This is a genomic window from Amycolatopsis sp. NPDC045836, assembly GCF_056431745.1.
This window is the reverse complement of record NZ_JBWKKF010000019.1, coordinates 1-54920: the sequence shown is the minus strand read 5'-3', so window position 1 is coordinate 54920 and position 54920 is coordinate 1. Positions and strand designations below refer to the sequence as shown.

The following is a 54920-nucleotide window of genomic DNA, read 5'->3' as shown; positions in this document are numbered from 1 at the left end:
CGGGGTCTGAGCTGGGCGAACACCTGCTCAGGTCGCCGGGCAGCCGAACACCTCACGGCTGGTGTCGGTGCCGGTCACCCGCAGCGGGCCCCAGATGCCGGTGCTCACCGTGGTGCAGCTCAGCTGGTCCAGCGCCACGGCGGGCAGGTCCGCCAGCGCCACCGGCAGGGCCACCTCGAGTTGGTCGGTGTAGGTGACCTTCGCACCACCGGGCAACAGGGTGTCCAGGCCGCGTGCCCGTTCCTCCAGCGACGGCCCGCCGACCAGGGCGCGCAACGAGCTCTCCGGGCCGGCCACGCCCGGCGTCGGCCGGGAGATCGGGTAGAGGCTGCCCTTGAGCACGAAGTAGAGCACCAGTTCGGCCTGGTTCCGCACCGGGAACGCCGGGGCCGGACCGGCCGGGATCACCCCGTCGGTCGGCCGGACGCCGCAGGCGGTGAGCAGCAGCACCAGGCACCACGGCAGGATGCGCTTCACCGCGCCACCCCCGGGAACCGCGGCAGCCGCAGGGTGAACCGGGCGCCGCCCTCCGGCCGGTTCTCGGCGTGGATGCCGCCGCCGTGCATCCGCGCGTTCTCCAGCGCGATGGCCAGCCCGAGCCCGCTGCCGTCCGACCGCGCGCGGGCGCTGTCGGCCTTGTAGAACCGCTCGAACACGTGCGGCAGCACCGCCGGGTCGATGCCGGGGCCGTGGTCTGCCACCGCCACCACCACCGTCGTGGCGTCCGCCGCCAGCCGCACCTGGACCGGTGGGCCGCCGTGGCGCAACGCGTTCCCGACCAGGTTCGCCACGATCACGTCCAGTCGTCGGCGGTCCACCACGGCGCTGATGCCCGCGGGCAGGTCCGTCACCAGTTCGGGGCCGTCCTGCCAGCCGCGGGCGGCCATGCTGTCGCGGATGGCCGTCGCCAGGTCCCACTCGTCCAGCCGCAGGTCCGCCCGGTTGGTGTCGAAGCGGGAGATCTCGATCAGGTCCTGCACCAGCCGGGCCAGCTTGCGGGTCTCCGCCGAGACCAGGCGCGCGGCGACCGCGGTGTCCGGCGGCAGCTGCCCGGCGTCCTCGTCCAGCACCCCGGTCACCGCGCTCATCGCGGTCAGCGGGGTGCGCAGTTCGTGGGAGACGTCGGCGACGAACCGGCGGGCCGCCGACTCCATCTCCCGCAGTTCGCCCACGGTCCGGTCCAGCGCCACCGCGGTTTCGTTGAAGGTGCTGACCAGCTCGGCGAGTTCGTCGGACCCGCGGGCGCGCAGCCGGGTGTCCAGCTTGCCCTCGGCCAGCTGCCGCGCGGCCAGGTTGAGCTGGCGCACCGGCCGCAGCACCTGCCTGGCGGCGAGCAGCGCGAGCGCGGCTGCCAGCGGGAACACCAGCGCGACGGTCAGCCAGGCGTACCGCGCCAGCTCCTCGATGGACAGCTGCTGCTGCGCCAGCGACATCGACGCGTAGACCTCGATGCCGGTCGGCCGGAGCACCCCGGCCGGATCCGGCCCGAGCACCGCCATGCCGACGTAGAACATCGGCACCCCGCTCCGGAGCACCCGCTGGAATTGGATGTGGTCGCTCCCGGCGACCGCCGCCCGCAGCTCGGCGGGCACCTCGCCGAGCGACAGCCCCCTGGTGGCGGAGGAGCGGCCTTCGTGGGTGGCCAGGCTCGTCCCGCCGACCTTGCTCGCCAGCGTCTCGAGATCGGCCTGGCCCGGTGGTACGGACAACTGGGACAGGGTGTCGGTGACCTGCCGCTTCACCTCGTTCATGAACGGGTCCTGCGCGCTGGCGAGCATGGTGTTGCGGGCGGAGACGTAACTGGCGCCGCTGGCCGCCGCCGCGCCGAGCAGGGTGGCCGCGGCGAACGCCGCCAGCAGCCGCGGCCGCAGCCCCGACAGCCACGCCCACGGCCGGTTCCTGGTCACGGGCGGGCGAACCGGTAGCCGAACCCGCGCACGGTCTCCACGTGGCGCGGGCTGGCAGGCACGTCCTCGATCTTCGACCGCAGCCGCTGCACGCAGGCGTCCACCAGCCGCGAGTCGCCGAGGTAGTCGTGCTCCCACACCGCTTCGAGGATCTGCTGGCGGCTGAGCACGCGCCCGGGGGTGCGGGACAGCTCCAGCAGCAGCTTCAGCTCGGTCGGGGTCAGCTGCACCGGTTCCCCGCGCAGGGTGACCACCAGGCCGGTGCGGTCGATCACCAGCTCGCCGTACTGCTCGGTGGCGCTCTGCTGCTCGCTGACCGCCCGGCGCAGCACCGCGCGGATGCGGGCGTCGAGCACCCGGGGTTCGACCGGTTTGACCACGTAGTCGTCGGCCCCGGCCTCGAGCCCGGCGACCACGTCGAAGTCGTGGCTGCGCGCGGTGAGCATGATGATCGGCGTCTCCCCGCCCGCCCGGATCCGGCGGCAGGTCTCGAAGCCGTCGATGCCGGGCAGCATCAGGTCGAGCACCACGATGTCCGGCCGGTGTTCGCGCAGCTGGTCGAGGCCGCGCTCACCGGATTCCGCGGCGTGCACCACGTGCCCCTGGCGGCGCAGCGCCAGCCCGAGGCCCTCCCGCACCGCGTGGTCGTCCTCCACCAGCAAAACCATGGCCACCGGGTCATTAAACCGACGGCGGGCCGGAGCCGCGATCGGTGCACCCCTTTGTGGCAAAACCATGACATTACCCGGACGAGACCGCGAAACAGGCCGGACAGCATGGGATTCATGCAGGTCAGTCTGGTTTTGGGGAATTCGGCCGATCCGGCGCCCACCGAGAAGGTGCACGCCTACCCGGCGCGGCACGGCAACGCCCGCCGCAAAGTCGCTCCCACCCGCCGGCCCACCACCACCCTCAACGGAGCCGCTGCGCGGCGCGGGTCGCCTGCGCCGCTGGCGGCGGCGTTCGGCTGCGTGCTCGCCTTCGCCTACACCTACTGGTTCTTCGTGCTCACCCCGGGCGGCCAGCGGATCGAGAACAGCGCCCTGCTCGCCGCCCGGCCGTCCACAACGGATTCCGTGGCCGGGCTGCTGCGCGACGTCGACTTCGTGCCGCTGCTCGGGGTGACCGCGGTGGTGCTGCCGTTGCTCGCCCTGGCGCGGCGCCGGTACGCGCTGGCCGGTGGGGCGCTGGTCACCCTGCTCGGTTCACTGGCCGCGGCCCAGTTCCTCAAGCTCTCCGTGCTGCCGCGGCCACGGCTCGGCGACAGCGACGGCGCGCCGGGGCACAACAGCTTCCCCAGCGGGCACGTCACCGCGGCGATCGCCGTGCTGCTGGCCACCATGCTGGTGCTGCCGCGCCGGTACCGGCTGTGGGCGGCGGTCCCCGGTGCGCTCGGCGTGGCCTGGGTGGCGGCGTCCACTGTGGTCCTCGGCTGGCACCGGCTCAGCGACACGCTCGGCGCGGTGTTCCTGGTCTGCGCGCTGTGCTGTCTGGCGCTCGCCTTCCGGGCGGAACACCGCGGCAGGCGCCGGGCCTCCTTCGGGGCGACGGCCACCGTGCTGCTGGTGCCGGTGCTGGTCGCCGGTGGTGCTTACCTGGCCACCACGGCGGGTGCCGAGGGCGGGGGCGTGCTGGTGATGGCGGTGGTGCTGGCCGCGGTCTCCTCGGTGGTGATGGTGGCGCTGGTGACCTGGCTGATGCTCGGGGACCGGGTCCAACGGCCCTAGTGGACTGCGCCGGTGCACGGCACCGTGTCGCCATGGGGGAACTCGCGGCGGTGCTCAGGACGGGTGGAACCGGCATGCTCGACTCCTTCGGCCAGGAGGTGCTCAACCGGGCCCAGGCGCTCGAGCTGCTGGGCACGGCCGGGCTGGGGCGGGTGGTGTTCACCGATCGAGGCATGCCGGCGGTGCAGCCGGTCCGGTTCGGGCTCGACGAGCACGCGGTGTGCTTCGGGGTGCCGTCGACCAGCGTGCTCGCCGCCGCCGCCCGCGGCAACGTGCTGGCCTTCCAGGCGGACGCGCTGGCCCCGGGGCTGGCCGGGGGCTGGTGGGTCACCGTGCTCGGGCACGCGAACCGGCACGAGGTGTCCGGCGGTGACTGCGTGGTGCGGATTTCCCTCGAAGTGGTGGCCGGGCGCCGGTTGCGCGTGGGCCAGTAACGAACAGCACGCCGGAGTCGACCACTCTGGCGGAAGAACCCTGCCGAAAAACGGGACCGGTGCGCGCAGTGAACGACCACGGCGCCCAGCGCTTGCTGGACGCGGTCATCAGCATCGCCCGCGGCGCGAGCGTGCCCGAGATCCTCGACCGGGTGGCGCGTGCCGCGTGCGCGCTGACCGGTGCGCCCGAGGGGGTGGTGCGCCGCACCGGCGCGGCCCCGCCCGAGCCCGGTGCGGCGCTGGTGGTGCCGATCGAGGTGCGGGGCGAGCGCTTCGGGGAGGTCCGCCTCACCGGCAAGGAGTTCACCGAAGCCGACGCCGGCCAGGTCCGGACCCTGCTCACCGCGGCGAGCGGGTCGATCGGCAACGCGGCCCTGTTCGAGCAGGCCGAGCAGCGGGAACGCTGGCTGCGCGCGTCCCACGACGTGACCACCGCCCTGCTCGCCGGTGAGGACCCCGAAGCCACCCTGCGGTTGATCGCCGAACGCGCGCGGCTGGTGGCCGGGGCGACCGCGGGCGGGATCGCGCGCCCGGCCGACGAGACCGCTTCGGTGCTGGTGTTCGAAGTGGTCGAGCCGCCGGGACCGGACGCCGACCGGCTGACCGGGCTGACCGTGCCCGCCGAGGGCACCGCCACCGGGATCGCCTTCACCAGCGGGGAACCGGTGGTGGTGCGCCGCTACGGCGACCACGTGACCGTGCAGCAGTCCGGGACCGGCGTGGACCTGCCGCCGGTGGTCGCCGACCTGGACTCCGCGGTGGCCGTGCCGTTGCGCGTCGGCGGGGAGTCGCTCGGCGTGCTGGTGGTGGCGAAGCTGCGCGACGAGGTGCCGTTCACCGACACCGAGGTCCGGCTCGCGCTGACCTTCGGCGCGCACGCCGCGCTGGCCATGGAGTTCGCCAGGGCCGAGCAGGACCGGCAGCGCCTCGCCGTGCTGGAGGACCGCGACCGCATCGCCCGCGACCTGCACGACCTGGTGATCCAGCGGTTGTTCGCGATCGCGCTGGGCCTGGAGTCGACCGGGTTGCTGCTGGACGAGCCGCGGGTGGCCGGCCAGCTGCGCAAGTTCGTCGACGACCTCGACGCCACCATCACCGAGGTCCGCAACAGCATCTTCGCCCTGCAGCAACCCGCCGAGGGCCTGCGCGCGCGGATTTCGAAGGCGTGCGCCGAGGCGACCGGCAGCCTCGGCTTCGAACCGCGCGTGGGGTTCACCGGTGCGGTGGACGCCGCCGTGCCCGCCGCGGTGGAAGCCGACCTGTTCGCCACGCTGCGGGAAGCGTTGTCGAACACGGCGAGGCACAGCCGGGCGACGAAGGTCTCGGTGAACGTCGCCGTCGACGCCAAGGGGCATCGGCTGCGGTTGACCGTGGCGGACAACGGCATCGGGCTCCCGGCCGAACCGGCTCGGCGCAGCGGGCTGGCGAACCTGGCCACCCGGGCGCAGCGGTGGCGCGGGAGTTGCGCTGTACAGGGCGGTCCCGATCGTGGTACCACCGTGGATTGGTCCATCCAGCTGCCGGGGGAGCGCAGATGACGGTGTCGGTGTTCCTCCTCGACGACCACGAGCTGGTGCGCACCGGCCTGCGCACGGTGCTCCAGGCGCACGGCCTCGCCGTGTGCGGTGAGGCCGCGACCGCCGCCGAGGCGCTGATCCGCATTCCGGCGGCCCGCCCGGACGTGGCGATCCTCGACGTGCGCCTGCCCGACGGCGAAGGCATTTCGGTGTGCCGCGAGATCCGGGCCGCGGTCGAGCCGCCGCCCGCCTGCCTCATGCTCACCTCGTTCTCCGACGACGAGGCGTTGTTCGGCGCGATCATGGCCGGGGCGGCCGGGTACATGCTCAAGCAGGTCTCCGGCGGCGACCTGGTCAAGGCGGTCCGGACGGTGGCGGACGGCGGCTCGCTGCTCGACGCGCACCTGACCGCGTCGGTGATGAGCAGGCTGCGGGGCGACGACGGTCCGGTCGACCCGGGGTACGCCCAGCTCAGCCCGCAGGAACGCCGGGTACTGGAGCTGATCGCGGACGGCCTGACCAACCGCCAGATCGCCGGGCGGCTCGGGCTGGCGGAGAAGACGATCAAGAACTACGTATCGTCGTTGCTGCACAAGCTCGGATTCGAACGCCGGACGGAGGCCGCGGTGTATGCCACCAAGCGCCGGCGCTCCCACCCCTGACCGCGACGGTTACCGCACCGTCGCCGGGGCGGGCGTGCACGAGATCGAGGTGCGGCGGTCGCGGTTCCGCTGCGCGCTGGCACCGGCCGGCTCGGTGGAGGCCGCCCGCGGGGTGATCGCCGAACGGCGGCGCGCGGAACCGGCGGCCCGGCACCACTGCCACGCCTTCGTGCTCGGCCCGGACGGGCGCACCCAGCGGTCCAGCGACGACGGCGAACCGGCCGGCACCGCGGGCGCGCCGATGCTGGAGGTGCTGCGCCGGCGGGAGCTGACCGACACCGTCGCCGTGGTGAGCCGCCACTTCGGCGGGGTGCTGCTCGGCGCGGGCGGCCTGGTCCGGGCCTACGGCCAGGCGGTGGCCGACGCGATCGACGCCGTCGGCACGGTCGAATACCGGCGGCTGAACCTGTTCCTGGTGAGCGTGGACTACGGCCGCGCCGGCCGGGTCGAGGGCGAGCTGCACTCGTCGGAGTACCGGGTCACCGGCACGCGGTACGACGACGCCGCCCGGTTCGAGGTCGGCGTCCGGCCGGACCGGGTGCCGGATTTCCGGGCGTGGCTGGCGGAGCTGACCGGCGGCAGCGCCGAGGTCGAGGCCGCGGGCGAGGACTGGATTCGCGGAATCCGCGGATAATCCCGGTATTCCGGTGTATCTGGCCGGCCGGTACCCGCCTCCTTGAATGCGTGGTGCTCGCGGTAGGGCCGTTGGACCCGGGCCGGTGCGGGGCGTGGGGCCCTGGCCGGTCCGCCGCGGACATTGAAAGCTGGGAGCGATCCTCGGCTAGCAGGGGAGAGCGCCGATGAAGTTGATCCAGGTCGAAGACATACCCATGTACCTGCGCACGCTCGCCGTGCTCGCGGTACTGCTCACCGCTTCGGTGCAGGCGCCCGCCGACGGGCGTGCCACCGGGGGACCCGTGGCGGTCGTGGTCGTTCCGGCCCGGTCCGGCGGGGTGCTCGGGGAGCAGCGCGAGCCGGCGGCCGAGTGGACCGGCAACCCGCTGGGTCGCTCCGTCGCGCACTGACCACCAAGGCTGGCTTAATGCGGCACAACGCTCCGGGAACTCCATCGGTCGCCGACCGGGTGCTGGACGTGCTCGACGCGTTCAGCGCGGAGCGCCCCGAACTGACCCTGTCCGAGCTGAGCAGGCGCACCGGCCTGCCGTTGTCCACCACCCACCGCATCGTCGGCGGGCTGGTCCGGCGTGGTGCGCTGGAACGGGCCGATACCGGGCGGTACCGGGTCGGCCTGTGGTTGTGGGAGGTGGCGTCACTGGCTCCGCACGGCCTCGGCCTGCGGGACACCGCGATGCCCTTCCTGGAGGACCTGCACGAGGCCACCCGGCAGAACGTGCAGCTGGCCGTGCTGGACGCACCTGACGTGGTGTACCTGGAACGGCTCTCCGGGCACACCCCGGTGCCGTCCAGGGCGGGCGGGCGGCTGCCCGCGCACGCCACCGGCGTCGGCCTGGCGCTGCTCGCGCACGCCCCGGCGAACGTGGCCGAGCGGGTGCTCGCGCGGCCGATGAAGCGGTTCACCGACAAGACGATCGCGTCGCCGGAGCGGTTGCGGCGGGTGCTCGCCGACGTCCGCCGCGAAGGCATCGCGATCAGCGACGGCCAGATCGAACTGGTGGGGCTCTCCGTGGCGGCTCCCGTGTTCGGCGCCGAGGACACCGCGGTCGCGGCGATCTCGGTGGCGGTCCCGGCGAACGGGACCGATCCGCGCACGCTGGTGCCGGCGGTGCGAGCGGCGGCCCGGGGCATCTCCCGCACCCTGGGCGCGCCGCGCGCCAAGCGGGCCGGGCTGGTGGTCGGCGGCCGGGGCTAACCTGGTCAACTCGGGGTTGACGATCCGGCATCGTCAACTTATGGTTGACGCATGGACAACCCCGTCAAGCTCGACACGATGATCGAGTACATCAAGAACCAGGCCCCCGAGGCCGACCCGCTGCAGCACCTGTCGCAGGCGGTGCTCGCCGCCGACCACCTCGGGGAGGTGGCCGACCACCTGATCGGCCACTTCGTCGACCAGGCGCGGCGCTCCGGCGCGTCCTGGACCGACATCGGGCGCAGCATGGGCGTGAGCAAGCAGGCCGTGCAGAAGCGCTTCGTGCCCAAGGAGAACGACGGCCAGTCGCTGGCCGAGGTGATGCAGTCGTTCGCCCGCTACACCGATCGCGCGCGGCAGGCCGTGGTCGGCTCCCAGCAGATCGCGCTGGCCGCCGGGAACGCCCGGATCGAACCGGAGCACCTGCTGGTCGCGTTGCTCGGCGACCCGGCGAACCTGGCCACCCGGACCGTGGTGGCGCTGGGGGGCTCGCCCGAACGGCTGCGCGAGCAGTTGGTGGCTTCCTTCGAGCCCGCCGCGGAAAGCGTGCCGGAACAGGCCACGATCAGCGCCCGCGGCCGCAAGCTGTTCGAACTGACCTCGCGGGAAGCGTTGCGGCTCGGGCACAACTACGTCGGCGCGGAGCACTTCCTGTTCAGCCTGCTGGAATCCGGCGAGGGGCGGGCGTTCGAGGTGCTCACCGAAGCGGGTATCACCAAGGAGAAGGTGGAGACCGAGGTCAGTCAGGCGCTGGCACGGGTCCTGGCCGAGCGGCCCGCCTCCGGAACCTGAGGTCGACCAGCCAGGCGTAGAGGACCGACGGTGCCGCGATGAGGACCGCGTCACCCCAGGTCGCGGTCACCGTGCTCTGGTCGGGAATCGGGGCCCCGCCCGCCAGCACCATGGTGGCGATGTTGTTCACCGCGTGCAGCCCGATCGCCGCCTCCAGGCCACCGGTGCGCACGGTGACCCAGCACAGGATCATCGCGAAGACGAACAGTTCGGCCAGGATCGGCGCGGACGTGTAGCCGTGCGTGGCCACGAAAGCCGCCGAGCCGAGCACCGCGCCCGGCCAGGGGGTGCGCAGCCAGGCGCCGAACGCCTGCAGCAGCCAGCCGCGGAACACGTACTCCTCGGCGGCGGCCTGGAACGGCACCAGCAGCAGGGTGAGCGCCACGATGGACAGGTAGGACGGCAGGCCGGGCCAGTCCTCGCCGGACCAGCCGGCGCCGGACAGCAGGTCGACCGCGGCCGAGGCGGTGAACGCGGCCGTGGCCCAGCCGGTGCACTCGGCCAGCCACCGCCGGCGCAGTCGACCGTCCACACTGGACACCGTGCCGGGCGGGCGCCGTTCGCCGAACCGGGCGGCGGCGAAGGCGGCGGGCAGGGTGACCGCGATCGCGCCGAAGCTGACCACCAGCTCCCACCGCTGATCGGTGCTGTCGACCAGCGCGGCGAAGGTGGAAAACACGGCCAGGCAAGCGAAGCCGACCGCGACGAGCACCGCCGCGCCGAGCAGCGGCCGCCACCAGCGGTAGGCCGGGCCGCGGGTCTGGAGGTGGTAGCTCACTCGGGTCAATCTAGCCGCTAGTGGATCTCCGGCGCTTACGCAAGGTTCCTTCGTTCACGCGGTGGAGTGAGTTGGAACTTTCGAAGGGTGTTAATGATTTACCAACAGTGTTTACGCTGCGTTTCATCCCCCGGGGAGGCCAGGGGGCCGGGAGAAGGAGATGCGGATGAAGGTACGTGCTCTGGTCGTGGGCCTGCTCACCGGCGTGGGCGCCGCGGTGGCGGCGGTCGCCGGTGCGGCGCCCGCCGGTGCCGACGTCAGCCCGTTCATCGTCGGCGGGAACGACGCCGACCGGGAGTACTCGTGGATGGTCTCGCTGCAGGAGGGCGGGAACCACTTCTGCGGTGGCTCGCTGATCTCCCCGGAGTGGGTGCTCACCGCGGCGCACTGCGTCCAGGGCTCGTCGGCCGACTCGATCAGCGCGCGGATCGGCAGCAACGACCGCACCTCCGGGGGTGAACAAGCGCAGGCCGCCGAGGTCGTCGTGCACCCGGACTACAACGGCGTCGGCGCGGGTGGGGACATCGCGCTGGTGAAGCTGTCCGCCCCGGCCACTTCGGCGCCGGTCTCCCTGGGCACCACCACCGACGCGGGCACCAAGACCCGCCTGCTCGGGTGGGGCCAGACCTGCCCGGAGCGCGGTGGTTGCGGGGCGCCGGTGCAGCTGCAGCAGCTGGACACCCAGGTGGTCGGCGCCGACCAGTGCACCGGCATCGACGGCAGCGTCGAGCTGTGCACCGACAACCCCGGCGGGAACGCGGGCGCCTGCTACGGCGACTCGGGTGGCCCGCAGGTCGTCGAGGCGGGTGGCGAGTGGGAGCTGATCGGGGTGACGAGCCGGACCGGTAACGGCGACCCGACGTGTGCGACCGGGCCGTCCATCTACACCTCGGCTCCGGCGTATGGGGATTGGATCTCGCAGCACGTGGGGTGATGGTTCGCCCCGGTTTTTTCGGTGTGACTACGGCTCAGCCCCCGAGGTCAAGGCGGGAAGGATGCTTTGGCCTCGGGGGCTGAGCCGTTTTTGGCGGTGGACCGGGGCGGCCGCGCCGGTTGGGGGCCCCGGGCCGCTCTCCCGGAGTGGCGCGGCCGTCCTCGTCAGGCGGGCTTTTCCGGGCGGTCGTCGGTGGCCCATTCGGTGTGGAAGGAGCCTTCGCGGTCCACGCGGCGGTAGGTGTGCGCGCCGAAGTAGTCGCGCTGGCCCTGGATCAGGGCGGCCGGGAGGCGTTCCGCGCGCAGGGCGTCGTAGTAGGCCAGGGAGGTGGCGAAGCCCGGGACCGGGATGCCCAGCCGCGTGGCGGTGGAGACCACGGAGCGCCAGGAGTCCTGGGCGTCCTCGACCGCCTTGCGGAACTGGCCCGCGGTGAGCAGCGTCGGCAGCTCGGTTTCGGCGGCGTAGGCGCCCCGGATGTCGTCGAGGAACTTGGCGCGGATGATGCAGCCGTCCCGCCAGATGGTGGCGATCTGCCCCAGATCGATGTTCCAGCCGTACTCCGCGCTCCCGGCCTGGATCTGGTTGAAGCCCTGCGCGTAGGCGACCACTTTGGACGCGTACAGCGCCTGCTCCACGTCGTCGGCGAAGCGCTCGGCCTCCGAGCCGGTCAGCTTCGTCCGCGACGGGCCCGCGAGACCCCTGGCGGCAGCGCGCAGGCCCGCGTGACCCGAGAGCGAACGCGCGAAGGTGGCCTCGGCGATCCCGCTGATCGGCACCCCGAGGTCGAGGCCGATCTGCACGGTCCAGCGGCCGGTGCCCTTCTGCTCGGCCTGGTCGGCGACCACGTCCACGAACGGCTTGCCGGTCGCGCCGTCGGTGTGCGCGAGCACCTGCGCGGTGATTTCGATCAGGTAGGAGTCCAGCCGCCCGGTGTTCCAGGTGCGGAAGACCTCGGCGATCTGCGCCGGCTCGTACCCGGCGGCGCCGCGCAGCAGGTCGAACGACTCGGCGATCAGCTGCATGTCGGCGTACTCGATGCCGTTGTGCACCATCTTCACGAAGTGCCCGGCACCGTCCGGCCCGATGTGCGCGCAGCACGGCGTGCCGTCGACCTTGGCGGAGATGTCCTCCAGCAGCGGACCCAGCGATTCGTACGATTCCGGCGAGCCGCCCGGCATGATGCTCGGGCCGTGCAGCGCGCCCTCTTCACCACCGGAGACACCGGTGCCGACGAAGTGCAGCCCGCGCTCGCGGAGTTCGGCTTCACGGCGGCGCGTGTCGGCGAAGTGCGCGTTGCCGGCGTCGACGATCACGTCGCCCTTTTCCAGCAGCGGCGCGAACTCCTCGATCACCGCGTCGGTCGGGGCACCCGCCTTCACCATGATCACCACCTGGCGCGGGCGCTCCAGCGAGTCGACGAACTCCTGCGCCGAGTACGCCGGGATGAACTCGCCCTCCCCGCCGAACTGCTCCACCAGGTCCCGCGTGCGCTGCTCGGAGCGGTTGTGCAGGGCCACCGTGTGCCCGTGCCGGGCCAGGTTCCGGGCCAGGTTGCGGCCCATCACCGCCAGCCCGGTGACCCCGATGCTCGCCTTCTTGGTCATGTGCTGCCTTCCGTATCGATCCTGCCCGCAGATTAGCCGCGTACTCCGGTTACGGGCGAGTCGCCGGACCGGCCTGGCCGGACCGGTCGATTTCCGCTGCGTGAGAGGGTAATGTCGGAGCGTCATCGACGATTAATACGAAACGTCTTTAGGGGTCCCGTGGTACTGGCCGGTCGGTCTGGGGGTTGTTGATGGCGAGCACCATCACCTCCCGCCGCAAGCAGCTCGGCAACGAGCTGCGTCACGCCCGCAACGCGGCCCGGATGACGCAACAGGCCGTCGCCGACGTGCTCGGCTGCACCCAGGGCAAGGTCAACAAGATCGAGTCGGGCGCGGTCGGGGTCAAGCTCGGTGACGTGCGCGCGATGCTGGACGCCTTCGGCATCGTCGGCGACGAGGCCGAGACCCTGATGAACCTGGCGCGCGCCGCGGCCGGGCAGCGCGGGCACTGGTCCGGCTACCGCTCGGTGGTGCCGCACTGGTTCCGCACCTTCACCGACCTCGAACCGGCCGCCGCGGAGATCCTCACCTGGCACGGCGAGCGCATCCCCGGCCCGCTGCAGTCCGAGCACTACATGCTCAAGCAGTTCACCGAGGCGGGCGCCACCGACGTCACCTCGCTGGTGCGCAACCGGCTCGACCGCAAGGCCGTGTTCGACCAGCAGCAGCCGCCGTACTACCGGTTCATCCTGAGCGAGGCCGCGTTGCGCCGCGCTCCCGGCGGGCATTCGCCGGGCGTGATGCTGGACCAGGTCGAGCACCTGCTGGAACTGGAGAAGCGCGCCCGCGTCTACCTGCACGTGCTGCCGTTCGACGCCAGGCTCGCCTCGGTGCCCAACGACTTCACCATCATGCGCTTTCCCGACCGCACCAGGGATTTCGTCTACATCGAGCATTCCGCGGGCGGGCTGTACCTGGACGACGTCAAGGACTTCCAGCTGTTCGTCGACTCCTGGGACCGGCTGCGCGGGGCGGCGCTGGAGCACCAGGACACCCGGCAGTTCTTCAAGGAACTGGCCGAGCACTACCGGGCGCAGCTGGCCAAGGACACGGGGGCCCAGGACTAGGCACGGCGCGAAGCGCTCCGTCGAGGGCGGCGGGTGGGAGTAATCTGGGCCGGTGACCGCACAGGGGGTAGCCGCTTGATGACCGAGAACGACGAGCCGGCCTTCGCGCCGCAGGGCATCGACCTGGAGCGGCCGAACGCGGCCCGCATCTACGACTGGTTCCTCGGCGGCACCGCGAACTGGGCCATCGACCGCGAGTTCGGCGAGAAGGCGCTCAAGGCGGTGCCGCACGGCAGGCTCAACGCGATGGTGAACCGGGAGTTCCTCGGCCGCGCGGTGACCTACGCCGTGCGCGCCGGCGTCACCCAGTTCCTCGACCTCGGTTCCGGCGTGCCGACGGTGGGCAACGTGCACCAGGTGGCCGACCGGCTGGACCCGGACTCCCGCTGCGTCTACGTGGACAACGAGCCGGTGGCCGTGGCGCACAGCGAAATCCTGCTGGAGGAGAACGGCGACCCGGGCAGGCACGCCATCGTCAACGCCGACCTGCGCGACGTGGACCGCGTGTGGAGCCGGGCGTTCGGAACCGGGGTGCTCGACCCGGCGAAGCCGATCGGCCTGCTGATGGTGGCGGTGCTGCACTTCGTCTCGCCCGAACAGGGCGGGGAGGAGGCCGTGGCGCGCTACCGCGAACTGCTGCCGCCCGGCTCCCTGCTGATCATGTCACACGGTACGACCGACGGGGTGCCGCCCGAGCATCTGGTCCAGCTCCAGTCCGTCCACGAGCAGTACAAGCAGTCCAGCACTCCCGTCACCCTCCGCACGCGGGCCGAGTTCACCGCGTTGTTCGGTGACTTCACGATGGTGGACCCGGGGGTGGTCTGGCTTCCGCAGTGGCGTCTTGACGAGGCGGAATCCGAGGCTACCGCCGAGGTCGCGGAAAATCCGCCAGCGTCCTTCATGCTCGGCGGAGTCGCCAGGAAGGGCTGACTCCCGCTCGTCGCCGAGGGCGCGGTCGTCGCGCTCGGCCGGTGCCATCAGTCGCACGGTCATCGGTCAGCTCCCCCCGTTCCGAGCCCGGATGTCGTCGATGTGGTCGATGTTGTCCGTTCGATCGAAGTGCACCCCTGTGTCCTCCCCGGTGAGGATCTCGTGGCCGGTCCGGCCGCCGCCGTCGATGTCTCGCGGTGGTCACCGCGACGCGGCGATATCCTGACCGTGCCCCCCATCCCGCTAGGAATAATCCTACTCCTAGATTAATCTTGCTGTCGAGCGATCGCCGGGTGATCACCCGGGTGGCCCCACCCGCCGGGCGGTTTTCTCACGGAGGGTTGCCAGCCTCGGGTTCACCTGGGCCGGGAGTGGGGCGACCCTGATACATGCATGGAGGTAGGTCAGATGGCGGATTATCCCCGGGTCACCGATTACGACCCGGGCACGGCCGTGGCGCGGTTCGAGGCTTCGGCCTGGGAGAAGTCCTTCGCCAGCGAGCCCAACGGGGGCAACTGCGTGGAGGTCAACCTGGGCGTTCCCGGCCTGGTCGGGGTGCGCGACACCAAGCTCGCCGAAAGTCCGGTGTTCGTTTTCGACGCCGGTGAGTGGAACGCCTTCGTGACCGCGGTGAAGGCAGGTCAGTTCGATCTGCGGTGAAAAATCCGCCGGGAGAGGCCCGCATTCTCAGCCCGTGGAAGAGGGTGCGCCAATTCACAGATCTGGTCAGCGCATTTCACGCTCCGGTGAAAGCGCCCTCCCGGCGGTGCCTCAGTTCGCCAGGCGGGCCCGGGTGCGGCGCCAGGCGAAGCCGAGGAAACCGATCAGGCCGAGCAGCGGCAGCACGCTGATCGACCAGCTCAGCGCCATCGGCGGCCCCGGCTGCTCGAGCACCGGCAGCCTGCTCAGCTCACCCTCGCCGCGCCCGGCCGGGCCGTCGATGACGAACCGGAACTTCCAGTCCCCCTCGCTGTCCAGCGCCCTGATGTCCAGGCCCCACACGTCCAGCTTGCGCGGGTGCCTGGTCAGCGGGTTCTCCCGGCCCTGCCTGCCGGTCTCCGGATCGGTGGTGGCGAACACCCCGGACTTGTCCGCGATGCCGCCGTCCGGGATGAAGGTGAAGTCCAGCGACTGCATGGCCCTGAGCGGCCAGGTGCTGAAGCCGACGGTCAGCCCGTACGGCCCCACCTGCACCCGTTCGGTGTGCACGGTGTTGACCGGCTCGTAGGCCGAGGCCAGTGGTGCCGACGCGACCAGCAGGCCGGCCGCGGCCAGCAGCGCGAGCAGTTTGCGCATCACACGTCCTCCTTGTCGCGCCGGGGAGCCAGCAGCCGCAGCATTCCGCCGAAGCGCCAGCCGAGGAAGCCGCCGAGCAGGCCGAACCCGGCGCCCACCCCGGCGGTGGCCAGGACGTGCCCGGCGCCGGGCACCCCGAGGTCGTAGAGCCAGCTGTCCTGGAACGGCTGCGCGCCCGCGACGACGAAGCCCGCGACCGCCCCGGCGAGCGCACCCGCCCAGCGCCGCGGCGTGCCGCCCCGGCTGCTCGCCCAGACCACCAGCTCCGCCAGCAACGCCGCCCCGACCAGGCACACCGGCATCAGCGACGGCATCGAAGCCAGGTCGTCGACGTTGTCCCGCAGCGGCAGCCCGACCGCCGAGGCGTAGGCGTGCGCGGCCCACGGCGAGAACCACCACGAGAACGCCTGCCAGGCGCTGAGCAGCACGGCCGCCCCGAGCGCCCCGCCCGGCCCGCCGAGGAACCCGCGGGCCAGCACCACCAGCATCACCGACAGGAAGGTCATGCCGGTGGTCACCGCGCTGACCTCGGTGTCCACTTCGGACAACCCGAGCACGGTGACCGAGCTGAACGAGAGCAGCACCGCGACCCCGGCCAGCGTGCCGAACACCCCCCAGCGGTGGTCGCGGGCGGCGGCGAACACCATCACCGTGCCGACCATGGTGACCATCACCGAGAGCAGCAGCCCGATGTGCGGGGGCGAGTCGATCACCGCGTCGAACCCGTACAGGCTGTGCCACCACAGGTCCCACAGGCCGTACAGCAGGAACAACGCCCCGCCGGTGCCCGCGACCAGGTAACCGGCCGGGGCGGCGAAGGTGCGGCCGAACACCCCGACCGCCCGGCCGCCGACCGCCTCGTCCACCGGCCGCCCGGCCCGCTGCGCCGCCGTGGTGGCCAGCACCACCACCAGGCTGATCAGCCCGGCGATCGCGCTGCCGGTGTAGAGGAACAGGTGCGGCAGGGTGAAGAAGGTGTCCGGGCCGACGTCTTCGTGCCACTCCACGTCCCAGGTCAGCCCGACCAGGGTGATCAGCGTGCCCGCCAGCAGGCCGGACGCCGGTAACCAGGCCCTCGACGCGGTCCCGGTCCCGGCGGCCGCCACCGAACCGGTGAGCGGAGCCGTGAAATCCATCGTTTCCTCCCTCAGTTCCCCACGAGCAGGGGGAAGACCAGTTCCTCGGCACCCGAGCCGTCGCGCAGGCGCACGGTGATCTCCCACTGCCCGGACATCGGCAGCAGCGCTTCCGCGGCGTGGTACCGCCCCGGCCCCCGTGCCGCGGCCGGTACCGGTTCCAGTGCGTGGCCCATCTGCGCCATCACCGGTTCCACGGTCACCTCCAGGCCCTCGACCGGGTGCCCGAGCGGATCGGTGACCTCCACGTCGAAGGCGTTCAACCCGGTTTTCGGTTCGGCGACCCGCAGGCTCACGGTGTTCCGCGCACCGGTGGCCTGCACGGTGGTGACGCCGTCGCCGCCGGACGGCCACAGCAGCCAGGCCAGCACGGCGACCAGCGCGGCCCCGGCGATCCCCAGCGCGACGGGCTTGTTCACGGCCTGCCTCCCCCGGGCACGTCGAGCTGGACGGGCGCGGTCAGCACGGCGGAGTCCCGCATGCCCTGGAACCACAGGCGGTACCTGCCGGGTGCCGGGAAGGTGTAGGTGAACCGGACCTCGGGACCGTACGCGGCGACCGTCTCGTCGGGCTGCCCGGCGGCCGAGCGCCCGGACAGCACCGGCAACCCGGTCATCGAGTGCACGTGCGCCCAGGTCGGTGCGGTCGCCGCGGCGGTGCCGACGGGGACGCCGTCCGGCAGCGGGCCGACCACCACCAGGTGCCCGGTCATGCCCAGCCACGGCTGGAGCGTGCCGGTGTCGCCGAACCTGGCGGTCATCGTGGTGGCCGCGTTCGCGCGGACCTCACCAGCGCTCACCGTGACCGGCACCCCGCCGACGGCCTGCGTGCCGAAGCCCGGTGGGGCCGGAGCGGGGGCACCGTTCCCTTCGCTGTCCAAAGTGGATCGGAGCAACTGGGTGCCGCCGCCCCGCCTGGCGACTTCGGCGGACAGCGCGTACCGGCCGCCTTCGCCGCCGTCGAACCGCGCGGTGTACGTCCCGGGCGCGGTGCGCACCGGGTGCAGGTGCCACATCCGCCCGGACGGGCCGACGGCCACCAGGTGCACCAAGGCGTGGTGGTGCACCACGAGGTCGTCGGCGGGGCGGCCGGTGGCGCCGTCGGTCAGCCGCAGCGTGAACCCGGCGGGGGTACCGGACACCGCGAGGTTCAGCGGCGGCCGGGCGGGGTCCACTGTGGACGGCGGCAGCGCGTACGGGTCGTTGACCGAATCGGCGGTCGGGTCCAGCACGTCCTCGGCGGGTGGCGGGATGCTGGAGGACAGCAGTGCCGCGGTGATCGCCACCGCCAGGGCGGCGACGACCCCGGCCGCCGGCACCAGCACCGGCCACGACCGCCGCGCCCGCACCGCGGCGAACAACGCGATCAGCAGCAACGCGCCCGCCGCGACAAAACCGCCGTACGCCGCCTTCTCCCACGGCGCGGGCACCTGCGCGGGCACCACGAACGGAATGCGCGCGACCTGCGTGCCGTCACCGATCGCGAGTTCCCACGGGCCGGCCTGGCCGACGGTGAGCGTGCCGCTGTACGTGCCCGGCACCGCGCCCAGGTCCACCCGCGTGCTCGCGGACGCGCGCCCGGCCCACACCGCGGACAGCTCCAGCGTGCCCGCGGCCGTACCCGCGTGCGTGATCACGTCCACGCTCAGCGGTCCCGGCACCTCGGTCACCCGCCGGAGCACCACGGTCAGCTCGCGCTCGCCCAGCGTCTGCGCCACGTGCACGTCTTCCCCGATCGGCCCGCCGTCGGCCGCGGCCCGCCCCGGTACCAGCAGCAGGGCCAGCACCACCGCCAGCGCCCCCGCGCTCCACCCCTTCACCCCGACGAACCTAGGCAGCCGACCGGGTGCGACGCGTCACAGCGGCGGGGGATTCCGGCGTCCCCAGCACGGGGGACCACCCCGGGTTCAGTCCCGGGGAGCGGCCCTGACCAGACCGTGCCGGTAGGCGTAGACCACCGCGTGCACGCGGTCGCGCAGGCCGAGCTTGGCCAGGATGCGGGAAACGTGCGTTTTCACCGTTTCGTCCCCGACGTGCAGTTCCTCGGCGATTTCGGCGTTGCTGCGGGCGTCCGCGATGAGCAGCAGCACCTCGCGCTCGCGGGAGGTGAGCCGGTCCAGTCCGGCCGGGCCCGACGGCGGTTCGATGCTGGTGGTGAACCGGGAGACCAGCCGCTTGGTGACCGACGGATCGATCAGCGCGTCACCGCGGGCGACCACGCGCATCGCCGAAACCAGTTCCTCCGGCGGCAGGTTCTTCAGCAGGAAACCGCTCGCCCCGGCCCGCAGCGCGCGGTAGACGTAGTCGTCGTGGTCGTAGGTGGTCAGCACGAGCACCTTCGTCACGCAGCCGGGCGTGCCGAGGATGGCCTCGGTGGCGGCCAGGCCGTCCAGCTTGGGCATGCGCACGTCGAGCACGGCGACGTCGGGCCGCAGGCGGGCCACCTCGGCGACCGCCGCCCGGCCGTCGGACGCCTCACCGACGCACTCCAGGTCCGGCTGGGTGTCCAGCACCGCGCGCATCCCGGAGCGGAACATGGCGTGGTCGTCGGCGAGCAGCACGCGGGTGCTCACGCGCGCTCCAGCGGGAAGGTCGCCGAGGTGCACCAGGTCCGGCCGTCGCCCGACGGGCCGCTGGAGAACCGCCCGCCGAACAACGCCACCCGCTGGCGCAGCCCGGCCAGCCCGCGGTGGGTGCCTTCGCCGCCCGGCGGCACCGGGCCGGGCGTGATCGGGTTGGTCACGCTCAAGGTGATCTCCTCGGTTCGGTAGCACAGCTCCACGTCCACCGGGCCGCCCGCGCCGTGGCGCAGCGCGTTGGTCAGGCCCTCCTGCGCCACCCGGTACACCGCGACGTCGACCGACCCCGGCAGCTCGCCCGGCACGCCCCGGGTGTGCAGCCGCGCGGGCAGCCCGGCGGCCCGGGTGCCCTCCAGCAGTTCCTCCAGGTTGCCCACGCCCGGCTGGCGGACCGCGGTCTGCGCGCCGTGCAGCAGGTCGAGCATGCGCCGCAGATCCGCCATGGCCGCCCGGCTGGCCGTCTCCACCGCGGACAGCGACCGGTGCACCGGCGTTTCCCCGCCTTCGGCGAGGCCGAGCCGGGCCGCTCCGGCGTGCATGCCGATCGCGCTGACGTGGTGGGAGATGACGTCGTGCAGGTCGCGGGCCACCGAACTGCGTTCCTCGGCGACCGCCCGCCGGACGGCGGCCTCCTCGCGTCGCTCCAGCTCGGCGATCCGGGCCCGGCGTTCGGTGGTGTAGCGCCCGACCAGCCAGGGGAGCAGGGTGTTGGCCAGCAGGATCGCGCCGAGCAACCGCCAGTCGTGCCCGGCGCGGTTGGCCTCCAGCAGTTCACCGGCGGCCGAACCGGCGAGCAGCACCAGCAGGGCGAACAGGGCGGGGAAGGTGGCCAGCCAGGCCCCGGCGCGGTACCCGGCGATCAGCATGCCCGCGGTGTTGGAGGCTTCGGCCCCCGGCAGTTCGTCGAGCAGCAGCGGGGTGAGCGGGTACAGCGCCGCGTGGCCCAGCGCGACCAGGGCGGACCACCGCGCGGGCCCGGCCAGCGCGAGGTCGGCGGCGGTGGTGGCGAGCAGGATGACCCAGGTCTGCCAGTGCGTCAGCGGCGGCCCGACCAGCACCGCGATGCTGACGTCGGAGACCATGCAGACGACCGCGATCAGCCACGCCTGCCGCGCCAGCGCCCCGGTGATGTCCCGCACCAGCCGAGCTTGGCACAACCCCCCTTTCACAGGTGACGCACAGCCGTTCCACAGGCGGGGCCTACCCGGGGGACCGACACTGCTGGGTATGACCGGTTCCCCTGGCCGCGCGGTGCGCGTGCTCGTCGTCGACGACGAGCCGCCGCTGGCGGAGTTGTTGTCCATGGCGTTGCGCATGGAGGGCTGGGAGATCCGTTCGGCGGGCGACGGCACCACGGCGGTGCGCGTCGCGCGCGAGTTCCGCCCGGACGCGGTGGTGCTCGACGTGATGCTGCCCGACTTCAGCGGCCTGGAGGTGATCCGGCGGCTGCGGGCGGAGTTCGAGCACCTGCCGGTGTTGTTCCTGACCGCCAAGGACGCCGTCGAGGACCGGATCGCCGGGCTCACCGCCGGTGGTGACGACTACGTGACCAAGCCGTTCAGCCTGGAGGAGGTCGCCCTGCGGCTGCGGGCGCTGCTGCGGCGCGCGCGGGTGGTCACCTCGGCGACCGGCTCGCTGCTCTCCGTCGGCGACCTGACCATGGACGAGGACACCCGCGAGGTGCACCGGGACGGCACCCCGATCACGCTCACCGCCACCGAGTTCGAGCTGCTGCGGTACCTGATGCGCAACCCGAAGCGGGTGCTGAGCAAGGCGCAGATCCTCGACCGGGTGTGGAGCTACGACTTCGGCGGCCAGGCCAACATCGTCGAGCTGTACATCTCCTACCTGCGCAAGAAGATCGACGCGGACCGCTCGCCGATGATCCACACCATGCGGGGTGCGGGCTATGTCCTCAAGCCTGCGAGCTGAACTGCGGCGGCCGTGGTCCCTGCGGCGGCAGCTGCTGGCGCAGGTGCTGGCCCTGCTCGCGGTGGTCTGCCTGGTGATCGGCGTGGTCACCGAATTCGCCCTGCGGGACTTCCTGCTGGAACGGGTGGACAGCCAGCTGACCACGCTCGACAACCGGCGGCCGCCACCGGGGGCCGTGCCGCCGGGGGTGGTGTTGCACGTGGAGCTGTCCCCGCCGCTCGGCTCGCCCGAGGACATGGTCTACGGCCGGGTGTACGACGGGCAGGTGGTGGAAGCCAAGATCCTGGTCCCCGGTGGGTTCACCGACCTCAGCGAGGCGGACGCGGCGACCTTCACCGGGCTGACCACGCCCCGCCGTCCGGTCACCATCACCATCGGTGACCTCGGCGAATACCGGATGCAGGCGACCGCCACGCCCGACGGCGCGATCACCTTCCGGGCGCTCTCGCTGATCGAGGTGAACGACACGCTGTGGCGGCTCGGCTGGATCTTCGGCGGGGTCGCGCTGGCCGGCCTGGTGCTCGCGGCCGGGGTGGCCGCGCTGACCGTGCGCCGCACGCTGCGCCCGCTGGACCGGGTCGCCGGTACCGCCGCGCAGGTGGCCGGGCTCCAGCTGGACCGGGGCGAACCGGCGCTGCCGATGCGGGTGTCCGAAGTGGACACCGACACCCGGACCGAGGTGGGCAAGGTCGGCGCAGCGCTGAACCGGATGCTCGACCACGTCTCCGCGGCACTGGCCGCCCGGCAGCGCAGCGAAAGCCGGGTGCGCCAGTTCGTCGCCGACGCCAGCCACGAGCTGCGCACCCCGCTCGCGTCGATCCGCGGGTACGCCGAGCTGACCCGGCGCGGCACCGCCGAGCTGCCACCGGACTTCGTCTACGCGATGGGCCGGGTCGAATCGGAGTCCACCCGGATGACCACCCTGGTCGAGGAACTGCTGCTGCTGGCGCGGCTGGACGAGGGGCGGCCGGTGCGGCACGAGCCGGTGGAGCTGTCCGGCCTGGTCGCCGACGCGGTGGCCGACGCGCACGTGGCCGGTCCGGACCACCGCTGGCTGCTGGACCTGCCACCCGAGCCGATCGGCGTGGTCGGCGAGGCCGGGCAACTGCAGCAGGTGGTGCTGAACCTGCTGGGCAACGCCCGCGCGCACACCCCGCCGGGCACCACCGTCCGGACTTCACTGTCCACTGAGGACGAGGAAGTGCGGCTGGTGGTGGCCGACGACGGGCCGGGCATCCCCGGCGACGTGCTGCCGGAGGTGTTCGAGCGGTTCGCCCGCGGGGACACGTCGCGGTCGCGGGAGGCGGGCAGCACCGGGCTTGGGCTGGCCATCGTGGCGGCCGTGGTGGCCGCGCACCACGGCCGGGTGTCGGTGCGGAGCGAGCCGGGAAGCACCGAATTCACCGTTGTTCTCCCGTCTCCATGAACGGTTCACCTGTGGGTGGGCTGCGCGTCAGGTAGGCCGGGTTCGGTGTCGGGAGCCGAACCGAGGAGCTTTGACCATGCCGCTGAACCGTCGGGAACTGTTGCGCGGGGCCGCCGCCGCCGGCGCACTGGGAGTGGCTTGGCCACTGAGCGGCGGGCTGACGCTCGCGCAGGCGGAGGAGGCCGCCTTCGCGCTCGGGGCCAGCTGGGACGAAGCGCCGTTCACCGTCGGCGTCGGGTCGGGTGATCCGCTGCCCGAGAGCGTGGTGTTGTGGACCAGGCTCGCGCCGCAGCCGCTGGCCGAGGAGCAACCGCTGCCGGACACCGTCGAGGTCGACTGGGTGGTGGCCACCGACCCCGCGTTCCGGAACCGGGTGGCGCACGGCAGCGCACCCGCCACCGCCGCGCTCGGGCACAGCGTGCACATCGCGGTCACCGGCCTCGAACCCGCGCGGCGGTACTACTACCGGTTCCGCGCGCTGGGCAGGACCAGCCGGACCGGGCGGACCCGCACCGCCCCCGGCGGGCACGTGCGCCGCGTGCGGTTCGCCTCGGCGAACTGCCAGGCGTTCCACGACGGCTTCTACGCCGCCCACCGGGGCATCGCGCGCGAGGAACTCGACTTCGTGGTGCACCTCGGGGACTACATCTACGAGCACGGGCAGGTCGGCGGCGACCACGTGCGCGACCACGAGGGCCCGGCGGTCACCACGCTGCCCGCCTACCGCCGCAGGCACGCGCTGTACAAGGGCGACCCGTCGCTGCGCGCCGCGCACGCCGCCCACCCCTGGTTCATCACCTGGGACGACCATGAAGTCGTCAACGACTACAGCGGCACCACCCCGTCCCTGCGCCGCCGCCGCGACGCCGGGTACCAGGCGTGGTTCGAGCACCTGCCGGTCCGGCCGGACCACCCGGCCACCCCGCGGGTCTACCGGCAGCGCTCCTGGGGCGACCTGCTCGACCTGTCGATCCTGGACCTGCGGCAGTACCGGTCGGCGCAGAACCTGCCGGACGGCACGATCCTCGGCGCCGAGCAGAAGGCGTGGCTGAAGGACCGGGTCAGCACCGCCGGGGACGCGTGGCACTGCTGGGTCAACTCGATCATGCTGAGCCAGCTCGCCAAGCCCGGCGGCGGGTACTACTTCACCGACCAGTGGGACGGCTTCCTCGCCGAGCGCAAGGAGGTGCTGACCCACGTGCACGACACCGGCCTGGAGGACCTCGTGGTGATCACCGGCGACTGGCACTCCGCCTTCGTCGACGACATCCGGCCGGACTTCGACGACCCGGACGCGCCGGTGATCGGCACCGAGTTCACCGCGCACTCGGTCTCCTCCGGCGCGTACTCACCGGAGTGGAACCAGCAGAACGGCCCGGTGATGGGCGCGGCCAACCCGCACCTGAAGTACTTCGAAGGCAACCGGTACGGCTACGACGTCTACGAGGTCACCCCGCACCGGTGGTCCACGCACCTGCGGGTGATCGGCGACCGGCGTGACCCGAACTCGCCGGTCAGCACGCTGACCACGTTCCACGTCGACCGCGGGAAGGCCGGTTCGCACGAGGATCGGGGCACTCGGACCTCCCCGGCCCAGTACCGGCGTGATCGGTAGGTACACTGGGCGGCGGACCCCCGCGGCGTCCATCCTGTGAACCTCCCCAGGGCCGGAAGGCAGCAAGGATAAGCAGGCTCTGACGGGTGCGGGGGTCCCCTTTGTTTCTGGGGCGCGCTGCGGTGTCGGTGGGGGCCGGTAGGCTTCCGCCGTGGCATTAGCGCTGTACCGCAAGTACCGCCCGGCGACCTTCGCCGAGGTGGTGGGTCAGGAGCACGTCACCGAGCCGTTGCGCACCGCGCTCGCGGCCGGCCGGGTCAACCACGCGTACCTGTTCTCCGGGCCGCGCGGCTGCGGCAAGACCTCCAGCGCCCGCATCATGGCCCGGTCGCTGAACTGCGAGCAGGGCCCCACGCCCGACCCGTGCGGTGAGTGCGGTTCGTGCCGCGCGCTCGCGCCGGAGGGCAGCGGCAGCATCGACGTCACCGAACTCGACGCGGCCAGCCACGGTGGTGTCGAGGACGCCCGCGAGCTGCGTGACCGCGCCTTCTACGCACCGGCCGAGTCGCGCTACCGGGTGTTCATCATCGACGAGGCGCACATGGTCACCACGCAGGGCTTCAACGCCCTGCTGAAGATCGTCGAAGAGCCGCCGGAACACCTGATCTTCATCTTCGCCACCACCGAGCCGGACAAGGTGCTCACCACCATCCGCTCGCGCACGCACCACTACCCGTTCCGGCTCATCCCGCCGAGCGCCATGCGGGACCTGCTGGAGCGCAACGTCGCGGCCGAAGGCGTGCCGGTGGAACCCGCGGTGTACCCGCTGGTCATCCGGGCCGGTGGCGGTTCCGCGCGGGACACCCAGTCCGTGCTGGACCAGCTGCTGGCCGGGGCCGGGCCGGAGGGCGTGACCTACGAGCGCGCCGTCTCGCTGCTCGGCGTCACCGACGTCGCGTTGATCGACGACATGGTCGAGGGCCTGGCGGCGGACGATTCGACGGCCGTGTTCGGCACCGTCGAGCGGCTCACCGAGGCCGGGCACGACCCGCGCCGGTTCGCCACCGACCTGCTGGACCGCCTGCGGGACCTGGTCATCCTGCGCTCGGTCCCGGACGCGGCCACCCGCGGCCTGGTCTCGGCGCCGGAGGACGAGCTGGCCCGGATGGTCGCGCAGGCCGAACGGGCGGGGTTGGCCACGCTGTCCCGGTATGCGGAGATCGTGCACAACGGGCTGCTGGAGATGCGGGGTGCCACGGCGCCGCGGTTGCTGCTGGAGCTGCTGTGCGCGCGGATGCTCCTGCCCTCCGCCGCCGACGGCGAGGCCGCGTTGCTGCAGCGCCTGGAACGGCTGGAACGGCGAGCCACCGTTGCTCCTGTCGAGGGTGGTGCCGCTGCTCCTCCGGCTGTCCCGGCTGTCTCGGCTGTCTCGCCTTCGGGAGGAGCTTCGGGTGGAGCCGAGCGCTTCCAGCGCCCCTCCCGGCGCCAGCCCGTCACCGGTGGGGCGGGTGCGCCCGAAACCGAGGCCGCACCACCCGTCCCGCCCCCCGTGCAGCGTGAGCAGCCGGCCCCGCCCGCTCCGGTGGCTCCGCCGCCGCCGGTGACCGCGCCGCCGCCACCGGCCACCGTGCCGGAGGCGCCGGTGGCCGGGGCGATGGACGCCGCGGCCGTGCGGCGGGTGTGGCCGGAGCTGCTGGCCGCGATCCGCAAGATCCCCGGTGGCCGGAGCACCGAGGCGATGCTGACCCAGGCCGGGGTGCAGAGCGTCGACGGCTCGTCCGTGGTGCTCACGCACACCGCCGAGCCGCTGGCCCGCCGCCTCGCCGAGCCGCACAACGCGGAGAAGATCGCCAACGCCCTGCGCGAGGTGCTCGGCGGCGAGTGGCGGGTGACCTGCGTGCACGGCAACGCGAAACCGCAGGCCGCCGCCCCGTCGCAGCGGCAGGCGCCCCAGCAGCAGCACAACGCCCAGCAGGCGACCGAGGAGAAGCCGCAGCAGCGGTTCCGCCGTCCGTCGGAGGGCCGCCCCGCGGCGCCGCCGCCACCGCCGGAGCCACCGAAGCCGAAGGTCACCACGACCGAGCCGGACATCCCCCTCCCGCCCGAGCCGGAGGACGAGGAGGAATACCTCGACGCGGCGACCACCCCGCCGCCCCCCAGCGGCACGGTCCCGCCACCTCCGCCGCCCCCCACCCCGGCCGCCGACGAGGCCGAGGAAAAGGCGCACCGCCTGCTCTCCGAGCACCTGGGCGCCCGCCCCCTCGATTAACCGGGCCTGCCCACCACGGCGGCTTCCGAGCCGCGATTTCGAAGGGGAGTCCCGTGCCGAAGGAGGACTGCGGCCGCCCGAGGTGGCGCCGTGCCTGGTCACCCCTCTCGATCAACTCGCCCAGGGGCCGTTGCCGCTGATCTTCTCGGGGGCATCACGGTGGTCCCCGAGGAGCGATCTTCGAACGAGCATCGGCAGTCCGAGCTGGCGTCGTGCCTGGGCGCCCGGCCCCTCGACCAATGCGCCAGGGGCCGTCGCCGTTGATTCTCGCGGCAGTCGGGATCAGCTCGCCCAGGGGCCGTTGCCGCCGATCTTCTCCGGCGTGATCCGTACCACCACCGCGGTTTCCGAGCTGCGGTTCTCGAACGGGTACTGCGGCAACCCCAGGTAACGCCGTGCCTGCGCGTCCATCAGCGCGTCGAACTGGTCCGGGATGCCGGGGCCGGTGACCACCGCGGTGCCGTGCAGCAGCAGGTACTGCCGCAACCCGCGCACCTCGTCGTTCTCGTGGTCTTCGATGAGCAGCGTGACCCGCGGGTCCCGCCGCAGGTTCCTGGCCTTCGGGCGACCGCCCTCCATGCCGATCAGCAGTTCGTCGCCGTCCCGGTCCACCCAGACCAGCGACGTCTGCGGGGTGCCGTCGGGATTGGTGGTGACCACGGTGGCGTGGTGCGTGGATTGGAACAACCGGTGCGTGCTTTCGGGGAGTTTCATGGGCCCGAGGTTAGGCAGCCGACGGGCACCAATCGGTACCCTGGGAACCGTGGGTGACTTCTCTGGTGGAGCCGATGTTTTCCTCGCCGACTGCCCGGCCCGCCTGGCCGTGGAGATCATCGCCGACAAGTGGGCGGTGGTGGTCGTCTTCGCGCTCAGCCGCGGGCCGCGCCGCCACGGCGAGCTGATCGGGCTGATCGGCGGCATCTCCAAGAAGATGCTCACCCAGACCCTGCGCCGTCTCGAACGGCACGGGCTGGTCGAGCGGCAGGTGTTCGCCGAGGTGCCGCCCCGCGTGGAGTACCGGCTCACCGAACTCGGCGGCACGCTGGTGGCCCCGATCGCCGTGCTGACCAGGTGGGCGGAAAGCTGCGGCGAGGCGGTGGCCGACGCGCAGGAGCGGTTCGACGCTCAGCCGCCGAGGTAGGCCAGGATGCCGCCGGCGATGGCCGTCGCGTACTGCTGCCGTCCGTCCGGAGTGGACATCCGGGCGGCTTCGGCGGCGTTGCGCATGTTCCCGCATTCGACCAAGGCCGCCGGGCGTTCGGACAGGTTCAGCCCCGCCAGGTCACCGCGTGGTGAAAGCCCTTCTTCGCCGAGGTAGTCGGAGTAGCGGAAACCGTTGTCCCGCAACCCGTCCCGCAACGACCGGGTCAGCTTCGCCGCGGGCTCGCCCTGCGCGTCGTTCAACGGCGGCGACGAATGGGCGATGTGGAAACCGCCGGCGCCGGGGGAGGTGTTGCCGTCGGCGTGGATGGAAACCACCGCCGCCGCCCGCGCCGAATTCCCGATCTCCGCGCGCTCGTCCACGCACGGCCCGACCGAGGTGTCGTCGTCCCGGGTGAACACCACCCGGATTCCCTTCTCCGACAGCAGTTTCCCGGTTCGCTGCGCCACGTCGAAGGTGAACGCGTGCTCGGGGTAACCGTCGTTCGTGGCGGTTCCGGTGGTGTTGCAGGGCTTCGTGCGCCCGCGCCCGGCGGGCACCGGCTTGTTGATCGCCGCGGGGTTCGCCGCGTTGCCGCCGTTGTGCCCGGGGTCGAGCACCACCACCGGCGCTTGAACCGGGGGCACGGCCGTGGTGGGGGTCACCGCCGGAGCCGACGGCGCCACCGGAGCGGGCACCGTCACGGGGACCCGCGCGGGTGTGGGTGTTTCCGCCGCGCAACCACCTGCCAGCACCACCGCGACCACGGCCAGCGTCCGTCGAATCACACCGACACCGTGTCACACCGGCGGCCCCGGCTAGGCTGGAGGTAGGCGTACTCCCCCACCCGAGCTAGCGATCGGAAGCGAAGAATGGTGCAACCCGGCGGCGGCTTCGACATGCAGCAGATCCTGCAGCAGGCGCAGAAGATGCAGGAGCAACTGGTCAGCGCGCAGGACGAACTGGCCAAGGCCGAGGTCACCGGCACCTCGGGCGGCGGACTGGTGACCGCGGTGGTCAGCGGCGGGCTCGAGCTGAAGAGCCTGACCATCGACCCGAAGGTGGTCGACCCCGAGGACACCGAAACCCTGGCCGACCTGGTGGTGGCCGCGGTCCGCGACGCCACGGCCAACGCGCAGAAGCTCACCGAGGAGAAGCTCGGCCCGCTCGCCGGTGGCCTCGGTGGCGGCGGCATGCCGGACCTCGGCGGCCTCGGCCTGCCGGGCCTGCCCGGTCAGTAGGGCAGCCCACCTTGTACGAGGGTGTGGTCCAGGACCTCATCGACGAGCTCGGGCGGCTGCCCGGGGTCGGGCCGAAGAGCGCCCAGCGCATCGCCTTCCACCTGCTCGGCGCGGACCCGGTGGACATCGGCAGGCTGCAGGAGGTCCTCGGCAAGGTCAAGGAGGGCGTGCAGTTCTGCGAGATCTGCGGCAACGTCTCCGAGCAGGCGAACTGCCGCATCTGCCGGGACACCCGCCGCGACCTGTCGCTGATCTGCGTGGTCGAGGAGCCCAAGGACGTGCTCGCGGTGGAGCGCACCCGCGAGTTCAAGGGCCGCTACCACGTGCTCGGCGGTTCGCTCGACCCGCTCTCCGGCATCGGCCCCGACCAGCTGCGCATCCGTGAGCTGCTGGCCCGCATCGGCGGGGAGGAGGTCAAGGAGGTCATCATCGCCACCGACCCGAACACCGAGGGCGAGGCCACCGCGACCTACCTGGTCCGGATGCTGCGCGACTTCCCCGGCCTGTCGGTCACCCGGCTGGCCTCGGGCCTGCCGATGGGCGGCGACCTGGAGTTCGCCGACGAACTGACCCTGGGGCGCGCGCTTTCGGGACGCCGCGCCCTGTGATCGCCGAGCGGGTGCTCGCGGGCGGGCCCGCGCTCGGCGGGGTCCGGCTGGTCGCCGTGGACGGGCCGTCCGGATCGGGCAAGACCACGCTGGCGGGCACCCTGCTCGCCGAATTCGCCGAGCGCGGGGTCGACGCGCTCGGCATCGGCACCGACGAGTTCGCCACCTGGGACGATCCGGTGTCCTGGTGGCCACGCCTTCGCGACGGGGTGCTCCGCCCGCTCGCCCGCGGCCACCGCGGTGCCTATCGCCGGATGGACTGGACCTCCGGCACGCCCGTGCCGGGTGAGCTGATCACTGTGCGTGTTCCCGAGGTGCTGGTGCTGGAGGGCGTTTCCGCCGGTCGGGCCTCGGTGCGCGCTCACTTGACGTGCCTGGCCTGGCTCGATGGTCTGGACCAGGCCACCCGCCTGGAACGCGCGGTCTCGCGTGACGGGGAAAGCGAGCGAAAGCACCTGCGTGACTGGCAGGACTTCGAACTCGGCTGGTTCCTCGCCGACCGCACCGCGGACGCCGCAACGGTGCGCATCGAGTCCAACGCGGTGCGTCCGTTCGTACCAGTGGCGCCGAAATTCGCCACGCACAGTCACCATTCGTGAGCGTTGTGCGCCGACGGTGTCACTCACGTAGCGCGATCGTAACCTCCAGTGCTTAAGTGAGCGCCCGATAACCGGCTAGTGTCGGCCACCACACCAATGCACCGCCCGGCTGTCCGATAACCGGGCGGTCCGATCTGAACATGTCCAAGGGGTGCCAACATGCTCCAATCGCGAGGCGTTCGAACGCGCCGTATCGCCCTGATCGGGCTATCCGGTGCGCTCGCGCTCTCTGTGACCGCCTGTGCCGAATCCCAGCGTGACGCCGGGAGCGACAACACGGGCACGTTCATCTTCGGAGCCGCCGGCAACCCGAAGATGTTCGATCCCATCTTCAACGACGAGGGCGAGACCTTCCGGATCACCCGGCAGATGTACGACACCCTGCTGCAGAACAAGCCGGGCACCGCCGAGGTGGTCGGCTCGCTGGCGGAGAAGTGGGAGTCCAGCAACGAGGGCAAGACCTGGACGTTCAGCCTGCGCAAGAACGTCAGCTTCCACGACGGCACCCCGTTCAACGCCGCCGCCGTCTGCTTCAACTTCGACCGCTGGTTCAACATGAAGGGCCAGGCGGCGCAGAGCCAGATGATCTACTACGGCGACGTGTTCGAGGGCTTCGCGGCCAACGAGGGCGACGCCGCCGGCGACCCGGTCTACAAGAACTGCGAAGCCAGGGACGAGTCGACCGCGGTGCTCAACCTGAACAAGGCCAAGGGCGCGTTCCCGGCGGCGTTCACCCTGCCGTCGCTGTCCATGTCCAGCCCCGAGGCGCTGAAGAAGTACAACGCCGACCAGGTCACCCAGACCGGCGACTCCTTCTCCTACAGCGACTACGCGAACCTGCACCCGACCGGCACCGGTCCGTTCAAGTTCGAGGGCTACGACCAGGGCAAGGGCGAGATCACCCTGGTCCGCAACGAAGCGCACTGGGAAAAGGCCAAGCTCGACAAGCTCATCTTCAAGGTGATCAAGGACGAGAACGGCCGCAAGCAGCAGCTGAAGTCCGGCGACATCCAGGGCTTCGACTACCCGGCCCCCGCCGACTACCAGCTGCTGCGCAACGAGGGCCAGAACGTGCTGATCCGCCCCTCGTTCAACGTGCTCTACCTGGGCATCAACCAGAAGGGCAACCCGAAGCTGGCCGACGTGAAGGTGCGTCAGGCGCTGGCCTACGGCATCAACCGCGAGCAGTTCGTCAAGAGCAAGCTGGCCGAGGGCTCCGAGGTGGCCACCCAGTTCGTGCCGAAGGCGATCGCCGGTTACACCGAGGACGTGCCGAAGTACCCGTACGACCCGGAGAAGGCCAAGCAGCTGCTCAAGGAAGCCGGTGCCGAGGGCCTGTCGCTGAAGTTCTACTACCCGACCGAGGTCACCCGGCCGTACATGCCGAACCCGGCGGACACCTTCACCGCGATCTCCGAGGACCTCAAGGCCATCGGCGTCAACATCGAGCCGATCGCCAAGCCGTGGAACGGCGGTTACAAGGACGACGTGCAGAAGCTCGGCAAGCACGACCTGCACCTGCTGGGCTGGACCGGTGACTACAACGACGCCGGCAACTTCGTCGGGACCTTCTTCGGCCGCGAGAAGCCGGAGTTCGGGTTCAAGAACGACCAGCTGTTCCAGGCGCTGGCCACCGCCGACGCCACCCAGGGCGAGGGCCCGCACGCCCAGGCCTACCAGGGCGTGAACAAGCAGATCATGGAGTACCTGCCCGCGGTGCCGATCGCCTACCCGACCCCGGCGCTGGTCGTCGGGCCGAAGGTGCAGGGCATGGTGCCCAGCCCGCTCACCGACGAACGCTTCAACACCGTGAGCCTGGGTTAGTTCCAGGGGAATTAGCCGACCAGGGGCGGGGCGCGTAATCTGCGTCCCGCCCCTTGGCCCGCCACCACCAGGGCTACCCAGAAAGATCTCCCATGCTCCGATTCATCGTGCGTCGGCTGCTACAAGCGATCCCGACGCTATTGATCCTGTCCATCCTTGTTTTCGCCTGGCTCCGCGCACTACCCGGTGGACCAGCGGGCGCGCTGCTCGGCGACAAGGCCACCCCCGAGAAGATCGCCGAGCTGAACCAGATCCTCGGCCTCGACCAGCCGATCTTCATCCAGTACTTCAAGTTCCTCGGCCGCGTGCTGACCGGGGACTTCGGCAACTCCCTGATCTCCACCCAGCCGGTGCTGACCGAGATCGGCTTCGCCCTGCCGGCCACCATCGAGCTGTCCGTGGCCGCGCTGCTGCTCGCGGTCGGCCTCGGCGTCCCGCTCGGTTACGTCGCCGCCCGGTTCCGCGGCGGCTTCCTGGACAACACCACGATCATGGCCACCCTGGTCGGGGTCGCCGTGCCGGTGTTCTTCCTCGGTTACCTGCTGCAGTTCGTCTTCGCCGAGCAACTGGGCCTGTTCCCGGTCGGCGGGCGGCAGGACACCCTGATCGGCGCCACCGAGGTGACCGGGTTCGCCGTGCTCGACGGCCTGCTCACCCAGGAGTGGGACGCCTCGTGGGACGCCATCGTGCACCTGGTGCTGCCCGCGGCGGCGCTGGCCACCATTCCGCTGGCGGTGATCGTGCGCATCACCCGCGCCTCGGTGCTGGACGTGCTGAACGAGGACTTCATCCGCACCGCCCAGTCCAAGGGGCTCGGCGCGCCGACCATCCGCCGCCGCCACGTGCTGCGCAACGCGCTGCTGCCGGTGGCCACCACGATCGGCCTGCAGACCGGGCTGCTGCTCGGCGGCGCCGTGCTGACCGAGCGGGTGTTCAACCTCAACGGCATCGGCTCGCTGCTGGCCGAGGGCATCGAACGGCGTGACTACCCGCGGCTGCAGGCGCTGATCCTGCTCGGCGCGGTGGTCTACGTGCTGGTGAACATGCTGGTGGACATCTCCTACGGCATCATCGACCCGAGGGTGCGTGTGCGATGACCAACCTGCTGACCCGCAAGAAGGACAAGGTCGACGACCTCGCCTCGGCCACCGGGCACAGCCTCATGCAGCAGGCGTTCCGCCGGATGGCCCGCAACCCGGTGGCGATCACCGGTGCGGTGATCACCGGGTTGTTCCTGCTGCTGGCGGCGTTCGCGCCGCTGCTGGCGCCGAAGGACCCGTACGAGCGCTACCTGCAGAGCGAAGTGGCGCTGGGCCAGGGCATCATCCCCGGCCCGCGGTCCGGCTTCCCGCTCGGTGTCGACGACTTCGGCCGCGACCTGCTCTCCCGGATGCTCGTCGGCGCGCAGCAGACCCTGCTCGTCGGGGTGATGGCCACGCTGATCGGCCTGGCCATCGGCATGGTCATCGGGGGCATCGCGGGCGCGTTCGGCGGCTGGGTGGACACCGTGCTGATGCGCCTGGTGGACGTCATGCTGTCCATCCCGAGCCTGCTGCTGGCCATCTCGATCGCCGCGCTGGCGGCGAAGCCGAGCCAGTGGACGGTGATCATCGCGGTCGCCATGGTCAGCGTGCCGATCTTCGCCAGGCTGCTGCGCGGCACCATGCTCGCGCAACGCTCCAGCGACCACGTGCTGGCGGCCACCTCGCTCGGCGTCAAGCGGCACACCATCGTGCTGCGGCACATGCTGCCGAACTCGCTGGGCCCGGTGATCGTGCAGGCCACGCTGACGCTGGCCACCTCGATCATCGAGGCGGCGGCGCTGTCGTTCCTCGGCCTCGGCGACCCGGACCCCACCCGCGCGGAATGGGGCCTGATGCTGGGCAAGGCGGCCAGGCAGTTCCTGGACATCCGCCCGGAACTGGCCTTCTACCCGGCCATCGCGATCATCATCGTGGCGCTGGGCTTCACCCTGCTCGGGGAGTCCATGCGCGAGGCACTCGACCCGAAGAACAGGCGGTGAGACGACATGGCTCTGCTCGAAGTGCGCGACCTGAAGGTCGTGTTCCAGCGCAAGGGTGAGCGGCCGTTCACCGCGGTCGACGGGGTGAGCTTCGACGTCGAACCCGGCCAGACGGTCGGCCTGGTCGGCGAGTCCGGCTGCGGCAAGTCGGTGACCTCGCTGGCGATCATGCGGTTGCTGGCCAAGCGCGGCAACACGGTCACCGGCTCGGTCGAGTTCGACGGCACCGACCTGCTCAAGCTGGGCGAGGGCGAGATGCGGGACCGGCGCGGCCGGGACCTCGGCATGGTCTTCCAGGACCCGCTGTCCTCGCTGAACCCGGTGATCCCGATCGGCATCCAGGTCACCGAGGTGCTCGAACGCCACCGCGGCATGTCCCGCAAGGCGGCCATGGCCGAGGCCGGTGACCTGCTGGCGAAGGTGGGCATCCCGGACCCGACGCGGCGGCTGTCGGAGTACCCGCACCAGCTCTCCGGTGGGATGCGGCAGCGCGCGCTGATCGCCATCGCGCTGGCCTGCCGGCCGCGGCTGCTCATCGCGGACGAGCCGACCACCGCGCTCGACGTGACCATCCAGGCGCAGATCCTGGCGCTGCTGCAGGAACTGGTGCGCGACACCGGTACCGCGCTGATCATGATCACGCACGACCTCGGCGTGGTCGCCGGGCTGTGCGACGAGGTGAACGTGCTCTACGGCGGCAGGATCGTCGAGCGCGCCGAGCGGCACTCGCTGTTCGCCACCCCGCGGCACCCGTACACGCACGGGCTGCTCGCCTCGATCCCGCGGCTGGACGCCGGGCGCGGGGAGAAGCTGGTCCCGATCCGCGGTTCGGTGGCCGACAACATTCCGTGGGACAGCGGGTGCGCCTTCGCGCCGCGCTGCCCGAACGCGCTGGACACCTGCCGCCAGGTGACCCCGGCGCTGGAACCGGACGGCGCCGGGCTGCTGCGCTGCCACAACCCGGTGGCGCTGCCGAAGGTGACCGCGGGGGAGGGAACCCGATGAGCGAGAACAACGACGTGCTGGTCAGCGTCGAGGGCCTGAAGGTGCACTTCCCGATCAAGCGCGGCGTGGTGGTCGACAAGACCGTCGGCTACGTCTACGCGGTCGACGGGGTGGACCTGTCGATCGAGCGCGGGGAGACCTACGGCCTGGTCGGCGAGTCCGGCTGCGGCAAGTCCACCCTCGGGCGGGCGATGCTGCGGCTCACCGAGCCGACCGACGGCTCGGTGGTCTTCGACGGCACCGACGTGGCCCAACTCAAGGGCGAGAACCTGCGCAAGATGCGCCGTCGCATGCAGATGATCTTCCAGGACCCGCTGTCCAGCCTGGACCCGCGCCAGTCGGTGGAGTCGATCCTGGTCGAGGGCATGCGGGCGCACGGGCTGGACAAGGGCAAGGAGCAGACCGCGGCGCGGTTGCGCGAGCTGCTCGCCGCGGTCGGCCTGCCGGAGAGTTCGCTGCGGAAGTACCCGCACGAGTTCTCCGGTGGTCAGCGCCAGCGCATCGGCATCGCGCGGGCGCTGGCGGTGGAGCCGGACCTGATCGTGGCCGACGAGCCGGTGTCCGCGCTGGACGTGTCGGTGCAGGCGCAGGTGGTCAACCTGATGGAGGAGCTGCAGGACCGCCTGGGGCTGACCTACCTGGTGATCGCGCACGACCTGGCCGTGGTGCGGCACATCTCCGACCGGATCGGCGTGATGTACCTGGGTTCGCTGGTGGAGGAAGCCGACTCCGACGCGTTGTACGACGAGCCGCTGCACCCGTACACCAGGGCGCTGCTCTCGGCGATCCCGGTGCCGGACCCGGTGGTGGAGGACAGCCGTGAGCAGATCCTGCTCGCCGGTGACCTGCCCTCGCCGGCCAATCCGCCGAGCGGCTGCCGCTTCCACACGCGGTGCCCGTGGAAGCAGGAGACGCTGTGCGACACCGACCGCCCGCAGCTGCGCCTGCTCGACGGCGCCGCTCCCGGGCACCGGGTGGCCTGCCACTGGGCCGAAGACATCCGGGACGGCCGGATCAAGCCGCACGCGGTGTCGGCGGAACTGGTCGAGGTGGACGCGGGCGTGAACCCCGACGTCCCGCACGTGGCTTCGGTCGTCGAGGCGATGGACGTGTAGATCGGTATGGCAACGGCCCCACCGGCTCCCCGCCGGTGGGGCCGTTTTCATGGCAACATCACTGTTATGCGGGTCACAGTGCTGGGGGCGTCCGGGCGGACCGGCAGCCACGTGGTGCGGCTGCTGCGGCGGCAGGGGCACACCGTGCGGGCCGGGGTGCGCAGCCGGCGCCGCGGTGAGCAGGCCGCCGCGCTCGGCGCCGAACCGGTGGTCGCGGACCTGGCCTCCTTCCCCGATGCGCTGGTCGACGCCTGCGCCGGAGCCGACGTGGTGATCAACACCGCCGGGGCGGCCGACCCGGACCCGTCCGCGGTGAACCTGGTCGACCGCGACGGCGCCATCGCCGCCATCCGCGCCGCCGAGAAGGCGGGCGTGGTCCGCTTCGTCCAGCTCTCCGCGCAGTTCGCCGACTCACCCGACCAGGGCGATCGGCTGGTGCGCTCGTTCCTGCTGGCCAAGCAGGTCTCCGACAGCATCCTGCGCCGGTCCAGCCTGACCTGGACGGTGGTCCGGCCCGGCACGCTCACCGACGACCCGTTCACCGGCCGGGTGCGGATCGACGGGCACCTGGAGCCGGGACGGGTGTCCCGGCAGGACGTGGCCGCGGTGCTGGTGGCGTCAATTGGCGAGCCGCTCACGGAGAACCGGGGGTTCGACGTCCTCGCCGGTGAGGTCCCGGTCGGCGCGGCGCTGGCTTCGCTGGGTTGACCCGAGCAGCACCCCGCCGACCAGCACCACCCCGGCCAGCACCTCCACCGGGTGCGGCCGCTCGCCGAGGAAGACGAAGGCGCCCGACATGCCGACCACCGGCACCAGCAGCGAGAACGGCGCCACCCGGCCGGCCGGGTACTTCTGCATGAGCGTGGTCCACAGCCCGGAGCCGATCACCGTGCCGAACACCACGATGTAGGTGAGCCCGCCGAGCGAGGTCCAGCCGCTGGCGGTGCCGATCGTGGCCAGCGCGTGCCAACCGGCGCCGGGGCCTTCGACGAGCACCGACAGCGCCAGCATCGGCAGCGGTGGCACCACCGACATCCACAGCGTGAAGTGCAGTGCGTTCGACGGCTGGGCCCGGCGTGTGCTGAGGTTGCCGATCGCCCAGCTCAACGCGGCCAGCAGGGTGAGCAGCACGGGCAGCAGCGCGGCCGTCTCGGCCTGCTGCAGGGCGATCACCACCATCGCGCCGATGGCGATCACGATGCCGACGGTCTGGCGCCCGCTGAACTTCTCCCGCAGGAAAACCGTGCCGAGCAGCACGGTGAACGGCGCCGACGCCTGCAGCACCAGCGACGCGAGCCCGGTCGGCATGCCGTTGTCCATCGCGATGAACAGGAAGGCGAACTGGCCGGTGCCGAAGCCGAGGCCGTAACCGAGCAGGTGGCGCACCTTCACCTTCGGCCAGGGGATGAACAGGATCGTCGGCACGGCGATGACGGCGAAGCGCAACGCGCCGGCGAACAGCGGCGGGAAGTGCTCGAGCAGCGCGTGGATGGCCAGGAAGTTGCAGCCCCAGAGCAGGGCGACGAGCAGGGCGGTGAAGAGATCTCGGCGGGCCATGCCCCCACTGTGCAGTGGCTGACCGTGAAGAACCAGCGAGAATAACTGCAATGACCTTGAAGCGCGTCTTCAGAGTTGCTCTAGGCTGGTGCGCATGGACATCGGCCGCCTCCGAACGCTGCGCGAGTTCGCCGACCGCGGCAGCGTGACGGCCGCCGCGCGGGCGCTGCACTGCACGCCGTCGGCGGTGTCCCAGCAACTGCGGGCGCTGCAGGCGGAGGTCGGCCTGCCGCTGACCGAACCGGCCGGTCGCGGGCTGCGGCTCACCGACGCCGGTCGCGCGCTGGTCGGCCGGGCCGACGAGGTGCTGGCCGCGCTCGACCGCGCGGAGTCCGAACTGGACACCTACCGCAGCGTGCCGCGTGGCCGGGTGCGGCTGGCGGTGTTCCCGTCGGGGGCGCTGCTGTTGCTGCCGGGCCTGCTGCACCGGGTGGCCGGGTTCGACGGCCTCGAGGTCGACGTGCGCGACATCGACATGGTCCCGTCCGAGGTGCCGGGGCTGGTCGCCGACTTCGACCTGGTGGTCGCCCACCGCGACGAGCACGCGCCGCCGTTCGGTTCGGACCGGCTCGACGTGGTGCACCTGCTGCGTGAACCGCTGGACGTGGCGCTGCCACCGGGGCACCGGCTGGGCGGGGAGGAGCGCGTCGAGCTGGCCGAGCTGGCAGGCGAGCGCTGGATCGGGGTGGACGTCGGGTTCCCGGTGGACGACGTGCTGCGGTCGCTGACCGTGCGCACCGGGGTGCAGCCGACGGTGTTCCAGCGGATCAACGACTTCCGGGTGAGCGAGGCGCTGGTCGCGGCCGGGCACGGGGTGGCGCTGCTGCCGCGGTACGCGATCAGCCGGGCGGCGGGCGAATGCCTGCTGCGGCGGCCGCTGGCCGGGATCCGGGCCGCCCGGCACATCGAGGTGGTGCTGCGCCGGGGCGCGGCGAGCCGCCCGGCGGTGGCGGCGGTGCTGGACGCGTTGCGCGCCGAGGTGGCCGAACGGATTTCGTGAAACCATGCCAGGTTCTGTCATGGTTCGGGCCGAAGCTGGTGCTCGTCGGTTTCTTCGAGAACGGAGCACGCATGGGGAACGCACTGTCGGGCAAGGTCGCGCTGGTCGCCGGGGGCACCCGCGGCGCCAGCCGGGCGATCGCGGTCGAACTCGGCCGCCAGGGGGCGACGGTGTACGTCACGGGCCGCACCACCCGCACCCAGCGGTCCGAAGTGGACCGCCCGGAGTCTATTGAGGACACCGCGGAACTGGTCGAGGAAGCGGGTGGCAAGGCGATCGCGATCCGGGTGGACCACCTGGAGAGCACGCAGGTGGCCGAGCTGGCGGCGCGGGTGGACCGGGAGCAGGGGAAGCTGGACATCCTGGTCAACGGCCTGTGGGGCGGCGACAACTACCTGGAGTGGGACACGCCCATCTGGCAGCACGACCTGGAGAAGGGGCTGCACCAGCTGCGGCTGGGGGTGCATTCGCACCTGATCACCAGCCACCACCTGCTGCCGCTGATGATCCGGCAGCCGGGTGGGCTGGTGGTCGAAATGACCGACGGCACGCAGGAGTACAACGCGAACTACCGCAAGGGCGCTACGCTGCCGTACTACCTGGCGAAGGCGAACGGGCACCTGCTGGCCATCGGGCAGGCGGCGGAGCTGGAGCCGTACGGCTGCACCGCAATCGGTTTCACCCCCGGCTGGCTCCGCTCGGAGGCGATGCTGGAGGCGTTCGGGGTCACCGAGGCGAACTGGCGGGACGCGTGCGCGCACCACCCGCACTTCGTCATCTCGGAAACCCCCACCTACGCGGGCCGGACCGTCGCCGCCCTCGCCGCCGATCCGGAGCGCGCCCGCTTCGCCGGGCAGACCGTGAGCAGCGGCCAACTGGCGGCGCTGTACTCCATCGACGACGTCGACGGCAGCCGCCCGGACGCCTGGCGCTACGTCGCCGAAGTCGAGTCAGTCGGCAAACCCGCCGACGCCACCGGCTACCGCTGATCCTCTCGCCGCCGCATCGTTGCTGGGCGGGTGCCCGCCCAGCAACGATGCGGCCCGCTACGCCTGCTCGGCCACGGGGGCGTTCCGGGCGGCCATCTCCGCGCCGACGGCAGCCAGGGCCCGCCGGAGCGACTCCGGGCTGCGCACCTCCACCTCGCTCCCCAGCGCGGTCAGCTGCCCCAGCGCGATGTCGAACGCCTCCATCCGCAACGCCACCTCGACCCAGCCGTCGTCGAGGTCGCGGCGGGAGAGCGGGGTCATCGACTCCACGCCGAGCACGACCGGCAACCGGCGGAACGCCCGGCCGCTCAGCCGCAGCGTCACCGCCAGCGTCATCGTCGACCGCTCGAACTCCGCCGACGACTCGCGCCACCAGCCCGGCAGGTCGAACTCGGCGGGCCGGGTGAACCGCTCGTCCAGCACCTCGGCGGCGGCGATCCGCCCCACCCGGTAGGTCCGCAGCGCGTCGTCCTCCGTGACCCGCGCGACCAGGTACCAGACCCCCGCCTTCAGCACCAGGCCCAGCGGTTCCAGCAGCCGTTCGGCGACCTTGTCCCGCCGCCGGTACGAGACCCGCAGCCGCCGCGACTCCCACACCGCCCGCGCCACGGCGGCCAGCGCCTCCGCCGAGTCCTCCCCGCGGAACCAGCCGGGCGCGTCCAGGTGGAAGCGCCCGGCCACGTGTTCCGCCTGCTCGCGCAGCTCCTTCGGCAGGCTCGCCGACACCTTCGCGTGTGCCGCGGACACCGCGGTGCCGAGGCCGAGCGCGCCCAGCGCCTCCGGCACGCCGAAGGCGAAGATCGCCACGGCCTCGCGCGAGGTCAACCCGTCCAGCCGGGCGCGCCAGCCGTCGACCAGCCGCACCCCGCCGCCGCGCCCCGGTTCCGTCCACAGCGGAACGCCCGCCTCGCGGAGCGCCGCCAGGTCGCGGTGCATGGTGCGCTCGGACACGCCGAGCGACGAGGCCAGCTCGGCCGCCGTCGCACCCCGCTTGCGCTGCAGGGTGAACAGCAGGGCCACCAGCCGCTCGGCGCGCACGGCTTACCGGTGCGAGCGGTTCACCGCGGACACCACGGCCCGCAGCGAAGCGGTGACGATCGACGGGTCGACGCCGACGCCCCAGAACACGCGGTCGTCGATCGCGCATTCGATGTACGACGCCGCCTTCGCGTCGTCGCCGGGGGTGAGCGTGTGCTCGCTGTAGTCCAGCAGCCGCAGGTCGAAGCCGACCCCGGCCAGCGCGTCGAAGAACGAGGCGATCGGACCGTTGCCGCGGCCGGTGACCTCGTGCTCGTCGCCGTCGACCCGGACCGTGGCGGAGATCTCGTACTCGCCGCCCCCGTTGTCGGTGACGTGCTGGCGCACCAGCTCCAGCGGGGTCCGCGGCTCCAGGTACTCGGCCGAGAACGCGTTCCACATGGTGACCGGGTCGACCTCACCACCGGCGGTGTCGGTGTGCCGCTGGATGGTCTTGGAGAACTCGATCTGCAACCGCCGCGGCAGGTCCAGCTGGTGCTCGCTCTTCATGATGTAGGCGACACCGCCCTTGCCGGACTGCGAGTTCACCCGGATCACGGCCTCGTAGCTGCGGCCGACGTCCTTCGGGTCGATCGGCAGGTACGGCACCTCCCACGGGTGCTCGTCCACCGGCACCCCCGCCTTCTCGGCGGCCCGGCCCAGCGCGTCCAGGCCCTTGTTGATCGCGTCCTGGTGGCTGCCGGAGAACGCGGTGAACACCAGGTCCCCGCCCCACGGGCTGCGCTCGGGCACCGGCAGCTGGTTGCAGTACTCGACCGTGCGCTTGATCTCGTCCATGTCGGAGAAGTCGATCTGCGGGTCGATGCCCTGGCTGTAGAGGTTCATGCCCAGCGCGACCAGGTCCACGTTGCCGGTGCGCTCGCCGTTGCCGAACAGGCAGCCCTCGATCCGGTCCGCGCCCGCCTGGTAACCCAGCTCGGCGGCGGCGACGCCGGTGCCGCGGTCGTTGTGCGGGTGCAGCGACAGGATCACCGCGTCGCGGCGCTCCAGGTTGCGGTGCATCCACTCGATCGAGTCGGCGTAGACGTTCGGCGTGGCCATCTCGACGGTCGCCGGCAGGTTCAGGATCGCCGGGCGGGCCGGGGTCGGCTGCCAGATGTCGGTGACCGCGTTGCACACCTCGGCGGCGTAGGACAGCTCGGTACCGGTGTAGGACTCGGGGGAGTACTGGAAGCGGAAGTCGGTGTCGGAGTACTTCGCCGCGTACTCGACCACCAGCTCGGCGGCCTGCAACGCGATCTTCTTGATGCCCTCGCGCTCCTCGCGGAAGACCACGCGGCGCTGCAGGATCGAGGTCGAGTTGTAGATGTGCACGATCGCGCGCGGCGCGCCTTCGAGCGCCTGGAAGGTGCGCTCGATCAGCTCCGGGCGGCACTGGGTCAGCACCTGGATGTGCACGTCGTCGGGAATGGCGCCTTCGTCGATGATCTCGCGCACGAAGTCGAAGTCGGTCTGGCTGGCGGCCGGGAAGCCGACCTCGATCTCCTTGTAGCCCATGCGCACCAGCAGGTCGAAGAACTTGCGCTTGCGGGCGGGCGACATGGGGTCGATCAGCGCCTGGTTGCCGTCACGCAGGTCGACCGCGCACCAGAGCGGGGCGCGGTCGATGCGGCGGTCCGGCCAGGTGCGGTCGGCCACCTCGATGTTCTCCACCAGTTCGAACCACGGGCGGTAGCGGTGCACCGGCATGGAGGTGCCGCGCTGGGGGTTCCACGGGGGCTGGTCGGCCGGGGCGGGCCGGGACGGCTTGCGGATGCGGCTGGCCGCCGGCTTCTCGGGCGTGCTCATGAGCTGGTCTCTCCTGCTGTTGCTTTTGGTCACTGACGACCGGCGCGGTGTCTTGCCAGCACCACAAAGCCCCGCGACGAGGAGCCGGTCTGGTCAGGCCCCGTCGCGGCAGCGAAGCAGGAGAGCGCGTGCCACGCCGATCAGCTTAACCACGGTCACGGCTCGGGAACAAACCCGCGTTCATTACTCACAAGTAGCCCGGGGCGCGGTCCGCGTGCGAAACTCCTGGCATGGGTGAGCACTCGGAGAAGCCGGCGAAGGGTCGGGAAGAGGCCCCGACGCAGGCGTTGCCCCCGGTCGCCGGCACGCCGGCCCGCGCGGAGATGTTCCGCGAGGAAGAGGCCGTCGCCGCCGAGGAGCAGCGCCGGGCGAACCGGCGCGCGGCCAGGGCCCGGATCGGTGGCCTGCTGGCCGCCGTGGTGCGCTGGATCGGGCTGGTGTTCGCGCTGGTCCTGGCCGTGCACGTGATCCTGGTGGTCGGCGGCGCGAACCCGGAGAACGGCATCACGCAGTTCATCGGCAACTGGGCGCGCCCGCTCTCCCTCGGCTTCGGCGACCTGTTCACCAACATCTCCGACGAGAAGGCCCAGGTGCTGGTCAACTACGGCATCGCGGCGATCTTCTGGCTGGTGGTGTCGTCGATCGTGGCCCGCATCTTCCGCCGCCTCGGCGGGCTCTAGAAAGCCCGCCCCCACCTGCCGGTGAAGGCGAATTCCGACAGCGGCACCCGCCGCCGCCGGGCCTGTTCGCGGGCTCGGCGCCGGTCGTCCAGCACGGACGGGTCGCCCTGGGTGCCGACGGCGATGGCGACCAGCGGCGTCACGTCGTCCGGCAGGTCGAACTCGCGCCGCACCAGGTGGGGGTCGAAACCGGCCATCTGGTGCGCGACCAGGCCCTCGGCGATCGCCTGCAGCACCAGGTTCTCGCTGGCCAGGCCCAGCCCGTACTCGGCGTAGGGGATATCACCCTTGTCGTTCGCGGTCACCACGGCGCCGATGAGCAGCGCCCCCGCGCGGTGCGCCCACGCCTGGTTCCCCGAGTTCAGCGTGCCGAGGATGCCCTCGAACGTGCTGTCCCCGCGGAATCCGGCCAGGTACCGGGCGGGCTGGGTGTTGCCGTAGGACGGCGCCCAGCGCGCGGCCTCCAGCAGGGCGGTCAGCTGCGCCCTGGTCACCACCGCCGTCCCGTCCAGCGCCCGCGGGCTCCACCGCCGCCGGATCAGCTCGTGGACCGGCACGCTCGTCTCGGCGTCCTTCATCAGATCGCATACCGCCAAATCGTCAGTGAATACGCGCCGAACCACGCGCTGGCCACGGTCGCCGCGCCGAGCACCAGCACCACCGTCGACGTCCGCCGCTTCGCCAGCGCCAGCGCGATCGGGATGAGCAGGGTGAACGCGGGCACCAGCAGCCGGGCCTTGGAGTTCATCAGCCCGTTCGAGCCGAGGTCCATCACCAGCACGCCGATGCCGTAGAGCACCAGCGGCAGCTCCAGCCGCTGCCGGATCGCGAGCACCACCAGCACCAGGGCGGCCACCAGGACGGCGATCGTGACGATCTCCAGCACCTGACCCGAGTGACCCAGCGCCTTGCCGGCGAAGGTGACCGTGGCCACCCCCCAGTCGAACCGCGAGTCCCAGCCGCGTTGCTGCAGCTCGGTCCACGCCTGGAGCTGGGCGAACCACCCGGCGTGCGGCCGCAGCTGCACCCCCACCCAGGTCAGGTAACCGACCAGGCCGACCGGCGCGAGCAGCAGCCCGGCCAGCGGGTGCCAGACCCCCCGCCGCCGCACCACGTGCAGCAGCACCGCGACCCCGACGGCCAGCAGCACCGCGGCCGCGGTCGGGCGCACCAGCCCGGCCACCGCGGTGCACGCCCCGGCGGCCAGCCACCGGCCCTCCAGCACGAAGACCAGCGCCCACGCGGCGGCGGCGCAGAACATCGACTCCGAGTAGGCCATCGACAGCACCACGCCCATCGGCGAGGCGGCGAACAGCACCACCAGGACGTACCCGGTCTGCGTCGACCCGCCGCGGATCATCCGCCCGAGCCGCACCAGCGCGTACGCGGTCAGCACGCCGAAGGCGCCGCTGACGAGGAACGCGGCCGTGACCGGGTCCAGCCCGGTCAGCTCGGTGAGCCACCGCACCGCGGTCGGGTAACCGGGGAAGAAGGCGAGCGGGGTCTCGTACGCGCGCCTGCCGAAGGCGTCGACCAGGGTCGGCGGCACCCCGGCGTAACCGCCCTGCGCGATGCCGAGGAACCACTGCCCGTCCCAGGACGTCAGCGACTCGCGGACTGTGGTGTTGTTCACTCCGGAAAGGACGGACAGCACCAGCACGCCGAACTGGCGCACGAGGAGGAAGAGGGCCGCGGGCAGCAGGAAGAAACCCGCTCTGCGCCACCCGTCCCGGTGTTCGTCCGGCCGCCGGTGAGCCGGGCCGCCGGAATTCCCGCCGCGGCCGGCGCCCGCCGCGCCGGTGAGGTCGGTCACCGAGGTGCTTGACACGCCGTCCAGCCTAGTCGAGCAGGCCATTCGCAGTGGTCGCGGCCACACGACGACACGACTGGACTGCCCGATCCCGGTAGGCTCACCGACTGAGTCGAATTCGATGGAGCGGGCTCGCACCCGCTCGGCGAGGAGGTTCGGGCCGTGGCGCTCGTAGTCCAGAAGTACGGCGGATCGTCGTTGGAGAGCGCTGATCGGATCAAGCGCGTGGCCGAGCGGATCGTGGCCACGAAAAAGGCCGGTAACGAGGTGGTGGTGGTCTGCTCGGCGATGGGCGACACCACCGACGAGCTGCTCGACCTGGCCCAGCAGGTGAACCCGGTACCCCCGGAGCGGGAGATGGACATGCTGCTCACCGCGGGTGAGCGCATCTCCAACGCGCTGGTCGCGATGGCCATCTCCGCCCAGGGCGCGCAGGCCTGGTCGTTCACCGGATCGCAGGCGGGGGTGGTGACCACGGCGGTGCACGGCAACGCGCGGATCATCGACGTCACCCCGAGCCGGGTCAGCGAAGCACTGGAGCAGGGTTACATCGCGCTGGTCGCCGGCTTCCAGGGCGTGGCGCAGGACACCAAGGACATCACCACGCTCGGCCGCGGCGGTTCCGACACCACCGCGGTGGCGCTGGCCGCCGCGCTCAACGCCGACGTGTGCGAAATCTATTCCGATGTGGACGGTGTGTACTCGGCCGACCCCCGGATCGTGCCGGACGCGCGCAAGCTGGACACCGTGCCGTACGAGGAGATGCTGGAACTCGCGGCGAGCGGGTCGAAAATCCTGCACCTGCGGTCGGTGGAGTACGCGCGGCGCTACGGCGTGCCGATCCGAGTCCGTTCTTCCTACAGTGACAAGCCGGGCACGACGGTGACCGGATCGATCGAGGAGATCCCCGTGGAACAAGCGTTGATCACCGGTGTGGCGCACGACCGCTCCGAAGCCAAGATCACGGTCACCGGGGTGCCGGACCACGCCGGTGCCGCCGCCCGGATCTTCCGGGTGATCGCCGACGCCGAGATCGACATCGACATGGTGCTGCAGAACGTGTCCAACACCTCGTCCGGGCGCACGGACATCACCTTCACGCTGTCGAAGGCCAACGGCCCCAAGGCGGTCGGGTCGCTGGAGAAGATCAAGGACGAGCTGGGCTTCTCCTCGGTGCTCTACGACGACCACGTCGGCAAGGTCTCCCTGGTCGGCGCCGGGATGCGCTCGCACCCCGGGGTCACGGCCACCTTCTGCGAAGCCCTGTCCAAGGTCGGGGTGAACATCGAGATCATCAACACCTCCGAGATCCGGATCTCCGTGTTGATCCGGGACGCGCAGCTCGACGACGCGGTGCGCGCGATCCATGACGCATTCGAACTGGGCGGCGACGAAGAGGCCGTCGTCTACGCGGGAAGTGGGCGGTAGGAATGGCTCCTGTTCTGGCTCTGGTCGGTGCCACCGGCGCGGTGGGCACCGTGATGATCGACATCATCAACCAGCGGGAAACCTTGCCGTGGGGCGAGATCCGGCTGATCGCGTCGGCGCGGTCGGCGGGCAAGAAGATCACCGTGCGCGGGGAGGAGCTGACCGTCGTCGAGCTGGCGGCGGAGGCGTTCGACGGCGTCGACGTGGCGATGTTCGACGTGCCGGACGAGGTGTCCGCCCAATGGGCGCCGGTCGCGGCGGCCCGTGGTGCGGTGGCGGTGGACAACTCCGGTGCCTTCCGGATGGACGACGACGTGCCGCTGGTGGTGCCGGAGGTCAACGCCGACAAGGTCGGCGACCGGCCGCGCGGCATCATCGCGAACCCGAACTGCACCACGCTGTCGATGATGGCGGCGCTGGGCGCGCTGCACCGCGAGTTCGAGCTGACCGAACTCGTGGTCGCCTCGTACCAGGCGGTTTCCGGGACGGGCAAGGAAGGCGTCGACCGGCTGTACGCCGAACTGGAGGCGGTCGCGGGCAAGCCGGTCGGGGTGTCCGCCGGTGACGTGCGCAAGACGCTGGAAGCCGCCGGTCTGTCCACTTCGGACTCGCCGTTCCCGGCGCCGCTGGCGTTCAACGTGGTGCCCTCGGCCGGTTCCTACAAGGGCGACGGCTGGTTCTCCGAAGAACTCAAGGTGCGCAACGAATCCCGCAAGATCCTCGGCATCCCGGACCTGAAGGTCTCGGCCACCTGCGTGCGCGTCCCGGTGGTCACCACGCATTCGCTGGCCGTGCACGCCACCTTCGCGCGTGAGGTCACCGTGGCCGAAGCGCACAAGGTGTTCGAGGCGCAGCCGACCATCGTGCTGGTGGACGACCCGGAGAACGGCGTGTTCCCCACGCCCGCCGAGGTCGTCGGCGAGGACCCGACCTACGTCGGCCGGGTGCGCCAGGCGCTGGACTTCCCGAACACGCTCGACTTCTTCGTGTGCGGGGACAACCTGCGCAAGGGCGCGGCGCTGAACACCTACGAAATCGCGGAGACACTGGCCCCGCAGCTGGGCTGAGTCGTTTCCAGCGGAAGGCCGTGGGCGGGTCCCACGGCCTTTTCCGTGTCCGGGGTCAGGGCCGCCGGGACTTCCGGCAGGCCTCGCCGCGGGTCAGCAGGAACTTCAGCCGCGGGTACTCGTCGCTGTGCCAGATCCAGGCGTCGGCGTAGCGGCCGATGTTGCGGAACTGGGCCACGGCCAGGTCGTACCGCTTGGTCTCGACCAGTGCCAGCGCGGCGATGCTGCGGTCGGTGCGGGCGTACGGGCCGGTGGCGCCTTCACCGGCCAGCCATTCGAGCAGCACGTCGGTCTGCTCGCGGACCCGGCGGTCCTGCCAGATCTTGGGGTTGGTCGTGGCGGCTTCATAGGCCGCCTGCAGCGGCAGGGAGCACAACGACGGGTGGTTCGCCGCGGCCGCCTCGGCGAAGCCGAACATCTGCTCGTCGGAGCCGGCCCACTTCGCGCACCAGTACTGCAGCGCCGCGTCGTGCCCGGCGCGGTGGGCGGGGGCGCGGGCGATCAACCCGGCCCACCACTGCCGGAAGCGTTCGTGCCCGACCTGCAGGCCGCGGGCCATGGTGACCAGGCTCAGCCACGGCGTCGGGTCCTCGGGTGCGGCGTCGCAGGCGAGCTCCGCGGCCTTGTGCGCGTCGATGAGCACGCGGCGGAAGGTGGCGAGCTGCTCGGGCGGGGTCTGCGAGGCGACCGCCGAACCGCGGATCTTCCAGGCCAGGAGCACCAGGCTCTGGGCCTGCACCACGAGCGCGTTGACGTCACCGGGCGCCTGCGCCCGCCAGGCCCGCAGCCACCGGTTGTCCGCCACGGCCGCCTTGGCCAGCGCGGTGACCTCCGCCGCGCGCCGGTCCCAGTCGGTGCGCTCACCCAGTGCGGCCGCGGCGGGCTGCCAGTCCCCGGATCTCGCCGCGGCCACGGCTCTGCTCTCCGGCGCTTCGGCGGTGACCTCGTCGTCCGGCACCAGGCCCCAGCGCGTGACGTCGGGCTGTTTCCCCTCCAGCAGCACGAGTTCTTCGGTGCTGATGGTGGCGCTGAGTTCGTCGTAGCTGATGCCGCGGCGTTTCGCCTCCTTCGTCATCGCGCGCATGAGCCGGATTTCGCGGGGCAGGGACAGCAGGGACAAGGCGTGCTCCAGTCTTTCTTCCAACGTCGCGCCTTTATCGCAGCTCACCAGCGAATTAGTGCACCGATGTGATCTGGGTCACTGGAGTAAAAACGGTTGAGCCGAACGGCCGATCGGGTGATTCTGGGGTGGTCGCATTTCTCTGGGGAAAGGATTGACCATGTACACCGCGGTGGACGGCGCTCGCGTGCCGATCCGGATGTGGGCGGACCCGCATTCGGTCGAAGAGCAGGCGATGCGCCAGCTCCACAACGTCGCGAACCTGCCTTGGGTGCACGGGGTCGCGGTGATGCCCGACGTGCACTACGGGAAGGGCGCCACCGTCGGCAGCGTGATCGCCATGCGCGACGCGGTCTCGCCGGCGGCGGTCGGGGTCGACATCGGCTGCGGGATGAGCGCCGTGCGCACCTCGCTGACCGCGGCCGACCTGCCGGACGACCTCGGCAGGCTGCGTTCGCGCATCGAAGCCGCGGTGCCGGTCGGCTTCCACATGCACCGCACGCCGGTGAACACCGCGCGCGTGCACGGCGTCGGCGGCTGGACGGAGTTCTGGAAGGGGTTCGGGGAGCTGCACTCCGGCGTGCAGGACCTGCGTGAGCGCGCGCACCGGCAGGTCGGCAGCCTCGGCGGCGGGAACCACTTCATCGAGGTGTGCCTGGAGCAGGGTGGCCCGGACGAGGGGCGGGTGTGGCTGATGCTGCACTCGGGTTCGCGGAACATCGGCAAGGAGCTGGCGGAGCGGCACATGGCCGTGGCGCGGAAGCTGCCGCACAACGCCGACCTGCCGGACCGCGACCTCGCCGTGTTCGTGGCGGGCACGCCGGAGATGCAGGCGTACCGGCGGGACCTGTTCTGGGCGCAGGACTACGCGGCGCGGAACCGGGCGACCATGGTGGCGCTGGTGAAGCAGGCGCTCAAGGACGAAATCCCGCACGTCACCTACGACGACGCCATCTCGTGTCACCACAACTACGTCGCCGAGGAAACCTACGACGGCGTGGACCTGCTGGTGACGCGGAAGGGTGCGATCCGGGCGGGTTCGGGTGACCTCGGGATCATCCCGGGCAGCATGGGGACCGGTTCGTACATCGTGCGCGGCCTGGGGAACTCGCATTCGTTCCAGTCGGCCTCCCACGGCGCGGGGCGGCGGATGTCGCGCAACAAGGCGAAGAAGCTGTACACCGCCGCCGACCTGGCTGCCCAGACCGACGGCGTCGAATGCCGCAAGGACGCCGGTGTGGTGGACGAGATCCCGGCCGCCTACAAGGACATCGATTCGGTCATCGCGGCCCAGTCGGACCTGGTGGAGGTCGTTGCGCACCTGAAGCAGGTCGTCTGCGTCAAGGGCTGAGTTGACGGGTGGGGTGTCCCGGTGTGTGGTTCCGGGACACCCCACCCGGCGGTTTCCGTGCAGCGGATTCACGTTCGAGCAGTGGAATCGCTTTTGAACCGCCGAAGCCCGCTCGAACCGCTGAATCCGGCTCGGGCAGCCGAAGCCCGCTCGGGCAGCCGAATTCTGCTTGAACCGCCGAATCAGGCTCGGCAGCCGAACCCCGCATCCGCGCCGCCAAGCCCACATGCCGCCCACCCGAGCCCGCCAGTCGAATCCACTACCCGGACCCGTCAGCCGAACCCGTTAGCCGACCCCGCCAGTCGACCCCGCCAGTCGACCCCGCCAGTCGACCCCGCCAGTCGAACCGCCGCGCATCGCACCCCAGCCCACCGGCGTTACACGCCCATCCCGAACCATCCACAACCGCAACCCCCATCCCCAGAACCAGCGCAACCACCCCCCACCCCCGTTCAACTGAGTACGCTGGGTTCGGGAACGCCCCCCAGGGACGGGCGGGGGACGGATGAGCGGGGACCGAAACACCCCCAAACCCCCACCCAAGCCAATCGGGTGCCGGATTCGAGTAGGTTGGGCGGTATGACCAAATTCGCGGGACGACACCTGATCGGGATCGCCGTGCTGGGTGTGGTGCTGGCCGGGTGCGACGAGGTGTCGAAGGCGGTGGACACGGCCAACAGCGCCACCAGCAAGGCCACCGCCTGCACCGAGGCGCTGGGGATCGCCAACTTCGACCCCAACGTCAATCCCGAGCAGCTCCAGGCGGAAGCCGGTGAGAAGGCCGCCAAGCTGCGTGAGCTGGGCAACCAGGTCGCCGAGCAGGACGTCCAGCAGACGCTGTTCGCGATGGCCGACTCCTACGTCGAACTCGAGCAGCGCAAGTCCGACCAGCTCGGCAACGTCAACGACTGGCTCCAGCGGAGCCTCACGAACCTCGAACAACTCCAGAAGGCGTGCTTGCCGGGCTGAACCGCAGCAGGATCCCGGTCGAGGCGAGCAGCAGGCCGCCGAGGCCGGAGGCCGCGAAACCCCAGCCCGGCGACGAGTGGTCCATCACAAAACCGACCACCGGGCCGCCGATCGCCAGGCCGAGGCGGGTGGCCGAATCCTGCAGGCCCATGGCCTCGCCGCGGACGCGCGCCGGGGCCAGCGCGCTGACGGTTTCCGTGGTCGCGGCGAGCGTCGGCGCGCAGACCAGGTTCGCGGGCACCAGCACCAGCGCCAGCAGCCACCACGGCGAATCGACCACGCCCACCGGAATGGTCAGCACCGCCAGCAGCACCATCAGCGTCAGCTGCGACAGCGACCGGTGCACCGCGCCGTGCACGACGCCGCCGATCAGCGACGCCAGGCACATCACCGCGATCACCACCCCGGTCCAGTTGACCTCGCCGTTCTCCCGCAGCGACGCCAGCGCGGCCAGTTCCATGCCGACCAGCACGAACAGCGCCCCGGCGGCGATCAGCAGGGTGGCGACCAGTTCCCGGCTCAGCCACGACCGCAGCGGCGGCCGCGCGCCGGTGAACGTCTCGTGCGCCGCGCGCACCGGCGGGTTCGTCAGGTACAGCAGCGCCGCGACCACCCCGTACAGCACGCCGATCGCGGTCAGCGCGGCCGCCGAGGAGAACTGCGTGCTGACCAGGATGCCCGCGGTCGGCCCGACCATGAACGTGACTTCGACGGAAACGGTGTCCAGCGAGTACGCCGTCCGCCGCTGCTCCGCCGGTACCAGCGCGGCGAGCACCTGCCTGGCGATCGAGCCCGCGGGCACGGCCAGCAGTCCGGCGGGCAGCGCGACCAGCACCAGCGCCAGGTACGGCAGGTGCGGCGTGGCCACGAAGTAGCTCGCCGAAGCGGCACCGCAGACCAGCACCACCGGGCGCAGGCCGTACCGGTCGATCATCCGCCCGATCATCGGGGCGCCGAGCGCGCTGCCCGCGGTGGTCGCGGTGCCGACCAGCCCCGCCTCGCCGTAACCGCGCCCGAGGTCGGTGACCACGTGCAGGGTGAGGGTGATGCCCATGGCGGTGACCGGCAGCCGCGCGAAGAACATCAGCAGCATCGAGGTGGGGACCGAGGGCAGCGCGAGCAGGCGCCGGTAGGGCAGGAGGGACACGTGCCCGATGCAACCAATTCCGGTACAGCCGTGCAAGTTTTTTAGCGGGACAACCCCAGGCGGAGCGCGCCGGCGGCTTCGGCGGTGGCTTCGCGGAACCGGCGCCCGATGCCGAGGAAGTTCACGTAACCGTGGATCAGGTCCTCCTGCCGGTTCAACGCCACCGGCACCCCCGCCGCCCGGAGCTTCTCCGCGTACTCCTCGCCTTCGTCCCGCAGCGGGTCGAACCCGGCGGTGGCCAGGTAGGCCGGCGGCAGGCCGCTGAGGTCCTCGGCCAGCAGCGGGGACATGCGGACGTCGGTCCGGTCGACCCCCGCGGGCGCGTAGTGGTCGGCGAACCAGGTCATGTTGGCGTCGGTGAGGAAGAAGCCGTTGCCGAACAGGTCCCGCGAACGGCGCCGCTCGCTCACGTCGACCGCCGGGTAGAACAGCAGCTGGAACGCCGGGGCCGGGCCACCGCGCCGGGTGGTCAGCAGGGCCACGACCGCCGCCAGGTTGCCCCCGGCGCTGTCCCCGCCGACCGCGATCCGCGCCGGGTCGGCACCCAGGTCGCTCGCCTTGGCGTGGGCGTAGTCGAAGGCGGTCAGCGCGTCGTCGGTGGCGGCCGGGAACGGGTGCTCGGGAGCCAGCCGGTAGTCCACCGAGAGCACGCGCACCCCGGCGTGCTTGGCCAGGAAGCGCGCGGTGTTGTCGTGGCTGTTCCTGGTGCCGACGACCCAGCCGCCACCGTGGAAGAACACCAGCAGGCCGGACGGCTCCGGCAGCCCCTCCGGGGTGTACAGCGTGGCTTCGAGGCCGCCGTGGTCGGCGGGGATGACCAGTTCGCGGGTGTGCACTGGCTGGATCGGCTTGCCGCTGACCAGGTGGCGGGACACGTCCAGGTCCGCCCGCGACCGCTCCACCGACCGCCCGGCCAGCTCGGCGCCGGTCAGCTGCTGCAGCCGCAGCAGCAGTTGCGCGTCGAGCGCGAGTTCCTGCCCGTCCAGCCGGATCGGGCGCCCGGCGACCAGCCGTTTGACCGGCGTCGGCAGGGCGTAGAGGAACTGGGCCGCGGCGGCTTGGACGCGGATCTGCACGGGCACCGTCATGTCGAGTTTCCTCCCGGCCGGATACTGGCGGTATGAGGCTACTTGTCAGTAGCACGGCCCGCCAAGGGGTGGTGTGACGGGGAACTCCGGTGGAATGCCTGGTCCTCCAGTTAAGTGGAGGGGCTAGCCTCGAATGAGTGAGTGGTGACAGGCTTGCTGGGGCCGGGAACACAGAAGGCGCGGTGATGGGAATGGCCATCAAGGTGGTGGGCGTCGGTGGCTCGCTGCGGGACGGTTCCCAGACCGAACGGGCGCTCCGGCTGGCGCTGGCCGGCGCCGAGAGCGCGGGTGCGGAAACCACCGCCATCACCGGGTCGGACCTGGTGCTGCCGTTCTACGACGCCGGTGACCTCGAACGCGGTCCCCAGGCCGAGCACCTGGTGGAGACCCTGCGCACCGCCGACGGCGTGATCATCGCCTCACCCGGCTACCACGGCGCGTTGTCCGGCTTGGTCAAGAACGCCCTCGACTACATCGAGGACCTGCGTGGCGACGAGCGCCCGTACCTCGACGGCCGGGCGGTCGGCCTGGCCTCGATCGCCTTCGGCTGGCAGGCGTCGGTGGCCACGCTCGCCCAGCTCCGCACCATCACGCACTCGCTGCGCGGCTGGCCGACCCCGCTCGGCGGCGCGATCAACTCCGCCGAGGTGAAGTTCGACGAGGCCGGCGGCTGCTCCTCGGAGAAGGCCGAGTTCACCCTCCGCACCATCGGTACCCAGGTGGTGGAATTCGCGCGGTTCCGCACCGGCCGCTGATTGATCCGGCGGCGCCTGGGTAGCCATCCGGGTGACGCCGGTCATGGTGCGGCATGCCCTGCCGTCCACCGGGCGTTGTACCGGGTGGGAACCCGGGGGAAGGAAGGCGGCGGGATGGTCCAGGCGCTCTACACCGCGGAGGCAGTGGCCCGCGGCGAAGGCCGGGACGGCGAGGTCACCTCGTCCGACGGAATCATCGACGAGACGCTCGCCACGCCGAAGGAACTCGGCGGCCCCGGCGGGGAGAAGACAAATCCGGAGCAGCTCTTCGCGGCGGGCTACGCGGCCTGCTTCCACAGCGCGCTGAAGGCGGCCGCGCGCCAGCTGCACGTCGACCCGGGGCCCTCCGAGGTCACCGCGCGGGTCGGCATCGGCAAGAACGAACAGGGCAAGTTCGAACTGACCGTCGAACTGGACACCAGGCTCAGTGGCATGGAGCAGGGCAAGGCGGACGAGCTGGTGACCCAGGCGCACCAGCTCTGCCCGTACTCCAGCGCCACCCGCGGCAACATCGAAGTCAAGGTCACCGCCACCACGGATTGAGAGGACGGTTCACCCATGGCCAAAGCGCCGATCAAGAGTCCGCTCAGCGAGAGCGACAAGGAAGTCACCGGCAACGTGCTGCAGGCCACGCTGGTCGATCTGATCGACCTGTCGCTGATCGCCAAGCAGGCCCACTGGAACGTGGTCGGGAAGAACTTCCGCAGCGTGCACCTGCAGCTCGACGAACTGGTGGACACCGCGCGGACCTACACCGACTCGGTCGCCGAGCGCGCCAACGCCATCGGCATCTCGCCGAACGGCAAGGCCAAGACCGTGGTCGCCAGCTCGGGTCTGCCGGACTACCCGGACAACTGGCAGTCCGACGAGAAGACCGTCGAGGCCATCGTCGGCATCCTCGCCGAGCTGATCCAGCGGCTGCGCAAGCGCGTCGACGAGACCGACAAGAGCGACCTGGTCACCCAGGACCTGCTGATCGAGATCACCAACAAGCTCGAAGAGGCCCACTGGATGTGGCAGGCCCAGGCCGCCTGACCGGAAACACCCGGGGCGGGGGGGGGGGGGGGGGGGGGGGGGGGGGGGGGGGGGGGGGGTGTGTGGGGTGGGGGGGGGGGGGGGGGGGGGGGGGGGGGGAGGGGGGGGGGGGTGGGGGGGGTGGGGGGGGGGGGGGGAAGGGGAAGGGATCGGAGAGGCGACCGGTG

57 protein-coding genes and 1 other RNA gene are annotated in these 54920 nt (G+C 71.5%); 37 read left to right on the top strand and 21 right to left on the bottom strand.

Annotation, left to right across the window (positions count from 1 at the left end; translation table 11 throughout):
* Nucleotides 1–27 precede the first annotated feature (27 nt).
* From AC07EG_RS30935 to AC07EG_RS30925, 3 genes are read right to left on the bottom strand one after another with little or no spacing between them, the layout of a single operon-like run.
* Nucleotides 28–477 (bottom strand): hypothetical protein, encoded by a 450-nt coding sequence (locus AC07EG_RS30935; RefSeq protein WP_478256759.1) that lies wholly within the window; start codon nucleotides 475–477, stop codon nucleotides 28–30.
* Nucleotides 474–1907 (bottom strand): ATP-binding protein, encoded by a 1434-nt coding sequence (locus AC07EG_RS30930; protein ID WP_478256758.1) that lies wholly within the window; start codon nucleotides 1905–1907, stop codon nucleotides 474–476. The genes AC07EG_RS30935 and AC07EG_RS30930 overlap by 4 nt, the downstream gene beginning before the upstream one ends.
* The gene (locus AC07EG_RS30925) at nucleotides 1904–2581 is read right to left on the bottom strand and encodes a response regulator (protein ID WP_478256757.1); all 678 of its coding nucleotides are present in this window, start codon (nucleotides 2579–2581) and stop codon (nucleotides 1904–1906) included. Before AC07EG_RS30925 ends, AC07EG_RS30930 begins: the two co-directional genes overlap by 4 nt.
* 111 nt (nucleotides 2582–2692) lie before the next feature.
* Here AC07EG_RS30925 and AC07EG_RS30920 point away from each other — a divergent pair, with 111 nt between their 5' ends.
* From AC07EG_RS30920 to AC07EG_RS30885, 8 genes are all read left to right on the top strand, one after another.
* Nucleotides 2693–3634, top strand: coding sequence for a phosphatase PAP2 family protein (locus tag AC07EG_RS30920; protein ID WP_478256756.1), 942 nt, complete (start codon nucleotides 2693–2695; stop codon nucleotides 3632–3634).
* A 32-nt stretch (nucleotides 3635–3666) separates the two neighbouring features.
* Nucleotides 3667–4068 carry a pyridoxamine 5'-phosphate oxidase family protein gene (locus tag AC07EG_RS30915; RefSeq protein ID WP_478256755.1) on the top strand — a complete coding sequence of 134 codons (402 nt, stop codon included), beginning with the start codon at nucleotides 3667–3669 and terminating at the stop codon, nucleotides 4066–4068.
* A gap of 59 nt (nucleotides 4069–4127) precedes the next feature.
* Nucleotides 4128–5606: a GAF domain-containing sensor histidine kinase gene (locus AC07EG_RS30910; RefSeq protein WP_478256754.1), complete on the top strand. Its 1479-nt coding sequence runs from the start codon at nucleotides 4128–4130 to the stop codon at nucleotides 5604–5606.
* A complete protein-coding gene (locus tag AC07EG_RS30905; RefSeq protein ID WP_478256753.1) occupies nucleotides 5603–6247 on the top strand; it encodes a response regulator in 645 nt (214 codons plus the stop codon). Before AC07EG_RS30910 ends, AC07EG_RS30905 begins: the two co-directional genes overlap by 4 nt.
* On the top strand, nucleotides 6216–6881 hold the full coding sequence (locus tag AC07EG_RS30900; RefSeq protein ID WP_478256752.1) for an IMPACT family protein: 666 nt from the start codon (nucleotides 6216–6218) through the stop codon (nucleotides 6879–6881). Before AC07EG_RS30905 ends, AC07EG_RS30900 begins: the two co-directional genes overlap by 32 nt.
* A gap of 166 nt (nucleotides 6882–7047) precedes the next feature.
* The gene (locus tag AC07EG_RS30895; protein ID WP_478256751.1) at nucleotides 7048–7272 is read left to right on the top strand and encodes a hypothetical protein; all 225 of its coding nucleotides are present in this window, start codon (nucleotides 7048–7050) and stop codon (nucleotides 7270–7272) included.
* Between the two features lie 17 nt (nucleotides 7273–7289).
* Nucleotides 7290–8078 (top strand): IclR family transcriptional regulator, encoded by a 789-nt coding sequence (locus AC07EG_RS30890; protein WP_478256750.1) that lies wholly within the window; start codon nucleotides 7290–7292, stop codon nucleotides 8076–8078.
* A gap of 51 nt (nucleotides 8079–8129) precedes the next feature.
* Nucleotides 8130–8870 carry a Clp protease N-terminal domain-containing protein gene (locus AC07EG_RS30885; RefSeq protein WP_478256749.1) on the top strand — a complete coding sequence of 247 codons (741 nt, stop codon included), beginning with the start codon at nucleotides 8130–8132 and terminating at the stop codon, nucleotides 8868–8870.
* Here AC07EG_RS30885 and AC07EG_RS30880 read toward each other — a convergent pair.
* Nucleotides 8818–9648 carry a lysostaphin resistance A-like protein gene (locus tag AC07EG_RS30880; RefSeq protein ID WP_478256748.1) on the bottom strand — a complete coding sequence of 277 codons (831 nt, stop codon included), beginning with the start codon at nucleotides 9646–9648 and terminating at the stop codon, nucleotides 8818–8820. The genes AC07EG_RS30885 and AC07EG_RS30880 overlap by 53 nt on opposite strands.
* Before the next feature lie 166 nt (nucleotides 9649–9814).
* On the opposite strand from AC07EG_RS30880, the gene AC07EG_RS30875 reads away from it, so the two are divergent.
* Nucleotides 9815–10582 (top strand): S1 family peptidase, encoded by a 768-nt coding sequence (locus tag AC07EG_RS30875; protein WP_478256747.1) that lies wholly within the window; start codon nucleotides 9815–9817, stop codon nucleotides 10580–10582.
* 164 nt (nucleotides 10583–10746) lie between these two features.
* Here the strand turns inward: AC07EG_RS30875 and gndA are convergent, their stop codons facing one another.
* Nucleotides 10747–12186, bottom strand: coding sequence for an NADP-dependent phosphogluconate dehydrogenase (gene gndA / locus AC07EG_RS30870; RefSeq protein ID WP_478256746.1), 1440 nt, complete (start codon nucleotides 12184–12186; stop codon nucleotides 10747–10749).
* Between the two features lie 191 nt (nucleotides 12187–12377).
* Between gndA and AC07EG_RS30865 the strand changes: the two genes are divergently transcribed.
* The 3 genes from AC07EG_RS30865 to AC07EG_RS30855 all read left to right on the top strand — a co-directional run bounded on the left by AC07EG_RS30865 (nucleotide 12378) and on the right by AC07EG_RS30855 (nucleotide 14843).
* Nucleotides 12378–13253 carry a helix-turn-helix domain-containing protein gene (locus AC07EG_RS30865; RefSeq protein WP_478256745.1) on the top strand — a complete coding sequence of 292 codons (876 nt, stop codon included), beginning with the start codon at nucleotides 12378–12380 and terminating at the stop codon, nucleotides 13251–13253.
* Nucleotides 13254–13331: 78 nt separating this feature from the next.
* Nucleotides 13332–14183 carry an SAM-dependent methyltransferase gene (locus tag AC07EG_RS30860; RefSeq protein WP_478256744.1) on the top strand — a complete coding sequence of 284 codons (852 nt, stop codon included), beginning with the start codon at nucleotides 13332–13334 and terminating at the stop codon, nucleotides 14181–14183.
* A gap of 408 nt (nucleotides 14184–14591) precedes the next feature.
* Nucleotides 14592–14843, top strand: a complete 252-nt coding sequence (locus AC07EG_RS30855) for a DUF397 domain-containing protein (protein WP_478256743.1) — start codon at nucleotides 14592–14594, stop codon at nucleotides 14841–14843.
* A gap of 111 nt (nucleotides 14844–14954) precedes the next feature.
* Here the strand turns inward: AC07EG_RS30855 and AC07EG_RS30850 are convergent, their stop codons facing one another.
* The 6 genes from AC07EG_RS30850 to AC07EG_RS30825 all read right to left on the bottom strand — a co-directional run bounded on the left by AC07EG_RS30850 (nucleotide 14955) and on the right by AC07EG_RS30825 (nucleotide 20332).
* Complete coding sequence (locus tag AC07EG_RS30850; protein ID WP_478256742.1) at nucleotides 14955–15479, bottom strand: hypothetical protein; 525 nt, start codon at nucleotides 15477–15479, stop codon at nucleotides 14955–14957.
* A complete protein-coding gene (locus AC07EG_RS30845) occupies nucleotides 15479–16615 on the bottom strand; it encodes a hypothetical protein (protein WP_478256741.1) in 1137 nt (378 codons plus the stop codon). The genes AC07EG_RS30850 and AC07EG_RS30845 overlap by 1 nt, the downstream gene beginning before the upstream one ends.
* A gap of 11 nt (nucleotides 16616–16626) precedes the next feature.
* A complete protein-coding gene (locus AC07EG_RS30840) occupies nucleotides 16627–17034 on the bottom strand; it encodes a FixH family protein (RefSeq protein ID WP_478256740.1) in 408 nt (135 codons plus the stop codon).
* Nucleotides 17031–18434, bottom strand: coding sequence for a hypothetical protein (locus tag AC07EG_RS30835; protein WP_478256739.1), 1404 nt, complete (start codon nucleotides 18432–18434; stop codon nucleotides 17031–17033). Before AC07EG_RS30835 ends, AC07EG_RS30840 begins: the two co-directional genes overlap by 4 nt.
* A gap of 87 nt (nucleotides 18435–18521) precedes the next feature.
* Nucleotides 18522–19187 carry a response regulator gene (locus tag AC07EG_RS30830; RefSeq protein WP_478256738.1) on the bottom strand — a complete coding sequence of 222 codons (666 nt, stop codon included), beginning with the start codon at nucleotides 19185–19187 and terminating at the stop codon, nucleotides 18522–18524.
* Entirely contained in the window at nucleotides 19184–20332 is a 1149-nt protein-coding gene (locus AC07EG_RS30825; protein ID WP_478256737.1) for a sensor histidine kinase, read from the bottom strand. Before AC07EG_RS30825 ends, AC07EG_RS30830 begins: the two co-directional genes overlap by 4 nt.
* Nucleotides 20333–20420: 88 nt before the next feature.
* Here AC07EG_RS30825 and AC07EG_RS30820 point away from each other — a divergent pair, with 88 nt between their 5' ends.
* From AC07EG_RS30820 to AC07EG_RS30800, 5 genes are all read left to right on the top strand, one after another.
* Complete coding sequence (locus tag AC07EG_RS30820; protein ID WP_478256736.1) at nucleotides 20421–21125, top strand: response regulator transcription factor; 705 nt, start codon at nucleotides 20421–20423, stop codon at nucleotides 21123–21125.
* A complete protein-coding gene (locus tag AC07EG_RS30815; protein WP_478256735.1) occupies nucleotides 21103–22551 on the top strand; it encodes a sensor histidine kinase in 1449 nt (482 codons plus the stop codon). Before AC07EG_RS30820 ends, AC07EG_RS30815 begins: the two co-directional genes overlap by 23 nt.
* 76 nt (nucleotides 22552–22627) lie before the next feature.
* A complete protein-coding gene (locus AC07EG_RS30810) occupies nucleotides 22628–24166 on the top strand; it encodes an alkaline phosphatase D family protein (protein WP_478256734.1) in 1539 nt (512 codons plus the stop codon).
* A 9-nt stretch (nucleotides 24167–24175) separates the two neighbouring features.
* An RNA gene (ffs, locus tag AC07EG_RS30805) (signal recognition particle sRNA small type) lies at nucleotides 24176–24272 on the top strand.
* Between the two features lie 45 nt (nucleotides 24273–24317).
* On the top strand, nucleotides 24318–26375 hold the full coding sequence (locus AC07EG_RS30800) for a DNA polymerase III subunit gamma and tau (RefSeq protein ID WP_478256733.1): 2058 nt from the start codon (nucleotides 24318–24320) through the stop codon (nucleotides 26373–26375).
* Between the two features lie 282 nt (nucleotides 26376–26657).
* Here the strand turns inward: AC07EG_RS30800 and AC07EG_RS30795 are convergent, their stop codons facing one another.
* Nucleotides 26658–27089, bottom strand: coding sequence for a PPOX class F420-dependent oxidoreductase (locus AC07EG_RS30795; RefSeq protein ID WP_478256732.1), 432 nt, complete (start codon nucleotides 27087–27089; stop codon nucleotides 26658–26660).
* Nucleotides 27090–27138: 49 nt separating this feature from the next.
* Here AC07EG_RS30795 and AC07EG_RS30790 point away from each other — a divergent pair, with 49 nt between their 5' ends.
* Complete coding sequence (locus AC07EG_RS30790) at nucleotides 27139–27516, top strand: winged helix-turn-helix transcriptional regulator (protein WP_478256731.1); 378 nt, start codon at nucleotides 27139–27141, stop codon at nucleotides 27514–27516.
* Here AC07EG_RS30790 and AC07EG_RS30785 read toward each other — a convergent pair.
* On the bottom strand, nucleotides 27501–28304 hold the full coding sequence (locus tag AC07EG_RS30785) for an N-acetylmuramoyl-L-alanine amidase (protein WP_478256730.1): 804 nt from the start codon (nucleotides 28302–28304) through the stop codon (nucleotides 27501–27503). The genes AC07EG_RS30790 and AC07EG_RS30785 overlap by 16 nt on opposite strands.
* Nucleotides 28305–28388: 84 nt before the next feature.
* Here AC07EG_RS30785 and AC07EG_RS30780 point away from each other — a divergent pair, with 84 nt between their 5' ends.
* From AC07EG_RS30780 to AC07EG_RS30740, 9 genes are all read left to right on the top strand, one after another.
* Complete coding sequence (locus AC07EG_RS30780; protein ID WP_478256729.1) at nucleotides 28389–28757, top strand: YbaB/EbfC family nucleoid-associated protein; 369 nt, start codon at nucleotides 28389–28391, stop codon at nucleotides 28755–28757.
* Nucleotides 28758–28768: 11 nt separating this feature from the next.
* On the top strand, nucleotides 28769–29365 hold the full coding sequence (gene recR, locus AC07EG_RS30775) for a recombination mediator RecR (RefSeq protein ID WP_478256728.1): 597 nt from the start codon (nucleotides 28769–28771) through the stop codon (nucleotides 29363–29365).
* A complete protein-coding gene (locus AC07EG_RS30770; RefSeq protein ID WP_478256856.1) occupies nucleotides 29365–29964 on the top strand; it encodes a uridine kinase family protein in 600 nt (199 codons plus the stop codon). The genes recR and AC07EG_RS30770 overlap by 1 nt, the downstream gene beginning before the upstream one ends.
* A gap of 159 nt (nucleotides 29965–30123) precedes the next feature.
* Entirely contained in the window at nucleotides 30124–31788 is a 1665-nt protein-coding gene (locus AC07EG_RS30765) for an ABC transporter substrate-binding protein (RefSeq protein WP_478256727.1), read from the top strand.
* Nucleotides 31789–31880: 92 nt separating this feature from the next.
* Entirely contained in the window at nucleotides 31881–32885 is a 1005-nt protein-coding gene (locus AC07EG_RS30760; protein WP_478256726.1) for an ABC transporter permease, read from the top strand.
* A complete protein-coding gene (locus AC07EG_RS30755) occupies nucleotides 32882–33811 on the top strand; it encodes an ABC transporter permease (RefSeq protein WP_478256725.1) in 930 nt (309 codons plus the stop codon). The genes AC07EG_RS30760 and AC07EG_RS30755 overlap by 4 nt, the downstream gene beginning before the upstream one ends.
* Nucleotides 33812–33817: 6 nt before the next feature.
* Nucleotides 33818–34816, top strand: coding sequence for an ABC transporter ATP-binding protein (locus AC07EG_RS30750; protein ID WP_478256724.1), 999 nt, complete (start codon nucleotides 33818–33820; stop codon nucleotides 34814–34816).
* The gene (locus tag AC07EG_RS30745) at nucleotides 34813–35931 is read left to right on the top strand and encodes an ABC transporter ATP-binding protein (protein WP_478256723.1); all 1119 of its coding nucleotides are present in this window, start codon (nucleotides 34813–34815) and stop codon (nucleotides 35929–35931) included. Before AC07EG_RS30750 ends, AC07EG_RS30745 begins: the two co-directional genes overlap by 4 nt.
* A gap of 66 nt (nucleotides 35932–35997) precedes the next feature.
* Nucleotides 35998–36639 carry an SDR family oxidoreductase gene (locus AC07EG_RS30740; protein ID WP_478256722.1) on the top strand — a complete coding sequence of 214 codons (642 nt, stop codon included), beginning with the start codon at nucleotides 35998–36000 and terminating at the stop codon, nucleotides 36637–36639.
* On the opposite strand, the gene AC07EG_RS30735 is transcribed toward AC07EG_RS30740, so the two are convergent.
* Nucleotides 36550–37488 carry an EamA family transporter gene (locus tag AC07EG_RS30735; protein ID WP_478256721.1) on the bottom strand — a complete coding sequence of 313 codons (939 nt, stop codon included), beginning with the start codon at nucleotides 37486–37488 and terminating at the stop codon, nucleotides 36550–36552. The two genes, AC07EG_RS30740 and AC07EG_RS30735, sit on opposite strands and share 90 nt — an antisense overlap.
* A gap of 94 nt (nucleotides 37489–37582) precedes the next feature.
* On the opposite strand from AC07EG_RS30735, the gene AC07EG_RS30730 reads away from it, so the two are divergent.
* Nucleotides 37583–38488 (top strand): LysR family transcriptional regulator, encoded by a 906-nt coding sequence (locus AC07EG_RS30730; RefSeq protein ID WP_478256720.1) that lies wholly within the window; start codon nucleotides 37583–37585, stop codon nucleotides 38486–38488.
* A gap of 71 nt (nucleotides 38489–38559) precedes the next feature.
* Complete coding sequence (locus AC07EG_RS30725; RefSeq protein WP_478256719.1) at nucleotides 38560–39477, top strand: SDR family oxidoreductase; 918 nt, start codon at nucleotides 38560–38562, stop codon at nucleotides 39475–39477.
* A 57-nt stretch (nucleotides 39478–39534) separates the two neighbouring features.
* Here the strand turns inward: AC07EG_RS30725 and AC07EG_RS30720 are convergent, their stop codons facing one another.
* Nucleotides 39535–40515, bottom strand: a complete 981-nt coding sequence (locus tag AC07EG_RS30720; RefSeq protein ID WP_478256718.1) for a helix-turn-helix transcriptional regulator — start codon at nucleotides 40513–40515, stop codon at nucleotides 39535–39537.
* Between the two features lie 3 nt (nucleotides 40516–40518).
* Nucleotides 40519–42303, bottom strand: a complete 1785-nt coding sequence (gene leuA / locus AC07EG_RS30715) for a 2-isopropylmalate synthase (RefSeq protein ID WP_478256717.1) — start codon at nucleotides 42301–42303, stop codon at nucleotides 40519–40521.
* 230 nt (nucleotides 42304–42533) lie between these two features.
* On the opposite strand from leuA, the gene AC07EG_RS30710 reads away from it, so the two are divergent.
* Nucleotides 42534–42983, top strand: a complete 450-nt coding sequence (locus AC07EG_RS30710) for a hypothetical protein (protein WP_478256716.1) — start codon at nucleotides 42534–42536, stop codon at nucleotides 42981–42983.
* Here AC07EG_RS30710 and AC07EG_RS30705 read toward each other — a convergent pair.
* The gene (locus tag AC07EG_RS30705) at nucleotides 42980–43561 is read right to left on the bottom strand and encodes a nitroreductase family protein (RefSeq protein ID WP_478256715.1); all 582 of its coding nucleotides are present in this window, start codon (nucleotides 43559–43561) and stop codon (nucleotides 42980–42982) included. The two genes, AC07EG_RS30710 and AC07EG_RS30705, sit on opposite strands and share 4 nt — an antisense overlap.
* Nucleotides 43561–44811 (bottom strand): mannosyltransferase family protein, encoded by a 1251-nt coding sequence (locus AC07EG_RS30700; RefSeq protein WP_478256714.1) that lies wholly within the window; start codon nucleotides 44809–44811, stop codon nucleotides 43561–43563. Before AC07EG_RS30700 ends, AC07EG_RS30705 begins: the two co-directional genes overlap by 1 nt.
* A 144-nt stretch (nucleotides 44812–44955) precedes the next feature.
* Between AC07EG_RS30700 and AC07EG_RS30695 the strand changes: the two genes are divergently transcribed.
* Together AC07EG_RS30695 and AC07EG_RS30690 are read left to right on the top strand one after the other, a co-directional pair.
* Nucleotides 44956–46221, top strand: coding sequence for an aspartate kinase (locus AC07EG_RS30695; RefSeq protein ID WP_478256713.1), 1266 nt, complete (start codon nucleotides 44956–44958; stop codon nucleotides 46219–46221).
* A 2-nt stretch (nucleotides 46222–46223) separates the two neighbouring features.
* On the top strand, nucleotides 46224–47288 hold the full coding sequence (locus tag AC07EG_RS30690) for an aspartate-semialdehyde dehydrogenase (protein WP_478256712.1): 1065 nt from the start codon (nucleotides 46224–46226) through the stop codon (nucleotides 47286–47288).
* Between the two features lie 55 nt (nucleotides 47289–47343).
* Here AC07EG_RS30690 and AC07EG_RS30685 read toward each other — a convergent pair whose 3' ends face one another.
* Nucleotides 47344–48432, bottom strand: coding sequence for a serine/threonine-protein kinase (locus AC07EG_RS30685; protein WP_478256711.1), 1089 nt, complete (start codon nucleotides 48430–48432; stop codon nucleotides 47344–47346).
* Between the two features lie 136 nt (nucleotides 48433–48568).
* Between AC07EG_RS30685 and AC07EG_RS30680 the strand changes: the two genes are divergently transcribed.
* Together AC07EG_RS30680 and AC07EG_RS30675 are read left to right on the top strand one after the other, a co-directional pair.
* On the top strand, nucleotides 48569–49759 hold the full coding sequence (locus AC07EG_RS30680) for an RtcB family protein (RefSeq protein WP_478256710.1): 1191 nt from the start codon (nucleotides 48569–48571) through the stop codon (nucleotides 49757–49759).
* A gap of 579 nt (nucleotides 49760–50338) precedes the next feature.
* Complete coding sequence (locus AC07EG_RS30675) at nucleotides 50339–50728, top strand: hypothetical protein (RefSeq protein ID WP_478256709.1); 390 nt, start codon at nucleotides 50339–50341, stop codon at nucleotides 50726–50728.
* Here the strand turns inward: AC07EG_RS30675 and AC07EG_RS30670 are convergent.
* Together AC07EG_RS30670 and AC07EG_RS30665 are read right to left on the bottom strand one after the other, a co-directional pair.
* Nucleotides 50685–51875 carry an MFS transporter gene (locus AC07EG_RS30670; protein WP_478256708.1) on the bottom strand — a complete coding sequence of 397 codons (1191 nt, stop codon included), beginning with the start codon at nucleotides 51873–51875 and terminating at the stop codon, nucleotides 50685–50687. The genes AC07EG_RS30675 and AC07EG_RS30670 overlap by 44 nt on opposite strands.
* 41 nt (nucleotides 51876–51916) lie before the next feature.
* A complete protein-coding gene (locus AC07EG_RS30665) occupies nucleotides 51917–52963 on the bottom strand; it encodes an alpha/beta hydrolase (protein WP_478256707.1) in 1047 nt (348 codons plus the stop codon).
* A 191-nt stretch (nucleotides 52964–53154) separates the two neighbouring features.
* On the opposite strand from AC07EG_RS30665, the gene AC07EG_RS30660 reads away from it, so the two are divergent.
* From AC07EG_RS30660 to AC07EG_RS30650, 3 genes are all read left to right on the top strand, one after another.
* A complete protein-coding gene (locus AC07EG_RS30660) occupies nucleotides 53155–53718 on the top strand; it encodes an NADPH-dependent FMN reductase (protein WP_478256706.1) in 564 nt (187 codons plus the stop codon).
* A gap of 114 nt (nucleotides 53719–53832) precedes the next feature.
* Nucleotides 53833–54261 carry an organic hydroperoxide resistance protein gene (locus tag AC07EG_RS30655; RefSeq protein WP_478256705.1) on the top strand — a complete coding sequence of 143 codons (429 nt, stop codon included), beginning with the start codon at nucleotides 53833–53835 and terminating at the stop codon, nucleotides 54259–54261.
* Between the two features lie 15 nt (nucleotides 54262–54276).
* Complete coding sequence (locus AC07EG_RS30650) at nucleotides 54277–54753, top strand: Dps family protein (RefSeq protein ID WP_478256704.1); 477 nt, start codon at nucleotides 54277–54279, stop codon at nucleotides 54751–54753.
* Nucleotides 54754–54920 lie beyond the last annotated feature (167 nt).

Excerpts from the sequence above, each read along its gene's own strand:
- AC07EG_RS30650 (WP_478256704.1), top strand. The coding sequence starts at position 54,277 with ATGGCCAAAGCGCCGATCAAGAGTCCGCTCAGCGAGAGCGACAAGGAA.
- AC07EG_RS30795 (WP_478256732.1), bottom strand. The coding sequence starts at position 27,089 with ATGAAACTCCCCGAAAGCACGCACCGGTTGTTCCAATCCACGCACCAC.
- AC07EG_RS30755 (WP_478256725.1), top strand. The coding sequence starts at position 32,882 with ATGACCAACCTGCTGACCCGCAAGAAGGACAAGGTCGACGACCTCGCC.
- AC07EG_RS30735 (WP_478256721.1), bottom strand. The coding sequence starts at position 37,488 with ATGGCCCGCCGAGATCTCTTCACCGCCCTGCTCGTCGCCCTGCTCTGG.
- AC07EG_RS30740 (WP_478256722.1), top strand. The coding sequence starts at position 35,998 with ATGCGGGTCACAGTGCTGGGGGCGTCCGGGCGGACCGGCAGCCACGTG.
- AC07EG_RS30725 (WP_478256719.1), top strand. The coding sequence starts at position 38,560 with ATGGGGAACGCACTGTCGGGCAAGGTCGCGCTGGTCGCCGGGGGCACC.
- AC07EG_RS30660 (WP_478256706.1), top strand. The coding sequence starts at position 53,155 with ATGGCCATCAAGGTGGTGGGCGTCGGTGGCTCGCTGCGGGACGGTTCC.
- AC07EG_RS30655 (WP_478256705.1), top strand. The coding sequence starts at position 53,833 with ATGGTCCAGGCGCTCTACACCGCGGAGGCAGTGGCCCGCGGCGAAGGC.
- AC07EG_RS30820 (WP_478256736.1), top strand. The coding sequence starts at position 20,421 with ATGACCGGTTCCCCTGGCCGCGCGGTGCGCGTGCTCGTCGTCGACGAC.
- AC07EG_RS30915 (WP_478256755.1), top strand. The coding sequence starts at position 3,667 with ATGGGGGAACTCGCGGCGGTGCTCAGGACGGGTGGAACCGGCATGCTC.
- AC07EG_RS30850 (WP_478256742.1), bottom strand. The coding sequence starts at position 15,479 with ATGCGCAAACTGCTCGCGCTGCTGGCCGCGGCCGGCCTGCTGGTCGCG.
- AC07EG_RS30875 (WP_478256747.1), top strand. The coding sequence starts at position 9,815 with ATGAAGGTACGTGCTCTGGTCGTGGGCCTGCTCACCGGCGTGGGCGCC.
- AC07EG_RS30885 (WP_478256749.1), top strand. The coding sequence starts at position 8,130 with ATGGACAACCCCGTCAAGCTCGACACGATGATCGAGTACATCAAGAAC.
- AC07EG_RS30900 (WP_478256752.1), top strand. The coding sequence starts at position 6,216 with ATGCCACCAAGCGCCGGCGCTCCCACCCCTGACCGCGACGGTTACCGC.
- AC07EG_RS30905 (WP_478256753.1), top strand. The coding sequence starts at position 5,603 with ATGACGGTGTCGGTGTTCCTCCTCGACGACCACGAGCTGGTGCGCACC.
- AC07EG_RS30815 (WP_478256735.1), top strand. The coding sequence starts at position 21,103 with ATGTCCTCAAGCCTGCGAGCTGAACTGCGGCGGCCGTGGTCCCTGCGG.
- leuA (WP_478256717.1), bottom strand. The coding sequence starts at position 42,303 with ATGAGCACGCCCGAGAAGCCGGCGGCCAGCCGCATCCGCAAGCCGTCC.
- AC07EG_RS30680 (WP_478256710.1), top strand. The coding sequence starts at position 48,569 with ATGTACACCGCGGTGGACGGCGCTCGCGTGCCGATCCGGATGTGGGCG.
- AC07EG_RS30865 (WP_478256745.1), top strand. The coding sequence starts at position 12,378 with ATGGCGAGCACCATCACCTCCCGCCGCAAGCAGCTCGGCAACGAGCTG.
- AC07EG_RS30745 (WP_478256723.1), top strand. The coding sequence starts at position 34,813 with ATGAGCGAGAACAACGACGTGCTGGTCAGCGTCGAGGGCCTGAAGGTG.
- AC07EG_RS30860 (WP_478256744.1), top strand. The coding sequence starts at position 13,332 with ATGACCGAGAACGACGAGCCGGCCTTCGCGCCGCAGGGCATCGACCTG.
- AC07EG_RS30730 (WP_478256720.1), top strand. The coding sequence starts at position 37,583 with ATGGACATCGGCCGCCTCCGAACGCTGCGCGAGTTCGCCGACCGCGGC.
- AC07EG_RS30845 (WP_478256741.1), bottom strand. The coding sequence starts at position 16,615 with ATGGATTTCACGGCTCCGCTCACCGGTTCGGTGGCGGCCGCCGGGACC.
- AC07EG_RS30705 (WP_478256715.1), bottom strand. The coding sequence starts at position 43,561 with ATGAAGGACGCCGAGACGAGCGTGCCGGTCCACGAGCTGATCCGGCGG.
- AC07EG_RS30810 (WP_478256734.1), top strand. The coding sequence starts at position 22,628 with ATGCCGCTGAACCGTCGGGAACTGTTGCGCGGGGCCGCCGCCGCCGGC.
- AC07EG_RS30675 (WP_478256709.1), top strand. The coding sequence starts at position 50,339 with ATGACCAAATTCGCGGGACGACACCTGATCGGGATCGCCGTGCTGGGT.
- AC07EG_RS30855 (WP_478256743.1), top strand. The coding sequence starts at position 14,592 with ATGGCGGATTATCCCCGGGTCACCGATTACGACCCGGGCACGGCCGTG.
- gndA (WP_478256746.1), bottom strand. The coding sequence starts at position 12,186 with ATGACCAAGAAGGCGAGCATCGGGGTCACCGGGCTGGCGGTGATGGGC.
- AC07EG_RS30890 (WP_478256750.1), top strand. The coding sequence starts at position 7,290 with ATGCGGCACAACGCTCCGGGAACTCCATCGGTCGCCGACCGGGTGCTG.
- AC07EG_RS30665 (WP_478256707.1), bottom strand. The coding sequence starts at position 52,963 with ATGACGGTGCCCGTGCAGATCCGCGTCCAAGCCGCCGCGGCCCAGTTC.
- AC07EG_RS30760 (WP_478256726.1), top strand. The coding sequence starts at position 31,881 with ATGCTCCGATTCATCGTGCGTCGGCTGCTACAAGCGATCCCGACGCTA.
- AC07EG_RS30710 (WP_478256716.1), top strand. The coding sequence starts at position 42,534 with ATGGGTGAGCACTCGGAGAAGCCGGCGAAGGGTCGGGAAGAGGCCCCG.
- AC07EG_RS30920 (WP_478256756.1), top strand. The coding sequence starts at position 2,693 with ATGCAGGTCAGTCTGGTTTTGGGGAATTCGGCCGATCCGGCGCCCACC.
- AC07EG_RS30895 (WP_478256751.1), top strand. The coding sequence starts at position 7,048 with ATGAAGTTGATCCAGGTCGAAGACATACCCATGTACCTGCGCACGCTC.
- AC07EG_RS30765 (WP_478256727.1), top strand. The coding sequence starts at position 30,124 with ATGCTCCAATCGCGAGGCGTTCGAACGCGCCGTATCGCCCTGATCGGG.
- AC07EG_RS30780 (WP_478256729.1), top strand. The coding sequence starts at position 28,389 with ATGGTGCAACCCGGCGGCGGCTTCGACATGCAGCAGATCCTGCAGCAG.
- AC07EG_RS30750 (WP_478256724.1), top strand. The coding sequence starts at position 33,818 with ATGGCTCTGCTCGAAGTGCGCGACCTGAAGGTCGTGTTCCAGCGCAAG.
- AC07EG_RS30690 (WP_478256712.1), top strand. The coding sequence starts at position 46,224 with ATGGCTCCTGTTCTGGCTCTGGTCGGTGCCACCGGCGCGGTGGGCACC.